The sequence below is a fragment of the Luteimonas yindakuii genome (genome assembly GCF_004803715.2).
In the GTDB taxonomy this organism is placed as follows: domain Bacteria; phylum Pseudomonadota; class Gammaproteobacteria; order Xanthomonadales; family Xanthomonadaceae; genus Luteimonas; species Luteimonas yindakuii.
In genome coordinates, this window is the sequence record NZ_CP039383.2 from 2555175 (window position 1) to 2612845 (window position 57671).

Sequence of the window (57671 nt, forward strand, 5' to 3'; positions counted from 1 at the left end):
TACGTCAACACCTTCATCGCCACCGGCAACATCAGCACCGCGGGCGCGCACCGCACCATGGCGCCCAACTGGGCGGGTTACGCATCCACCTGCACCAATGCTTCCGTGACCGGGGGCGCCAACGCCAATTTCGCCCAGCTGATTCCCACCAACCTGTGCGATACCGCCAGCCGCACGCTGCTCGAAAGCACGCTCGCCAACGCCGCCTATATCGCCGGTGGCTACCGACCGAACGGCTCGTACGGCGGCGGCCTCATCGACCTTGGCGCGTCGACGGTGGCTTCAGGCAACGTGGTAGCCGGCGACAACCTCGCCACCGGCGGCAGCACGCGGATCGACGGCTCGATCATCGTCGCCGCGCAGTCGGGCGCCACCGGCCAGGCGCGGATCAGCGGCAGCACCACGATCAACCAGACCACCGGCGACATCGCCTTCGATCCCGATGCGCTGCCCTGCATCGGCAGTTCCTGCGGCGGTGCCGGCACTGCGCCGCCCACTGGGAGCCCGGAAGCAACCGTGCTGTGGACGCGCTACCGCTGACCGCTCAGGCGCCGTAGCCGTTGCTGATCGGATAGCGCCGCTCGCGCCCGAATGCACGGCGGGAGATCTTCGGGCCTGGCGCGGCCTGGTGGCGTTTCCACTCGCTGGTGCGCACCAGCCGCAGCACGCGATCGACCAGCGTGGTCTCGAACCCGGCGGCGACGATCTCGTCGCGCGACTGCTCGTAATCGACGTGACGCAGCAGGATGGCGTCGAGCACGTCGTAGGGCGGCAGCGAATCCTGGTCGGTCTGCCCGGCGCGCAACTCCGCCGACGGTGGGCGGCTGATCACCCCGCGCGGGATCGCCGGCGCACCGCCTACGGTATTGCGCCACTTCGCCAGGCCATAGACCTCGGTCTTGTACAGATCCTTGAGCGGCGCATAGCCGCCAGCCATGTCGCCGTAGATGGTGGCGTAGCCGACCGCGTATTCGCTCTTGTTGCCGGTGGTCAGCACCAGCCCGCCGAACCTGTTGGACAACGCCATCAGCATCGCGCCACGGATGCGCGACTGCAGGTTCTCCTCGGTGACGTCCGGCTCCTGGCCGGCGAAGGTCTCCGCCAGCGTGTCGAGATAGGCCTTGAACGGCGCCTCGATGGGCAGGCTCATCATGCGCACACCGAGCGCTTCGCACTGCTCGGCGGCGAGGTCGTTGCTCAAGCCCGCGGTGTAGCGCGAGGGCAACCGCACCGCGGTGACATGCTCGGCACCGATCGCATCGACCGCCATCGCCAGCACCACCGAGGAATCCAGTCCGCCGGACAGTCCGATCCACGCGTGCTCGAAGCCGTTCTTGCCGAAGTAGTCGCGGATGCCACGCGTCACCGCGCGCCACGCCAGCGCATCGATGCTCTCGTCGCCATCGTCCACCCACACCACCGGCGTGAACCGGCGCGTCGCCGCGTCGTAATCCACCACCAGCCACTGGTCGGCGAAGGCCACTGCCGCGGGATGGATCGAACCATCGCCGTCGGCGACCAGCGAGGCGCCGTCGAACACCAGTGCGTCCTGGCCGCCGACGACATTGACGTAGGCGATCGCCGCACCGGTGTCGGCGATGCGATCGGCCAGCATGCCGTCGCGCTCGGCGTGCTTGCCACGCTCATATGGCGAGGCATTGGGCACCAGCACCAGCTCGGCGCCCTCGCGCACGGTGTCGGCCATCGGCTCGGCGAACCACAGGTCCTCGCAGACCAGCAGGCCGAGTGGCACGCCCTTGACCTCGAACACGCACGAACCGCCGTCCGGATCGACATGGAAGTAGCGGCGCTCGTCGAACACGTTGTAGTTGGGCAGTTCGCGCTTGCGATAGGTCTGCTCCACGCGACCATCGCGCAGCACGCTGGCCGAGTTGTAGAGCACGCTGCCCACGGACTCCGGCCAGCCGACCACTGCGACGATGCCCTTCGTCTCCGTCGCCACGCGCTGCAGCGCACGCTCGCAGGCGGCCAGGAACGACGGCCGCATCAGCAGGTCCTCGGGCGGATAACCGCTGATCGCCAGCTCCGGGAATACCACCACGTCGGCGCCGAACTCGTCGCGCGCTTCCAGGATCATCTGGCTGATCCGCTCGGCATTGCGCTCGACCGCACCCACCGGGAAATCGAACTGCGCCATCGCGATGCGGAGAGTCGTGGACATGGGGACACCGGAACCTGGAAAGGCGACCATTATTCCAGACCGCAATGTACGGGCTGCATGCGTTGGATCAGGCGACCGACCTGCCGGGCAGCACGATCGTCGGCCAGATCGATGGCGGGAAGGGGCATCCCACATCGGTCTGCCGTGGTGCAGGACCCGGACCCTCGAAGGGCGCGCGATGCCGGACAGTCGGTCGCCGCTGTCTGGACCCTCTCCCGCGTGTGCGGAAGGCCGCTGTCTCTCCCGCCTGCCAGAGGCCGCTGTCTGGACCCTTCTCCCGCGTGCGGGAGAAGGTGCCCCGAAGGGGCGGATGAGGGTGTCTCAGGCCGGCTGGACCTTGCTCCACCGCGAAGCCACGGTCGCGCACGCGCAATCCGCTACGTCCAGCTCTGCCACGATCGCCTCCAGCACCTGCGGGGTTCGCACCAGCACATCGTGATTCCAGAACCGCAGCACCCGGTAACCGCGACGCTCGAGGAATTGGGTCCGCGCGGCGTCCACATCGCTGCCGTGCTGCGATCCATCGATCTCGACGATCAGGCGCGCTTCCGCACAGACAAAGCCGGCTACGAAAGGACCCACGGGACACTGGCGACGGAACTTCGCGCCCAGCATGGCCCGGTTACGCAGGTGGAACCACATCAGCCGCTCGGCGTCGGTCATCTCGCGGCGCAACTGGCGTGCGAACCCGTGTTTCGCGTTCTGGCGCATCCGTGCGCTCCGGCCCGGCGACGAACGCAATGTGCGACACCCGCCCTGCTGCGACCATCGGAAAAGTCCACGCGTTGCTGTCGGATGCTCCGCCTTTCCGCCCTCACCCCAACCCCTCTCCCGCAGGCGGGAGAGGGGGTTAGAGCGCGCGCAGCGCTCATCGAACGTGCGCCGGCCCTTGATGCCGACGCGCAAATATCCACGCTAATCCTCTCTCGCGCGCGGGGTGAGGCGGCGCGCTTGCGAGCAACGGGCTCGCGTGCCGGCGAAGGCCCGAGCGGCGACGTGAGGGCTGGGCGCGAGATGGCGCGTAGCGGCGGATGAGGGGCTCGTGATCTGCGTTATGCCGTAAGCCCAAACCCCTGCCCCTCTCCCGCTCGCGGGACAGGGGTAATTCCGCGCGCCTGGAACAACTCGAACCTGCAGCCGCGAAGCACGCGCCCCCTTCTCCCGCCCGCGGGAGAAGGTGCCCCGAAGGGGCGGATGAGGACTGCTTCAATGCACCGGAAACGCCCTCAGCCTCTGTCCGCTCGCCGGAGAGGGGTCACTCCGCGCGACTGCAACGGCGCGCACCTCTGCACAAAAAAGGCCGCCCGGAGGCGGCCTTTTTCGACAGGTGCCTTCCGCACCCGTGTGCGCAGTGTGCGCTCTTACTTCACCAGCTCGGCAATCGCCGCGCCGAGGTCGCCCGGCGAGCGCACGGTTTTGACGCCAGCGGCTTCCATCGCCGCGAACTTGCCTTCGGCCGTGCCCGAACCGCCCGAGGCGATCGCGCCGGCGTGGCCCATGCGCTTGCCCGGAGGGGCCGAGGCACCGGCGATGAAGCCGACGACCGGCTTCCTGACGTGCGCCTTGATGTACTCGGCGCCGGCTTCCTCGGCGTCGCCGCCGATCTCGCCGACCATGATGATGCCTTCGGTCTGCGGGTCCTCGTTGAACAGCTTCAGGCAGTCGACGAAGTTGAGGCCGTTGACCGGATCGCCACCGATGCCGATCACCGTGGACTGGCCGAGGCCGGCGGCGGTGGTCTGCTTGACGGCTTCATAGGTCAGCGTGCCCGAGCGCGACACGATGCCGATCTTGCCCGGCATGTGGATGTGGCCCGGCATGATGCCGATCTTGCACTCGCCGGGGGTGATCACGCCGGGGCAGTTGGGCCCGATCAGCACCACGTCGTCGTGCTGCTTGAGCACGTTGTCGACGCGCAGCATGTCGAGCACCGGGATGCCCTCGGTGATGCAGACGATGACCTTGATGCCGGAGGCCGCGGCTTCGAGGATCGCGTCAGCCGCGAACGGCGGCGGCACGTAGATCACCGACGCGTTCGCACCGGTGGCCTCGACGGCCTCGCGCACGGTGTTGAACACCGGCAGGTCGATGTGGGTGGTGCCGCCCTTGCCGGGGGTCACGCCGCCAACGACCTGGGTGCCGTATTCCACCATCTGGGTGGCGTGGAAGGTGCCCTGCTGGCCGGTGAAGCCCTGCACGATCACCTTGGTGTCTTTATTGATCAAAACGGACATGGAATCTTCCTGTTGGAGCCCCGTTCCCGCAGGCGGGAGAGGGGTTGGGGCGAGGGCTGCAGTCTTGGTGCGCCCTCATCCGCCTTCGGCACCTTCTCCCGCGGGCGGGAGAAGGGAGGAAACAACGGATCGCGGAATCAGGCAGCGGCGGCGACGGCCTTGCGCGCGCCGTCGTTGATGTCGTCGGCCGGGGTGATCGCCAGGCCGGATTCGGCCAGCAGCTTCTTGCCCGCTTCGACGTTGGTACCCTCGAGGCGAACGACCACCGGCACCTTGACGTCCACTTCCTTGACCGCGGCGATGATGCCCTCGGCGATCATGTCGCAGCGGACGATGCCGCCGAAGATGTTGACGAAGATCGCCTTCACCTTGTCGCTGGACAGGATCAGCTTGAACGCCTCGGTCACGCGCTCCTTGGTGGCGCCACCGCCGACGTCGAGGAAGTTGGCCGGCGAGCCGCCCTCGAGCTGGATCACGTCCATCGTCGCCATCGCCAGGCCGGCGCCGTTGACCATGCAGCCGATGTTGCCGTCCATGGTCACGTAGTTGAGGTCGTGCTCGCTGGCGCGCACCTCGGCCTCGTCTTCCTGCGTGGTGTCACGCATGGCGGCGAGGTCCTTGTGGCGGAAGGTGGCGTTGTCGTCGGAGTTGACCTTGCCGTCGAGCGCGTAGAGATCACCCGAATCAAGGATCGCCAGCGGATTGAGCTCGACCAGCGCCAGGTCCTTCTCGTTGAACAGCCGGTAGAGGCCGCCCATGATCTTCGCCAGCTGGTTGGCCTGCTTGGCGTTGAGGCCGAGCTTGAAGCCGATCTCGCGCGCCTGGTAGGGCTGCAGGCCTTCGACGAAGTCGACGTTGAGGGTCTGGATCTTCTCGGGGGTCTCGGCTGCGACCTGCTCGATGTCGACGCCGCCTTCGGACGAGGCGATGAAGGTGATCGAACGCGTGCCGCGGTCCACCAGCACCGACAGGTACAGTTCCTTGGCGATCTCGCCGGCCTCGGTCACCAGCACCAGGTTCACCGGCAGCGCGACGCCCGCGGACTGGTAGGTGGCCATGTTGGTGCCGAGCATGCCGGCCGCCGCGGCCTTCACGTCGTCGGTGGTCTTGCAGAACTTGACGCCGCCGGCCTTGCCGCGGCCGCCAGCGTGGATCTGCGCCTTCACCATCCAGGGCCCGTTGCCAAGCGCGTTGGCGGCCTCGACGGCTTCATCGGCGGTGGACGCGACGCGCCCGGCCGGCACGGGGATGCCGTAGTCGGCAAACAGCTGCTTGGCCTGATATTCGTGGAAATTCATGTGGAATCCTGCGTGGGGTGACGGACCGCGCACGACGGACTCGCTGGCCAGGGGCTGGCGACAGGGGCGCGGGCAGACCGCCATTCTCGCCCATGCTGCGCTGCGGGGCAAAAGTGAGGGTCCTGGATCGGCATGGTGAATCGCTTCGATCGGGGCCGGGTTCTTTCCGACCCCTCTCCCGCTTGCGGGAGAGGGTGCCCCGAAGGGGCGGGTGAGGGCAGTTGATGCGACCGCCCTCATCCGGCGCTGCGCGCCACCTGGACTCGCGACTTCCATGTCGCTCGCCCTGCGGGCGGCTTCGCCGTCCAGATCGGCGGTCCTGCCGATCTGTCTCCCGCCCGCGGGAGAAGGGTCAGAAGCCCCGGAGCTCCGCCTTGTGGTGCCCCTATACTCGCAACGAACCACGCCCGGGAAGGCGCTTCTGTTCCAGCTGCCCGCCAGCATCGTCTACACCGATCGCGTCCTGCGGCGCGAACTGCACCTGCTGGCGCTGTACCGGCTGCTCGAAGCCAGCCTGCTCTGCCTGCTGGTGTTCAGCCCGATCGGCCCGCTGATCGCCGAACCGCACGACCCGGCCCTGGCCGTCAGCGTCGCCCTGGCCGGCCTTCCCGCCGCGTTCGCACTATGGCTGTGGACGCGGCGACCAAACGCCCATCTGGGCGAACTCGCACTGATCGGCGCCGGCGTGGACATCGCGCTGGCACTGCTGATCACCCATGCGCTGCCGGCCGCCGGCCCCGGAGTCGCCCTGCTGCTGCTGACCAACATCGGCGGCGCCGCGCTGTTCCTCAAGCTGCGGGTGGCGCTTCTTGTGGCATTTGCCGCGGCTGCGGCGATGATCGGCGAATACCTGTGGTCGCAGCTGGAAGGCGGTTCCGCGCGGCCGCTGGCCGAAGCGCTGATGTTCGCCATCAGCTTCGTCGCCATCGCCGTGCTGACCAACCTGCTGGGCGAGCGCATGCGCGAAAGCCATGCGCTGGCCGAGCGCCACGGCGAACACGCGGCCAATCTCGCCGGCCTCAACGAACTGATCATCCGGCGCATGCGCACCGGCGTGCTGATCGTCGATGGCCGCGACCATATCCAGCTGGCCAACGAGGCGGCCACGTTGGTGCTCGGCGGTGATGACGAGGGCGCACTCGACGGCACCGCACTGACGGCGCCCGCACCCGAGCTGGCCGCACGCCTGGCGGGCTGGCGCCGCGACGGCCGCAACGATGAATCGCCGATCGTCTGCGGCCCGGAGCGCATCGAGGTGCAGCCGAGGTTCGCCCGGTTGCTGCCAGGCAGCGATTCCACGCTGGTGTTCCTCGACGACGCCTCGCTGGTATCCAGGCGCGCGGAGTCGTTGACGCTGTCGGCGATGGGCCGCTTCTCGGCCAGCCTGGCCCACGAGATCCGCAACCCGCTGGCGGCGATCAACTACGCCGCCCAGCTGCTTGAGGAATCGCCGCTTGATGAAGCCGATCGCCGCCTGCTGCAGATCATCACGCAGCAGTGCCAGCGCACCAACGGCATCGTCGAAAGCGTGCTCGGCCTGGCCCGGCGCGAGCGCGCGATGCCCGAGCGGCTCGAACTGGTGGCGACGGTGCGCCGTTTCATTGCCGATTTCCACCTCACCCTGGCACCCGAGAACGGCAGCCTGCAGCAGGCCGGCCGTGAGCGCCCGCTGGAGGCCGTGTTCGACCCGCGCCACCTGCAGCAGATCCTCACCGTGCTGGTGCAGAACGCGATCAACCACGGCCGACTGCCCGGCGAGATCGCGCGGGTGACGGTGGCGGTGGAGGTGCGCGAGGGACGGCCGGCAATCGAGGTTGCCGACCGCGGCCCGGGCATCCCGGACGCCGTGGCGGCGCAGATCGGTCGGCCGTTCTTCACCACGTCCGAATACGGCACCGGCCTGGGGCTCTATATCGCCCGCGAACTGGCCAAGGCCAATGGGGCCAGCCTCGATTACGTCCCGGTGCCCGGTGGCGGTGCCTGCTTCCGTCTGGTGCTGTCGGGACGGAACCCGCTGCTTTCGGCATAATTGGTCACCTATTGACCTGCGCGGGCAAATGCTTGCGCTGCCAAGGATGCAGGCGAGCCCGCATTCACACTTTTCTGCCGGCGGAAGCGACTCGGGACGCAACCCCCCTTGCGCCCCGCCCACGCGGCCAATGCGCGTCACGGCCCTGCCAACCCCACCCCCCCACCGCATGGATCGCGGCCAAGCAACCCCAACGAGGATCCCCGGTGACCACGACCAGCGAACAACGCTCCGTACTGATCGTCGACGACGAACACGACATCCGCGAGCTGCTGGTGCTGACGCTGGGGCGGATGGGCCTGCGCACCGATACCGCGCCCACCCTCACCGCCGCCCGCGAACTGCTGGGTAGCGGCAGCTACGAGCTGTGCCTGACAGACATGCGCCTGCCGGACGGCTCCGGCCTCGAGCTGGTGGCCGAGATCACCACCCGCTTCCCGCGCACCCCGGTCGCGGTGATCACTGCCTACGGCAACGTCGAGGCCGCGGTGGAAGCGCTGAAGGCGGGCGCGTTCGATTTCGTCAGCAAGCCGGTCGACATCCACATGCTGCGCGGGCTGGTGCGCCAGGCGCTGGACCTCAACACGCGCCCCGCCCCTTCGGCCAGCGAGGAACCCGCCGGGCGCCTGTTCGGCGAATCCGACGCCATGGTCGACCTGCGCCGCACGGTGGCCAAGGTCGCGCGCAGCCAGGCGCCGGTGCATATCAGTGGCGAATCCGGCACCGGCAAGGAGCTGGTTGCCCGCACCATCCACGGGCAGAGCGCACGGGCGGCGGGCCCGTTCGTGCCGGTCAACTGCGGCGCCATCCCCAACGAGCTGATGGAAAGCGAATTCTTCGGCCACAGGAAGGGCAGCTTCACCGGCGCCCACGCAGACAAGCCCGGCCTGTTCCAGACCGCCGACGGCGGCACCCTGTTCCTCGACGAGGTGGCCGAGCTGCCACTGTCGATGCAGGTCAAGCTGCTGCGCGCGATCCAGGAAAAGACCATCCGCCCGGTCGGCGCCTCGATCGAGGTGCCGGTGGACGTGCGCATCCTTTCGGCCACCCACAAGGACCTCGCCCAGCTGGTCGACCTCGGCAGCTTCCGCCACGACCTCTACTACCGCATCAATGTCATCGGCCTGCACGTGCCGCCGCTGCGCGAACGCACCGGCGACCTCAAGCTGTTGTCCACCGGCATCCTGCAACGCCTCGCCCAGGCCATGCGCCGCCCCACCCCTGTACTGGCCCCCGCCGCGCTCGCGGCGCTGGAGGAGTACCCCTTCCCCGGCAACGTGCGCGAACTGGAGAACATCCTCGAACGCGCCCTGGCACTGGCCGAGGGCGACCTCATCCAGCCCGACGACCTGCACCTGCCCCGCGGCCAGCGTCCCGGCGCCCACCTCGCCCTCGGCGCCGCGAACCGCGGTGACACCGCACCCGGCCAGTCACCCGGCGGCATGCACGCGGCATCCACGCCCGACCCGCGCACCCTCAGCCCCTACGACACCGCTTCCACCGCGCTGCCCTCGTACATCGAGGAAATCGAACGCGCTGCCATCCAGCAGGCCCTGCAGGAAAACCGCTACAACAAGACCAAGACCGCGGCGGCGCTGGGCATCACCTTCCGGGCGCTGCGGTACAAGCTGAAGAAATTGGGGATTGATTGATCCCAAGATCGGTTGAGCCGGGCCTATTGCTCCGAGGGGTTCTTCCGCGCGCAACTCCCGCACCGAGGGCCTGGCGCCCACCCTTCTCCCCCACGCGGGAGAAGGTGCCCCAAAGGGGCGGATGAGGGCGCTTGTGAAAACTTTTCTTCGGCCCAAGAGAGGGTGGCGCGCAGCGCCAGCCAGCCATGAAACCCGCCGCCGCCCTGGTCACCCTCGCCACATCCGCGGCTATCTCGCACTGATGCAGGTGGAGCCGCGCTACAGCCTGCTCCAACCCCGCGGCGGCCTGCTCACCCTTTCAATCTCCTTCGTCATCGCGTGGGCCGGCATCCTCGCCGCCAGCCGCGACGACCTGCCGTTGGACAGACGCTTCCAGTACGCCATCGCCGCGTGGATCTGGCTCCTGGTGCAGACCTTCGGCATCGGCTACCTCTACTGGAATGCCGTATCGGCCTGAGCACGCCCGGCTCGCACACCCCTGGCCGAACCCTCAGCGTCACTTCCAACCAGAAATGTGACGCAACGGGTCATCCGGACCCTCTTCTAACATCCCGATCTGTGACCCCACCCGGCAAAACCTGCCGCTCGGGGAATCCCCCACAGGGTTGGCACGCCTGTTGCGTAGATCATGAGGCACGTGCGGGACGTCGCACGGCTGCCAACGGACCCGGCACCCGCCGACCACCGGCACGTGAGTTCAAATCACTCCTAGGGGATACACATGAAGAAGATGCAGAAGGGCTTCACGCTGATCGAACTGATGATCGTCGTCGCGATCATCGCCATCTTGGCCGCTATCGCGCTGCCGGCTTATCAGGACTACACCATCCGCGCTAAGGTCAGTGAAGGCATCGTTGCGGCAGCACCGGCAAAGCTCGCGGTTGCTGAGACCGCTCAGTCAAGGGGCATCCTTGCGACGGCCGTTACGGATAATGCGCTCGCCGGCATCACGTCGCAGCAGACGACGAACGTTGCTTCGGTGACGGTAGCGAACGGTGTGATCACGGTTGTGACGCGGGCCACGGGCGCGACGGTTGAGCCCACCCTCGTCTTCACGCCCACCCAGGCCGATCTCAACGCGCCGATTACCTGGGTCTGCACCCACAGCACGGGCGAGGCGAAGCACGTGCCTGCGTCCTGCCGTAGCTCCTCCGCAGCTCCCGCAGGCCCGTAATTACGCAACCCTGCTATCCGACCCCGGCCTTGCGCCGGGGTTTTTTTTGAGAGGAAGACCAATGTCCGCGACCCACATTCCCGACATCGGTGATCGAACTACCTCGCGCCTTCGCCAACGATATCTATTTGGTCCCACCATAGATCTTCTATTGCTCGGGGGTGGATCGTTAATCGCGCTATTGCTACTCCGCCTATTCCTCGGTGGCGACGAGAGTGCCCAGACATTGTCTCTAGGCGCAACACTCGCATTGGCCAACCTGATCAACCACCCGCACTTCGCGCACTCTTACCAGATCTTTTATAGCGGGATAAGAACGAAGTTGCGCTCTGACCAATATCCTTCTGACTTACGTCGCCAGTATCTATTTGTTGGCTTCGTGGCGCCGATGGTCATCGGGGGATATCTGGCTTGGACAGTAATCTTCGCTGCCCCACGAATGCTCGGGCTTGCTGCGAATGCGATGTTTTTTCTTGTCGGCTGGCACTATGTTAAGCAGGGATATGGCATGGCCATGGTTGATGCCGTGCTTAAGCGCGCCTTCTATACAGAGCATGAAAAGCGATGGCTTCTCGCCAATGCATATGCTACCTGGATTCTCTCGTGGCTTCTCATAAATTATCTTATTGGGAAATCCACTAAGGCTTACTTCGGCATCGAATACTTTGCGATTCCAGTACCCATTGAGGTCGTCATAGCCGCAGGCGCCGCCGCGGGCTTTACCGCGATCACCATCGGTCAATTACTTCTACGCAGCAAGCACCCTATCGCCTGGAACGGGCTGATAGCGTATTTCACGACTATTTACGCTTGGCTGCTGATCCGAGACCCCATTGTCATCCTTTGGGTCCCGCTCTTTCATTCACTTCAGTATCTCGCCGTTGTTTGGCGCTTTCAGTGGAACAAGTCGAGAGCTTCTCGGGTTACGGTACTTGGCAGTGATCTTGGATATGGCGTTCGCATGTTTGGATTTATCGTGGGAGGGAGCATCCTGGGATATGCAGGCTTCTGGGTTTTGCCCAGCTGGCTAAACGCAGTGGTGCCATATAACCGCGACTTGTTTGGCCCAAGCCTGTTCTTTTTCCTAGTATGGGTATTCATCAACATTCACCATTACCTACTTGACACCGTGATGTGGCGCAAAGGCAATCCGGACGTGGCAAAACACCTATTCAGCTAGATTATGCTCAAGTCATACCGGTGGATCTGGGAGGAGGCCGACGTGCAGGTGGGCGCGCCTACCGCGGTCACCTCACCGCGCAGGTCGACCCGCGCGATCTGGGGGTGAGAAAATGTGCGAACACCGCTCGTCGTGCGGGTTGCGCAACAGATCCTAGAGCACCCATCATCTACAAAAACGAGACTTGCGTCATGGCCGTTTCAATGGCGAAACAGATTTGGGCTTTTTTGGAAACGCTAACTCCCTCCCTACGGAGTCCCCCGGGAAGCACCTGACATGCCACAACGCAGTCTTTACATTAGTCAACGTCCCTGACTCCGCCAAGTCTTTGCGCTAGAGTCGCGATACTCTGACTGGAATACGTGTATGAGCGCAGTCGCAACCACCAACCTTGTCGGCATCACCGGCATCGCGCGCCGCCTGGTGATGGATGGAGCGCTGGACGAAAGCACTGCACGCGAAGCGTTAGACAAGGCTTCCGCCGAGCGCAAGCACGTCAGCACTTGGCTGCGCGAGCACCGCAGGATCACCGGCGCCCAATTGGCCGCAGCAAACTCGATCGAGTTTGGCATGCCGCTGTTCGACCCCGGTGCGATGAGCCCGGGAAAGCGCGGTGAAGCTGGTCAAGGACGAGCTGTTGCGCAAGCACTGCGTGCTGCCGCTGTTCAAGCGTGGTGCCAAGTTGTTCGTGGGCACTGCGGACCCGACGGATACCCGGGCCCTGGACGAGATCAAGTTCCACACCAACCTGGTGGTGGAACCGATCCTGGTCGACGAGGAGGTGCTACGGCGCACCGTCGACCTGTGGCTTGAGGCCAACGACAGCTTTCGGCGACGCGCTCGAAGATGCGGAAGGACTCGAAAGCCTGGACGTGGGCGGCGACGAGGACGGGCGCCCCGACACCGTCGCTGACGGCAAGGACGACACGCCGATTGTCAAGTTTGTCAACAAAGTGCTGGTGGATGCCATCCGCAAGGGCGCCTCCGACATCCATTTCGAGCCTTATGAGGACGACTACCGGGTGCGCTTGCGCATCGACGGCATCCTGAAACAGGCCGCCAAAATGCCAGTCAAACTCAATGGCCGCATCACCGCGCGCCTGAAGGTAATGGCGCAGCTGGACATCGCCGAGAAGCGTGTTCCACAGGATGGACGCATCAAGCTCAACCTGTCCAAGACCAAGCAGATCGACTTCCGCGTCAGCACCTTGCCGACGCTGTTTGGCGAAAAGGTGGTGCTGCGTATCCTCGATGGCAGCGCGGCGAAGCTCGGCATCGAGAAGCTGGGCTATGAGGCCGATCAGCAGAAACTGTTCATGGATGCCGTCCACAAGCCGTACGGCATGGTGCTGGTGACTGGCCCCACGGGTTCGGGCAAAACCGTGTCGCTGTACACAGCGCTGGGCATTCTCAACGACGAGCAGCGCAACATCTCGACCGTCGAGGATCCGGTGGAAATCCGCCTGCCGGGCGTGAACCAGGTGCAGCAGAACGTCAAGCGTGGCATGACCTTTGCCGCCGCACTGCGTTCGTTCCTGCGACAGGATCCGGACATCATCATGGTCGGCGAAATCCGTGACCTGGAAACCGCGGAGATCGCGGTCAAGGCGGCGCAGACCGGTCATATGGTGCTGTCGACGCTGCACACCAACGACGCCCCGCAAACGATTGCGCGCCTGATGAACATGGGCATCGCGCCGTACAACATCACCTCTTCGGTAACGCTGGTGATTGCGCAGCGCCTGGCACGGCGGCTGTGCGACAAGTGCAAGAAGCCGTTGGACCTGCCGGAGAACGCGTTGCTGGCGGAGGGATTCACGGCGGACGAAGTGCATGCCGGGCTCAAGCTGTTCGATGCCGTGGGCTGCGACGACTGCACCAACGGCTACAAGGGCCGGACCGGCATCTATCAGGTGATGCCGATGAGCGAACAGATCCAGGAGATCGTGCTGGCGGGCGGGAACGCGTTGGAGATCGCCGAAGCGTCGCGGCGTTCCGGGGTGCGGGATCTGCGGCAGTCGGCGCTGTGGAAGGTGAAGCAGGGGGTGACCAGCCTGGCGGAGATCAATCGGGTGACGAAGGATTGAGCAAGGAGCGCCCTCGCCACACCCCTGCGGGACACTACGCTCCGCGCCCCCGGCCCTCGCGTTACCGCTCTGGCGTTCGTCGGCACGTGAGCCAGTGGCTCGCCGACGTGCCGTCTCACCCCGCCTTGCGGAAGAGGGGTAAAGCGCGGGAATGGCCCACAGTGATGCAAAAGCTGCTGGGCGTCACAGTGGGAAATTCCGCACGGGGCCGCGACGCGCTACCATGCAGGCGTTACCCGGCCCGGGGAGGCCGGTCAAGGGGATGAACCGATGTCCGTGACGCGATCCGCCGCCAAGTCCGCGGCCCGCAAGCCTGTGTCACCCGGCCGCCAGGGCGTGACCCTGGAGACGTTTGTCTGGGAGGGCACCGACAAGCGCGGCAAGAAGATGAAGGGCGAGCAGGCAGCGCGCAATGCCAGCCTGCTGAAGGCGGAACTGCGCAGGCAGGGCATCAGCCCCGGGGTGGTCAAGCCGAAGAAGAAGCCGCTGTTCGGCGGCGCCGGCAAGAACATCACGCCGAAGGACATCGCGGTCTTCAGCCGCCAGATCGCTACGATGATCAAGTCCGGCGTGCCGATCGTGCAGGCCCTGGAAATCATCGGCAGCGGGCACAAGAACCCGAAGATGGCCGACATGATCAACGCCATCCGGGTGGACCTCGAGAACGGCACGCCGTTCGCCGAAGCGCTGGGCAAGTACCCGGTGCAGTTCGACGAACTGACGCGCAACCTGGTCAAGGTGGGCGAGTCCGCCGGTGTACTGGAAACGGTCCTGGACAGCATTGCCACCTACAAGGAGAACATCGAAACCCTCAAGGGCAAGATCAAGAAGGCGCTGTTCTATCCGGCGACGGTCATCGCCGTGGCCCTAATCGTCAGCGCGATCCTGCTGATCTTCGTGGTGCCGCAGTTCGAATCGGTGTTCGCCAACTTCGGCGCGGAATTGCCGGCGTTTACCCAGATGATCGTGGCCGCCAGCCGCTTCATGGTGGCGTACTGGTGGATGATTTTGGCGATCGTGGTCGCCGCGATTGTCAGCTTTGTCTATTCCTACAAGCGGTCGACCGCGTTGCAGCACACCGTCGACCGCTGGATGCTGAAGATCCCGGTGATCGGCCAGATCCTGCACAACTCGGCGATCGCGCGTTTCAGCCGCACGCTGGCGACGACCTTCAAGGCCGGCGTGCCGCTGGTGGAAGCGCTGGAGTCCGTGGCCGGCGCCACCGGCAGCACCGTCTACGAGAAGGCCACCTGGCTGATCCGCGACGACGTCTCCGTCGGCTACCCGATGAACCTGGCGATGAAGCAGGTCAACCTGTTTCCGCACATGGTGGTGCAGATGACCGCGATCGGCGAGGAGGCGGGTGCGCTCGACACCATGCTGTTCAAGGTGGCGGACTTCTACGAGGAAGAAGTCAACAACGCGGTCGATGCGCTGTCGAGCCTGATCGAGCCGATGATCATGATCTTCATCGGCGTGGTCGTCGGCGGCATGGTCATCGGCATGTACCTGCCGATCTTCAAGCTGGCGGCCGTGGTCTGATCCGCAGCCGCTAGTCAGCTCCTCTAGAATCCCGCGCATGGCATTTCTCGATCAGCACCCCGAACTGGGGTATCCGGCTGCGGCTGCGCTCGGGCTCATGCTCGGCAGCTTCCTGAATGTGGTGATCCTGCGGCTTCCGCGGCGGCTGGAATGGGAGTGGAAGCGCGACGCGCGCGAGGTGCTGGAGGCGCCGGAAATCTACGATCCGCCGCCGCCCGGCATCGTGGTGGAGCGTTCGCACTGCCCGCACTGCGGCCACCAGCTGAGCTGGTACGAGAACATCCCGGTCTTCAGCTGGCTGGCGCTGCGCGGCAAGTGCCGCTCGTGCAAGGCGCCGATCTCGATCCAGTACCCGCTGGTCGAGCTGCTGACGATGCTGCTGGTGCTGGCCTGCGTGTGGAACTTCGGCTTCGGCTGGCAGGGCTTCGGCGCGATCGTGCTGACCTGTTTCCTCGTCGCGCTGTCGGGCATCGACCTGCGCACGCAATTGCTGCCGGACCAGTTGACGCTGCCATTGATGTGGCTGGGGTTGATTGCCGCTGCCGACAACCTCTACATGCCGGCGAAGCCCGCGCTGCTGGGCGCGATCGCGGGATATGTGAGCCTGTGGTCGGTGTGGTGGGTGTTCAAGCAGCTCACCGGCAAGGAAGGCATGGGCCACGGCGACTTCAAGCTGCTGGCGGCGCTGGGCGCGTGGTGTGGATTGATGGGCATCCTGCCGATCATCCTGCTGTCGGCGGTGGCCGGTGCGATCATCGGCTCGATCTGGCTGGCGTCGCAGGGTCGCGACCGCGCGACGCCGATTCCGTTCGGGCCCTATCTGGCAATTGCCGGCTGGATCGTCTTCATGTGGGGCGACCAGTTGATAGGCGCATATATGCGCTACGCGGGGCTGGGGGCCTGAAGAGCCCTCATCCGGCGCTTCGCGCCACCTGCACTCGCGCCATCCATGGCGCTCGCCCTACGGGCGGCTTCGCCGTGCAACGCGGCGCTCCTGCCGCGTTGTCTCCCGCGTGCGGGAGAAGGGTCCGAAAGAGCCGGAAAGGGTCGCCACCTCAACCACCTGGGAACGCCGCTACTACGCCGCCTGTTGCGGCGCGTCGGTGGACGGGTGCTCGGCGATCATCAGCGTGACGCGCAGCTGGAAAGCGGCGCGTTCCGCGGCGTTCATGGGCTGGGCTTCGATCGGTCGCAGCTCGCGGTGGAACCAGTTCCAGAAGTCGTCATCGACGCGATAACGCTCCCGGGCATCGGCGAGGCGGCTTTCCAGGCAACGCAGGCGTTCGTCGATCTCGCAGGAAAGCGTGCCCGCGTGGACTGCGCGCACGTGCATGGGCGTCATCGGCGCGTCCTGGTTGATGGATGCTTCGTCTGCCACGGAGTGCTCCTTCTGCCTGTGGCGCGACGCTAGGACTGCGCTCGTCACGACGGCGACAAGAAATCCACTATTCACCCGGCCCGCATGGCCGCGTACCTAGCTTGGGCCTCCACGGCGCATGGCGGCCCTGCCCCCGCGCCTACCGGAGACCCCCAATGCCCGCCCGCAAGACGCTCAGGCTCGCGACCTTCAACGTCAACGGCATCGGCACCCGCCTGCCGCACCTGCTGGCGTGGCTGGAGCGCGAGCAGCCCGACATCGTCGCCCTGCAGGAGCTGAAGGCGCTCGACGAGGCCTTTCCGGTCGGCGCACTCGAAGAGGCGGGCTATGGCGCGATCTGGCAGGGCCAGCGTTCCTGGAATGGCGTGGCGCTGCTGGCGCGCGGCAGCGTGCCGGTGGAGAGCCGCCGCGGCCTGCCCGGCGACGGCGAGGACACCCAGAGCCGCTATCTGGAGGCCGCGGTGCACGGCATCGTCGTCGCCTGCCTGTACCTGCCCAACGGCAACCCGCAGCCGGGGCCGAAGTTCGACTACAAGCTCGCGTGGATGGAACGCCTGATCACGCACACGCGCGGGCTGGTCGACCTGCCGCACCCGGTGGCGCTGATCGGTGACTTCAACGTCATCCCCACCGACGCCGACGTCTACGACCCCAAGTCCTGGCGCAAGGACGCGCTGCTGCAGCCGGAAGTGCGCGAGGCATTCGAGCGGCTGCTGGCGCAGGGTTGGACGGACGCGCTGCGCAAGCTGCATCCGGACGAAACCATCTACACGTTCTGGGACTATTTCCGCCAGCACTTCCAGCGTGATCGCGGCCTGCGCATCGACCATCTGCTGCTCAACCCGCCACTGGCCAAACGCCTCAGAGCGGCCGGCGTCGACCGCTGGGTGCGCGCGCTGGAAAAGCCCAGCGACCACGCGCCGACCTGGATCGAGGTGACCGCGCCCGCCGCGCCACGCAAGCGCGCAAAGGCCGACTGAGCGGCACGCCCGGTTCACGGCGGCACCACGGAGGCCGTCGCACGGTGTGGCCACCCTCACCCGGAGACATCCCATGGCCGACGACAAGAAGCAGACCGGAAGCCCGGACCGCGACCGCATCAACATGAGCGAGGACTACGAGGTCCAGTACTGGACCAAGGCGCTCGGCGTGAGCCGCGAACAGCTGCAGGAAGCCGTCGATGCGGCAGGCCCCACCGCCGATGCGGTGCGCCGCCATCTCGGCCAGTAAGGCCACCGCGCCGGCATGAGCCTGGCCGACTACCGCCGTAAGCGGAGCTTCGACAAGACCCGCGAGCCCGAACCCGGCAAGCCCGTACCCAAGGGCAAGCGCGCGATCTTCGTGGTGCAACTGCACCACGCCAGCCGCCGCCATTACGACTTCCGCCTGCAGGTCGGCGATGCCCTGAAGAGCTGGGCGGTGCCGAAAGGCCCGAGCTACGACCCGGACGTCAAGCGGATGGCGGTGGAAGTCGAGGACCATCCGGTCGACTACGCCGGCTTCGAGGGCGAGATCCCCAAGGGCCAGTACGGTGGCGGCCACGTCGCACGCTTCGACCACGGTGTGTGGGCGACGACCGGCGACCCGGAGGCGCAACTGGCCAAGGGCCATCTGCGCTTCGAACTCTTCGGCGACAAGCTCAAGGGCGGCTGGCACCTGGTGCGCTCGGGCAAGCCGGCCCGGCAGCCGCAATGGCTGCTGTTCAAGGACAAGGATGCGTACGCCGGCACGCTCGAAGCCGATGACCTGCTGGCCGACGTGGCCGCGCCGCCCGCCGCAGATCTCAAGCGCGCCGGCAGCGGCAAGGCGGTCAAGAAGAAGCTCGCCACGGCGCCGGCACCGGCGCGCAAACGTCGCAAGGACTGGGCAAGGAAGGCATTGGCACTGGAAGGTGCCAGGCGCGCCGAGGCGCCAACCGGGCCGTTCCAGCCACAGCTGGCCAAGCTCGGGGAGTCCCCACCCAAGGGCGAACAGTGGCTGCACGAACTCAAATGGGATGGCTACCGCATCCTCGCCACGATTGCCGGCGGCGAGGTGCGGCTGTGGTCGCGCAATGCGCTGGAGTGGACCGACAGGATTCCCGAGATCCGCGATGCCATCGCCGCCCTGGGTCTGAAGTCCGGCGCGCTGGACGGTGAACTCATCGCCGGCAAGGGCACCAAGGAGGACTTCAACCTGCTGCAGTCCACGCTGTCCGGCGAACGCCAGGGCGCGCTGGCGTTCGCGCTATTCGACCTGCTGCATCTCGACGGCGTGGACGTCACCGCCGCCCCGCTGATCACGCGCAAGGCGCTGCTGCAGGACGTGCTGGACGGCGGCCCGCCGCACCTGGCCTACAGCTCGCATATCGAGGGCGATGGCGACGCGGCGTTCAAGCTGGCCGGCGACACTCATTTCGAGGGCATCATCTCCAAGCGCGTGGATCGCCCCTACCACGGCGGTCGCAGCGACGACTGGCGCAAGACCAAGCTGCTGGCGAGCGACGAGTTCGCGGTGGTCGGCTACACGGCACCCAGGGGCAGCCGCACCGGCTTCGGCTCGCTGCTGCTGGCGAAGCCGGATGCCGAACATGGCTGGCTGTACGCGGGCCGTGTCGGCAGCGGTTTCAAACGACACGCTGATGCGCGAGGTCACCGCGAAACTCGGCAAGGGCGGCGTGCGCAAACCCACCGTGCATGTGGGCACCACCGATACCGACCTGCGCACCGCGACCTGGTTCGAACCGTGCTTCGTGGTGGAGGTGTTCTACCGCGGCATCGGCCGGCAGGAGCTGCTGCGGCAGCCGTCGCTGAAGGCGGTGCGCTGGGACAAGTCGGTCGACGATCTTGTCGATTCCGATCGCGGGCCCGGTGCCGGCACAGGCAGGTCGACGAAGGCGGCGAAGACCGTGGCGAAGGCCACCGTGGGTAAAGCGGCAACGAAGGCGGCCACGAAGACTGGTGAAAAGCCGGCGAAGAGGGCGGCGGCGTCGAAGGCCGTTGCCACTGCGGACCAGGCGTCGGCGGCCGTGCGCACACCGCCGCGATTGTCCAGCCCGACCAAGGTGATATTCCCCGATATCGGTGCCACCAAGAAGGATGTGTGGGACTACTACTCCGCCGTGGTCGACCATCTGCTGCCGGAGATCGCCGGCAGGCCGTTGTCGATTATCCGCTGCCCCAGCGGCGTGGAGCGGCCCTGTTTCTTCCAGAAGCATCACACCGCGGGGCTCGAGCTGGTGGCGTCGGTGCGGCTCAAGGAGGACAGCGGTGTCAACGCCCATTACCTCGTGGTGGAGGATGAGGCCGCGTTGATGGAGCTGGTGCAGTTCAACGCGATCGAGTTCCACCCCTGGGGCTCGCATGCAGCCGAACCCGATATCGCCGATCGCGTGGTGTTCGATCTCGACCCCGGGCCGGACGTGCCGTTCGCCGAGGTCAGGAAGGCCGCGGTCGACATCCGCAAGCTGCTCGAGCAACTGGAACTCGAATCGTTCCTGCGTGTCTCCGGCGGCAAGGGCCTGCACGTGGTGGTGCCGCTCAACCCAGGCTGCCACTGGGACCTGACCAAGCGCTTCGCACACGGCTTCGCCGATGCACTGGCACGCGCGCAGCCGGACCGGTTCCTCGCCACCGCCACCAAGAGCCTGCGCAACAAGCGCATCTTCGTCGACTACCTGCGCAACGGCCGCGGCGCGACCGCGGTCGCTTCGTATTCGCTGCGCGGTCGGCCCGGCGCGCCGGTGGCGCTGCCACTGGCGTGGAGCGAGCTGTCGAAACTCAAGCGCGCCGATGCGTTCACCATCCACGAGGTGCCCGCCCTGCTGCGGCGCCGGCGCAAGCACCCGTGGGCCGATATCGACCGCATCACCCAGGACCTGTCGCGCTGGTCCGACGTGGAATAGCGCTGGCCCGCCAGGGCCGGTCGCGTTGCCCTCAGCCCTGCCCCTCTCCCGCGGGCGGGGGAGGGGTGAAGAGCAGCGACCCTCGCAATGCCATCTCCGCGCCGCGTCCTTCCCTCCAAGCGGACGACGACGGAGGCAAGGCGGAGGGCTGGCTTTGAATCCTTCTCCCGCGAGCGGGAGACAACGCGGCAGGAGTGCCGCGTTGCACGGCGAAGCCGCCCGGAGGGCGAGCGCCATGGATGGCGCGAGTGCAGGTGGCGCACAGCGCCGGATGAGGGCACGAGCAGCTTGACGCGTGGACATCACGCGTACGACGGCGACAATGACCGTCGACACCACCCCGAACCGTCCGCATGACCCCAGCGCCCCGGCTCCGCCGCAGTTCTGCCCGTTCCATGCCGCCGGCGCTGGGCCGATCGCTGCCGGCACGCATCGCCACGATGCTGTTGTGGTTGTTGCTGATGGCACCGGCGCTTGCGCAGTCCACCGCGGAGTCGACGGCGCCCGTCCCCGCGGCGGAGGCTGCAGCCGCAACGCTGGACACCGCCGACGACGAGCTGCTGGCACTGCGCGAGCGTCTGGACGAAACCAGCGACACCGCCGGCTTCGTGCAGCTGCGCGACGCCGCAGTGGCGCTGGACGTGCGCGTGCAGGACGCCGTGCGCACGCTGGAAGCGGAGCTGGCCGGCGTGCAGGGTCGGCTCGACGAGCTCGGCCCGGTGCCGGAGGATGCCGCCGGCGAGGATGCAGGGATCCGAGCACGCCGCGCCGAACTCGCCGCGCGCGTGTCGGTGCTCGATGGCGCGGTGAAGCGCGGCCGCCTGCTCGGCATCGACATCCGCGACGTGCGCGAGGCGATCACCTCCACGCAGAGTCGCCAGCTTGGCGAGCAACTGTCGCAGCGCCACGGCTCTCCGCTCACGCCGCGGCTGTGGCATGCGGTGGCCACGGATTTCCCCAGCGACCGCCAGCGTGTGGAGGCGTTCCTGGGCCTGCTGGAGCGCAGCGTCCGCGATGGCATCGCCCGCTTCGGCGTGCCGGTCGCGATCGGTGTCGTGCTGCTGGCCGGCGTGCTGGCGTGGCCGGTGCGGCGGCTGTTGCGCCGTGCCGGTCGCCGCTTCGCGCTGCGCCACACCCCCGGCGACAGCCGCTTGCGCCGCACCGCGCTGGCGGGGTGGCTGGTGGTGTCGAGCCTGCTGTGCATCGGCGTGGCCGCGTGGCTGCTGTCGCACCTGCTGCGCTGGGGCGATCCGCCGGTCGCGGTGATGGATCAGCTGGCCAACGCGCTGGTCGCCGCCGCCGTGTATGGCGCGCTGGTGGCGAGCCTCGGCAACAGCCTGCTGATGCGCGCCGCCCCCGAGTGGCGCCTGCCGCCGCTGTCGGAAGATCTCGTCGGCGGGCTGCGGCCGTATCCGTGGCTGGCCGGCGGGCTGGTGTTCGTCGACCGGCTGGTCGAAGGGGTGATGGTCGCGATCAACCCGCATGCGGCGCTGGCCGCCACGGTGACCGGCGCGGTGGCGCTGAGCTATGCGCTGCTGGCGATCAGCGTGCGGCGGCGGCAGCTGCCGCTGGGCGGCGGCACCGACACCGTGGCCGTCGCCGCCTGGGTGCGGGTGCTGCTGACGCTGGTGCGGCTGGCGGTGCTGGCGCTCGTGGTGGCATTGGCGCTGGGCTATTTCCAGCTGGCGCTGCTGATCGGCCGCGAGGTGGTCTGGGTCGGCGTGGTGGCGATGGGCCTGTACCTGGCCTGGGTCGGCATCGACGACCTCTGCGGGTTGATGTTCGGCGACGACGGCCGGGTGGCGACCGCCACCGCGCGCGCCACCGGGATCCGCCCGCACCGGCTGCGCCAGGCCGGCCTGATCGTGGCGGCGATCGGCCGCGTGCTGCTGGTGCTGATCGCGATCGCACTGGTGCTGGCACCGCTGGGCACCAGTTTCTCCGGATGGCGTGAGCTGGTGGCGGTCGCGGCCACCGGGCTGCGCATTGGCGAGGTGGTGATCTCGCCGTCCGGCGTGCTCAGGGCGGTGCTGATCTTCGGCGGCGGCTGGATGGCCGTGCAGGCCCTGCACGGCTGGCTGGTGGAACGCTACCTGCCCGCCACCGACCTCGACGCCGCCTCGCGCAATTCGGTGGCCACGGTGGCGCGCTACTTCGGCATCACCGTGGTGCTGGCGCTGGGACTGGCCGCGCTCGGCATCGGCATCCAGCAGATCGGCCTGGTGGTGGGTGCACTGTCGGTCGGCATCGGCTTCGGCCTGCAGGCGATCACCCAGAACTTCATCTCCGGGCTGATCCTGCTCGCGGAGCGGCCGGTGAAGATCGGCGACTGGGTGCGGGTGGGCGACTTCGAGGGTGATGTGCAGCGCATCAGCGTGCGCGCGACCGAGATCCGCGTGGCCGACCGCTCCACGGTGATCGTGCCGAACTCGGAGCTCATCACCAAACCACTGCGCAACATGACCCTGGCCAACCCGCTGGGCCGGGTGCTGCTGCAGTTCCCGGTGCCGCTGGATACCGATGTCGACCGCCTGCGCGACATCCTGCTGGAAACCTTCGCCGCCCATCCCGCGGTGCTCGACGACCCGGCGCCCTCGCAGACGCTCGACGGCATCGCCGCCACCGGCATCAGCGTCACCGCGGTGGGCTTCACCGATTCCCCGCGCAGCGCCGGCGGCGTGCGCAGCGAACTGCTGTTCACCCTGCTGCGGCGGTTGCGCGAGGAAGGCATCCGCCTGGCGCCGATGGCGCAGAGCATCCGCGTGCTGCGTGACGAGGCCGGGTTGTTCGTGCAGGACGATCCCGCCGCGGAGGACGGCGCATGAGCGCCTACGTGGTTGGGCTGACCGGCGGCGTCGCCTCGGGCAAGACCGAAGTGGAACGGCGCTTCGCCGCGCTCCGGGTGGCCGTGGCGGACGCCGACGTCGCCGCCCGCGAAGCGGTCGCGCTGGGCAGCGAGGGACTGGCGGACGTGGTCGCCACGTTCGGTACCGGGGTGTTGCAGGCCGATGGCAACCTCGACCGCGCGCGCATGCGCCAGCTCGTGTTTGCCGACGACGACGCACGCCGTCGGCTGGAAGCCATCGTCCACCCGCAGGTGCGCATCCGCCTGCGCGCGGCCTGCGCGGCGGCATCCGGCCCCTACGCGATCGCGGCGATTCCGCTGCTGGCCGAGGGCGGTCGCGGCCATTACCCGTGGATCGACCGGGTGCTGGTGGTGGACGTGCCACGCGCGGTGCAGCTGGCCCGCCTGCAACGGCGCGACGGCATCGACGCCGTGCTGGCCGAACGCATGCTGGCGGCCCAGGTCGATCGGGACACGCGGCTGGCGGTGGCGGACGACGTGATCTACAACGACGGCCCGCTCGCGGCGCTCGACGCACATGTCGCGGCGCTGGACGCGCAGTACCGGCGACTGGCCGGCGCGCGCGGCTGAACAGGGCGGCTGGTTGGGCCGCTGGCCGGCGGCGGCGGGGCTCGCGGCCGATACCGGCCTGCCTATGCGCCACGCTCACGAGCCGGTGTCTACGGTCTGCCATCCCCGCCTCCCCCAACCAGGAGTCATACGATGGCGATCAAGACGATTGAAGACCTCTTCATCCATGAACTGTCCGACACCTACAGCGCCGAGAAGCAGATGACCAAGTCGCTGCCGCGGCTGGCGAAGGCGGCCACCGACGAAGGCCTGGTCGCGGCGTTCGAGGCCCACCTGACCGAGACCGAGGCGCAGGTCGAGCGCCTGGAGCAGGTCGCAGAAGTGCTTGGCGTCAAGCTCAAGCGCATCAAGTGCGAGGCGATGGAAGGCCTGGTCGAGGAAGCGAAGGACACCATCGAATCGATCGAGGCCGGTCCGTTGCGCGATGCCGCGCTGATCGGTGGCGCGCAGAAGGCCGAGCACTACGAGATCGCGGCCTACGGCACGCTGTGCGCGATGGCCAAGAGCCTCGGCTACAAGGACGCGCTGCCGCTGCTGCTGGAGACGCTCGAGGAAGAGAAGGCCACCGACGAGAAGCTCACCATCCTCGCCGAGCAGGGTGGCAACCAGCGCGCGGCGCAGAAGGCCGCCTGATCGGAACGGGCCGCCCGCGTGGCGGCCCGGTGATTCGGGTGCTGCCTTCGCACGCGAAGGCGCAGATGACGTGGTCCGGTGGGTTGCCCTGCCGGACCATTTTCTTTGGGTCCAGCGAAGTCGCGTGAGTCAGGCCACGCGGCTCCTGCCGCGACGCCGGCCGGGAGCAGGCGCAGGCTCCGCCGCCCAGAACCCGCGGATCGCCGCGATGCCCTGCGCGCCATGCGCGCGCGCCAGCGCGAGCCCGTCGGTGGCGAGGCCACCGATCGCATAGATCGGCAATGACACCTCTTCGCGCATCGCGGCGAAGGCGTCCCAGCCCAGCCCGGGCACGCCGGGATGACTGGCGGTCGCCGCCACCGGGCCGAGCACCACGAAGTCGCAGCCCACGCGCTCGGCCTGCCGCAGCTGGTCGACATCGTGGCAGGACGCGCCGAACGGAATGTCCTCGGCCACCGGACGCGCCTCGCAGGCCATCAGCTGGCGTGCCGGCAGGTGCAGGCCGCAGCCGTGCTCGGCTGCAAGCACCGCATCGCCATTCACCAGCACGTCGGCGTGCACCGCCCGCCCCAGCAGCGCGGCCGCCGCCACCAGCCGTTTGCGGCGATCGACCTCGATGTCGGGCAGCCGCAACTGCAGGCGGCGGATGCCATTGGCGAGCAGGCGCTCCACGCCGGCCAGCCAGTCCTCGTCGCGTTCGTCGGGACCGGGAGACGGGGTCACCGCATAGCGATCGGGCTGGCGCAGCGCGGCCACGACCGGACGGTCCGCGGGCGGCATCATGTAACGCTCGAGCTTGTCCTGCGGCACCCAGGCCATGGCCTGGCCTTCGTGTCCCTTCGGTGCGCCGCGCCAGCCGTCGATCATCCGCACGTCGAGCCGCAGGCGCTTGTGCGGGTAGCGCTGCGGCACCGTGATCAGCGGCGCACCGATCTCCACGCGGATGCCCAGCTCCTCGTCGAGCTCACGCGCCAGCGCCTGCTCCCGGGTCTCGCCCGGCTCGCGCTTGCCGCCCGGGAATTCCCACAGCCCGGCAAGGTCGCGCCCCTCGGTCCGGCGGGTCAGCAGCACGCGTCCGCGCGCGTCGGTAATCACGCCCGCCATCACCTCGACGACGGGGGCAGTGTCCTGGTCACTCATGGAGACATCATCGGAAGAAGTGGTTCTGCCGGTGGTGAACGTTGGCGGTTGCGGGTGCCGGGCGGCGTAAGTCGAAGACACCGGACTACAGCGCTTTCCCTCATCCGGCGCTTCGCGCCACCTGCACTCGCGCCTCCCATGGCGCTCGCGCTACGGGCGGCTTCGCCGCATAACGCGGCATTCCTGCCGCGTTGTCTCCCGCGCGCGGGAGAAGGCCTGTTAGCGCCTCTGTGCTGACCCGCGTCTATCCAACGCCGGGAAGCGCCGCGGCGCCAACCAGTGCAGGTTGCCCTTCCCGGAGGAAAGCCCCCCTGAGTGAGGGGGGCGCGCCAACGGCGCGGGGGTGTGGAAGCAACCCCGTGGCACCCCACGGCCCGCATAGCGGACCTGGGGTTGCCGCCCGCTATGCGGGCGGCACCACGGGCAGCTCAGCTCAGCTGAGCTGCCCGTGGCAATGCTTGTACTTCTTGCCGCTGCCGCAGGGGCAGGGATCGTTGCGGCCGACCTTGGGCGCGTCACGGGTGACCTGGGCGACGCCACCCTGCGCGGCCAGGCCGCGCTGCACCGCTTCGGCTTCCTCGTCGGCGCCGAAGCCGCCGGCGTCGGCATGCTGGAACTGCGCCTGGTTGAGCTTGGCCTCGATCTGGCGGCGCTCCTCGGCTTCCATCGCCGCCATCTCTTCCTCGCTGCGCACGCGCACGCGCGCCAGCATGGCGATCACCTCGCGCTTGACCTTGTCGAGCAGCTCCGAGAACAGCAGGAACGCTTCGCGCTTGTACTCCTGCTTCGGCTGCTTCTGCGCGTAACCGCGCAGGTAGATGCCCTGGCGCAGGTAGTCCATGCGCGCCAGGTGCTCCTTCCAGCTCTGGTCGACCACGTTGAGCATCAGGTGCTTTTCCAGCATGCGCATGGTCTCGCTGCCGATCTGCTGCTCCTTGGCCGCGAACAGCGCGTCGACGGCTTCCTGCACATGCGCGGTGATGCCCTCGGCGTCGATCTCCTCCTCGACCAGCTTGCGCAGGTCCAGGCGCAGGCCGAAGTCGGCTTCCAGCGCCGCCTCCAGGCCCGGCAGGTCCCACTGCGCGTCGATCGAATCCGGCGGCACGAAGCGCGCGACCGTCTCCGCCACCACGTCGGCGCGGATGCCGTCGACGGTCTCCTTGACGCTGTCGGCTTCCAGCAGCTCGTCGCGCTGGCCGTAGATGACCTTGCGCTGGTCGTTGTTGACGTCGTCGAAGTCCAGCAGGTTCTTGCGGATGTCGAAGTTGTGGGCTTCGACCTTGCGCTGCGCGTTGGCGATCTGCTTGGTGACCAGCGGCGACTCGATGATGTCGTCTTCCTGCAGGCCCATCCGCGCCATCACCTTCTGCACCCAGTCGGCGGCGAAGATGCGCATCAGGTTGTCTTCCAGCGACAGGTAGAAGCGGCTGGAACCCGGGTCGCCCTGGCGGCCGGAACGGCCGCGCAGCTGGTTGTCGATGCGGCGCGATTCGTGACGCTCGGTGCCGATGATGTGCAGCCCTCCGACCGAGACCACCTGCTCATGGCGCTGCTGCCATGCGGCGCGCAGCGCGGCCTTCTGCTCGTCGCCGGCGTCCTCGCCGAGTTCGTGCAGCTCGGCTTCGAGCGAACCGCCGAGCACGATGTCGGTACCGCGACCGGCCATGTTGGTGGCAATGGTCACCGCCTTCGGACGACCGGCGTGGGCGATGATCTGCGCCTCGCGCTCGTGCTGCTTGGCGTTGAGCACCTCGTGCGGGATGTTGTCCTTGCGCAGTTCACCCGACAGCAGCTCGGAGACCTCGATCGAGGTGGTGCCGACCAGCACCGGCTGGCCGCGCTCGTAGGCGTCCTTGATCTCGCGGGCGACCGCGCGGTACTTGCCGGCGCGGTTGAGGAACACCGCGTCCGGATGGTCCTTGCGCACCATCGGCCGATGGGTCGGGATCACCACCACTTCCAGGCCGTAGATCGACTGGAATTCGTAGGCTTCCGTGTCGGCGGTGCCGGTCATGCCCGACAGCTTGCCGTACATGCGGAACAGGTTCTGGAAGGTGATCGACGCCAGCGTCTGGTTCTCGCGCTGCACCGGCACGCCTTCCTTCGCCTCGACCGCCTGGTGCAGGCCGTCGGACCAGCGCCGGCCCGGCAGCGTGCGGCCGGTGAACTCGTCGACGATCACCACCTCGCCGTCGCGCACGATGTAGTCGACGTCGCGCTGGTAGATCGAATGCGCGCGCATCGCCGCATTGAGGTGATGGACGACGTGGATGTTGTGCGGGTCGTACAGGCCCTCGTCCTCGCCGATGATGCCGGCCTTGCGCAGCAGCTCCTCGGCGTGCTCCTGGCCCGCCTCCGACATATGCACCTGCTTCTGCTTCTCGTCGACCCAGAAGTCGCCGACGCCGTCCTCGACCTCCTGGCGCTTGAGCGACGGGACGATGCGATTGACCTTGATGTAGAGGTCGGGGGTCTCGTCGGCCGGGCCGGAGATGATCAGCGGCGTGCGCGCCTCGTCGATCAGGATCGAGTCGACCTCGTCGACGATCGCGTAGTTCAGCCCGCGCTGGTAGCGGTCGGCCTTCGACAGCGCCATGTTGTCGCGCAGGTAGTCGAAGCCGAATTCGTTGTTGGTGCCGTAGGTGATGTCGGCGCCGTAGGCGGCGTGCTTGTCGCCGTGCGGCATGCCCGGATAGACCACGCCGACGGTAAGGCCTAGCCAGTTGTAGAGCTTGCCCATCTGCGCGGCATCGCGCCGTGCCAGGTAGTCGTTGACCGTGACCACGTGCACGCCCTTGCCTTCCAGGGCGTTGAGGTAGACAGGCAGCGTGGCCACCAGGGTCTTGCCTTCGCCGGTGCGCATCTCGGCGATCTTGCCCATGTGCAGCACCATGCCGCCGATCAGCTGGACGTCGTAATGGCGCATCCCCAGCACCCGGCGACTGGCCTCGCGGCACACCGCGAACACTTCCGGCAGCAGCTTGTCGAGCGACTCGCCGTCGGCGACGCGCTGGCGGAAATGCGGGGTCTTGGCCTGCAGCTCGGCATCGGTGAGCTTCTGCATCTCCGGCTCGAGCGCATTGACCTTCTGGGCGACCTTGTCGAGCTGTTTGACGAGGCGTTCGTTGCGGCTGCCGAAGACGCTGGTGAGCAGGCGGTTGAGCATGGGTGTACCGGTTCGGGGTTCGGGGACGGGCCGGTGGTACAGGCCCGCAACGAAAAAAGGGCGCGGGGCGCCCTTTTTCATGGCAACGCGGATTGTAGCGTGGTGACGCGGGGCCTGCGTTTCAAGCGCCGCGCCGCCCCGCTGGACACTACTGGCGCGAGACGCCCATGTCGGCGAGGAACTGGCGCGGATTGAGCACGCGACCGCCTTCCCACACTTCGAAGTGCACGTGGACGCCGGTGGAGCGCCCGGTCGAGCCAGCCTTCGCCAGCTCGGTGCCGGCGCGGACCAGGTCGCCGACCCGGGTGGTGTTGCGCGAGTTGTGCGCGTAGCGGGTGACGTAGCCGTTGCCGTGGTCGACCTCGACCACGTTGCCGTAGCCGGCGCGCTGGCCGGAGTAGCTGACCACCCCGTCAGCCACCGCCATCACCGGATCACCGTGGCGGGCACTGAAGTCGATGCCGCGGTGGAAGGCGCGGCCACCGCTGAACGGGTCGGCGCGATAGCCATAGCTCGAGGTGACATAGCTGCTGGCCACCGGCGAGCGCGACGGCAGTGCCGCGCGCTCCATTTCCTCGCCCAGCAGCAGGGCCTCGAGCACCGAAAGCTGGTCGCCCGAGGTGCGGAACTGGGTGTCCACCTGCTCCATGCCTTCCTGCAGTGCGTGCGGCGGCATGTCGAGCACCGGCCCGGGACCACCCACGCCGACCGCGGCGGTGAAGTCGAACTCGCCCTCGCCGAGCTTGCCGATGCGGGTCAGGCGCTCGCCCAGTGCGTTGAGCCGGTTGGCCTGGGCCTGCAGTTCGCCGAGGCGGGCGGCGAGCGCGTTGACTTCGCGCTGCGCTTCCTGGCGGGTGTTGTCGATCATCGCCTGCTGGCGGGTGTTTTCCGCCTTGAGGCGGGAGATCTCGCCGGCGCCGGCGGCGGCACCGAAGGCGAGGCCCGAGCATGCCAGCACGGCGGCGGCGGTCATCGGGCGGCGGGCGATCTGTACGCGCGTGCACTGCAACCAGTGCATCATGCGGGCTCGCGCCTGCTGGGTAAAAGTGTTCAAGGTCATTGCGTCACATGTCCGGAGTTCGTTCAAAGCCGCCAGGAACCGGTCCGCAAACCCCCCAGCCGGCGCTCGATACGCTGCTGGGCGGTGCGGCCGGCGATCCGCTGCGTCGTGCTCTCTGGCTCGACGACCTGGACCGGCGACTGCGTCCCCTGCTTCCCCCGGCGCTCGCCGCGCATGCGCGGCTGGGCAACGTCGACGGTGGCAGGCTCGTACTGCTGGTGGAAGCTGCTGTCTGGCATGCCCGTGCAAGGCTGGCCGGTCCGCAGATCCTCGAAGCCGCCCGCTCCCTCGGGCTGGATGTCACGGTGCTGGTGGTGCGTACGACCAGCCGACCCGCCTCGCCGCCCCCCGCGGCCGGGCCCAGGTCACGTCCTCTTTCGCCTCACGCCGAGCAGGCCCTGCGCGAGGCGGTCACGCTCCTGTCGACCACTGACACCGACGATCGAAGCGGGTCCTGACACCGTCGCGGCTTCACACAGCCTCCACGACGGCGACGGGGCATCCTATCGGCCATACCCGGGCGAAGGGTTAACGACTCGATAAGTGAGCGTAAATTTTCGTTAAATTTACGTTATGAATTCACTCCGAACTCACGTTGGTGAGCATCGGGAGCTTTCAATGGGCAGACGGCACAGGCTCGCTGAGCCGCCAACGCACTGATTTCATTGGCAGCGGCGTCGCTCGAGGATCCGGAGCAACCGGTGGCTAGACCGGATTGCCGCCAGTGCCCGGTCGTCTGCCGGGCGAGACGTCAGCACACCGTCGATTGGAATCCGCCTGGCGGAAGTCACCGGAATGCGGAACGTGCAGACACGCCCGCGATGCGCGAGGCGATCGCGGCAGTTACTTAGTCCGCAGTGACAACAGAGAGACCCGTGCCGAGGGATCAGGCAGCGACAGGGACGCCGTAGGACACCGGCGCGTCGGCGTGTTCGCCGAAGCTCACTTCTTCCCAGGCCGACGGCTCCGCCAGAAGTGCGCGCACCAGCTTGTTGTTGAGCGCGTGGCCGGACTTGAAGCCCTCGAACGCGCCAAGGATCGGGTGGCCGGCCAGATACAGATCGCCGACAGCATCGAGGATCTTGTGGCGGACGAACTCGTTGGCGTAGCGCAGGCCGTCGTCGTTGAGCACGCGGAATTCGTCGAGGACGATCGCGTTGTCCATCGAGCCGCCAAGGCCGAGGTTGCGCTCGCGCATGAACTCGAGGTCGCGCATGAAGCCGAAGGTGCGCGCACGGCTCACTTCGCGGATGTAGTTCTCGGTGGAGAACTCGACCACCGCGCGCGACTGCGTCGCCGGGATGGCCGGATGGTCGAACTCGATGGTGAAGTCGAGCTTGAACCCGTCGTATGGCGTGAAGCGGGCGATCTTGTCGCTGTCGCGCACTTCGATCTCGCGCTTGATGCGGATGAAGCGCTTGGGTGCATCCTGCAACACGATCCCGGCCGACTGCAGCAGGAACACGAACGGGCCGGACGAGCCGTCCATGATCGGCACCTCGGCCGCGGACAGTTCGACGTAGATGTTGTCCACGCCGAGGCCGGCCAGCGCCGACATCAGGTGCTCGACCGTCATCACCTTGCCGGCGCCGCGGGTCAGCCCGGTGCACAGCATGGTTTCGGTGACGAGCTCGCCGCTGGCGGGGATTTCCACCACCGGGTCGAGGTCGACGCGGCGGAACACGATGCCGGTATCGACGGGCGCGGGGCGCAGCGTTAGGAAAACCTTCTCGCCGCTGTGCAGGCCTACGCCGGTGGCGCGGATGGTGTTCTTGAGGGTGCGTTGCTTGGGCATCAGGGGTCTGCCAGGGGCGCGGGAACCCGGTGGGCCAACGCGGAACGCGCGAAGGTTAGCACGCGACCGGCTTAACCTGAACGGAAGCGGCTGGCGCCTTCGGGCTTGCCAGGGACCTGCCACGGAGCTTTCGGGAAGCAGGCCATAAATGCACCGCGAGTGGGTTTTCCCGCCCGCACGCATGCGTCGGCGACGGGCTGATCCACCCTCGGGAGGAAACGCCACCGGGCCGGCGCAGGCCCGGTGGCAAAGGACACAGCAGTACCACACGGTCCGGGACGGACGGCCCGGACCGGTCCAGCGATGCAGCCGTCAGTCGGCCTGACGACGCAGGAACGCAGGAATATCCAGGTAGCTGCTGTCGCTGCCGAAATCGGCCACGGCCGGCTTCGACGATTCCTCCGCGGCAACGCTGCGGCCACGCAGGGCCGAGGCGATGCTCGGCGCCTGGCCTGCAACCGCATCGTCGATCGCCAGGCCCGTGGTGCCGTCGCGCTTGGCCTGGGTGTGGATCAGCTGCACCTGCGGGCGACGCACCTGCTCGCCGGCATGGTCACTGCCACGCACGCCGGCACGGGCGCTCGCGCGGTTGAGGCCGGTGGCGACCACGGTGACGCGCACTTCGTCCTGCATGTCCGGATCGAGCACGGTGCCGATGACGACGGTCGCGTCCTCGCTGGCGAAGTTTTCCACGGTGCGACCGACCTCGTCGAACTCCGACATGGTGAAGTCCGGGCCGGCGGTGATGTTGACCAGGATGCCGTTGGCGCCGGCGAGGTTGACGTCGTCGAGCAGCGGGTTCTGGATCGCCGACTCAGCGGCCGCCTGCGCGCGGTCGTCGCCGCGGGCGTGGCCGGTGCCCATCATCGCCAGGCCCATTTCGGACATGACGGTGCGCACGTCGGCGAAGTCGACGTTGATCAGGCCCGGACGCACGATCAGGTCGGCGATGCCCTGCACGGCGCCCAGCAGCACGTCGTTGGCGGCACGGAACGCCTGGATCATCGTGGCGTTGCGGCCGAGCACGGTGATCAGCTTCTCGTTGGGGATGGTGATCAGCGAATCGACGTGCTGCGACAGGTCCTCGATGCCCTTCAGCGCTACCTGCATGCGGCGGCGGCCCTCGAACGGGAACGGCTTGGTGACCACGGCGACGGTCAGGATGCCCATCTCCTTGGCCAGCTGCGCCACCACCGGTGCCGCACCGGTGCCGGTGCCGCCGCCCATGCCGGCGGTGATGAACACCATGTCGGCGCCCTGCAGCGCGTCCATGATGATCTCGCGGTCTTCCAGTGCGGCCTGACGGCCGACCTCCGGGTTCGCGCCCGCACCCAGGCCCTTGGTGACGTTGCCGCCGAGCTGCAGCTGCAGCTTCGCGCCGCAGTTCTTGATCGCCTGCGAGTCGGTATTAGCGGTGATGAACTCCACCCCGTCCACGCTGCTGCTGACCATGTGGGCCACGGCGTTGCCACCGCCACCGCCCACGCCAATGACCTTGATGACGGCATTGGGTGCCATCTTCTCTACCAGTTCGAAATGCGCCATGTCCGTTGTCCTCGCAAGTGTGTGTTGCTTATCGATATGTTGTTGAAACGCCCTGCTCCGCCCTGCTTCCCTCCGTCCGGCCCGCGCGTAGCGGGCCGGCTCAGAACTCGCCCCGGTACCACTCCTTCAACTTCTTGAAGAAGCTGCCTGCACGCCCGGTCGGGATCACCGGGCGACGGGGATGTTCGATCTGGCTTCCCATCAGCAGCAGGCCGACGCCGGTGGCATGCACCGGGTTGCCGACCACTTCGCCCAGGCCGGTCACGTGCTGCGGGATGCCCACCCGCACCGGCATCTGCAGCATCTCCTCGGCGAGCTCGACCACGCCTTCCATCTTCGCGGCGCCGCCGGTCAGGACCATGCCGGCGCGCACGTGCTGCTCGAAGCCCGAGCGGCGCAGTTCGGCCTGCACCATCTCGAAGATCTCCTCGTAGCGTGCCTGCACCGCCTGCGCCAGCGACTGCCGCGGCAGGCGCCGCGGCGGGCGGTCGCCGACCGACGGCACCTGGATCGATTCCTCGCTGGTGGCCAGCTGCGCCAGCGCGCAGGCGTAGCGCACCTTGATCTGCTCGGCTTCCGGCGTCGGCGTGCGCAGCATGTGCGCGATGTCCTCGGTGACCTTGTCGCCGGCGATCGGCAGCGACGAGGTGTGCGAGATCGCGCCCTGCACGAACACCGCGAGATCGGTGGTGCCGGCGCCGATGTCGACCAGCACCACGCCGAGCTCGCGCTCGTCGGCGGTCAGCACCGCGGTCGACGAGGCCAGGGACGACAGCACCAGGTCGTCGATCTGCAGCCCGCAGCGCTGCACGCACTTGGAGATGTTGGCGGCAGCCGACTGCGCGCACACCACCAGGTGCGCGTGCACCTCCAGGCGCACGCCGGTCATGCCGACGGGATTGCGGATGCCTTCCTGCGAATCGTCGAGCACGTATTCGCGCGGGATCGCGTGCAGGATCTTCTGGTCGGCCGGGATCGCCACCGCCTTGGCGGCGTCGAGCACGCGGTCGAGGTCGGCCCAGGTCACCTCGCCATCGCGGATCGGCACGATGCCCGGCGAGTTCTTGCACTGCACGTGGTTTCCGGAGATCGATGCGTACACCGAGCGGATCTCGCAGCCGGCCATCAGCTCGGCTTCCTCGATCGCGCGCTGGATCGACTGCACGGTGGATTCGATATCGACCACCACGCCGCGCTTCAACCCGCGCGATTCATGGCTGCCGATGCCGATCACCTCGATCGGGTTGCCGGGGGAGTACTCGCCCACCAGCGCCACCACCTTGGAGGTGCCGATGTCGAGGCCGACGATCAGGGCCTTGTCGCCTTTGCGGTTCATGCGGTGCTGCCGGAAATGAAGGGGGAAAACAGGGCGCGCGGAACGCCGGCGCCGGAAGACAGGACGCGGGCGATTGCGTGGAGCGCTTGCGGCGCGGGCGACGCCCGCATGGCTGCAGGCGGACGGCGGTCCGCAACCATCGCAGCGGTGGCCGTGCCATCGGCCGGGGCGGCTTCGCCCCAGGTCAGCGCAAAGCCATTCGTGTAGCGCAGATCCGCGCGCTGCAGGCGCTCGGCGCGCTCGTGCAGCAGCCGCGGCAGCAGGCGGGCGAAGCGTTCGATGCGCGGGCGCGCCTGCTGCCCGCCAATGACCACGTCGGTGCCGCTGGCCAGGCGCATCGACCAGCTGCCGCGCGAATCAACCGCCACGCGCTCGACGTCGTCGCCGACCGCGGTGAACAGCGCGCGCGACTCGTTGTAGAGCGCGACCACGTCGGGCACGCGTGCCTCCGGGCCGTCGAACCACGGCAGGCCGTCGGGCGGGGTGGTGCCGGCGGCCGGGAACAACCGTCCCTGCTCGGACAGCAGGCGGTCGTCGCCCCAGCGCGCGAACGGACGGTGTTCGCTGACGCGCAGTTCCAGCACGTCCGGCCAGCGCTTGCGCACCTCGGCCTGTTCCACCCACGGCAGCGCGGAGACCGCGGCCTGCGCCGCGGTGAGGTCGACGGCGAAGAAGCCGCGCTGTGCATGCGGCAGCACCGCCTCGCGCAGCGCCGCATCCTCGACCCAGGCGAGGTCGCCGATCACCCGCAGCGTGCGCAGCGGCCAGCGCTCGGCGCCGATCCAGCCCTGCACCACCGCCACCACCGGCAGTGCCACCAGTGCCAGCGCCAGTGCCCAGGCAAGGATGCGCAGCATGGCGTTCACAGGGTCTGCTCCAGCACGCGCCAGCACAGTTCCTCGAACCCGATGCCGATCTGGCCGGCGGCCTTGGGCACCAGCGAGTGGCTGGTCATCCCCGGCGCGGTGTTGACCTCGAGCAGCTGGAAGTTGCCGGTCTCGCGGTCGCGCATGATGTCGACGCGGCCCCAGCCACCGCAGCCGGCGGCGACGAAGGCCGCCAGCGCGAGTTCGCCGATGCGACGCTCGTCGTCGCCCTCGAGGCCCGGACACAGGTACTGCGTCTCGTCGGACACGTACTTGGCTTCGTAGTCGTACCACGATCCCTTGGGCACGATGCGGATCGACGGCAGCGCGCGCAGGCCGTCGCCGGTGTCGAGGACGCCGACGGTGAGCTCGTCGCCGACCACCATGCGCTCGACCAGCAGTTCGCCCGGGTAGCGTGCGGCCAGCTGCACCGCATCCTCGAGGCCGGCATCGTCGAACACGCGGCTGACGCCGACGCTCGAGCCTTCCTGCGACGGTTTGACGATCACCGGCAGGCCCAGCGTGCGCGCGGCGGCATGCACGTCGTCGCCACGCGCCAGGCGCGCATAGGCCGGCGTCGGCAGACCGAGGCTCAACCAGACCTGCTTGGTGCGGATCTTGTCCATGCTCAGCGCCGAGCCGAGCACGCCGGAGCCGGTGTACGGCACGCCGAGCGCATCCATCAGCCCCTGCACCACGCCGTCCTCGCCGCCACCGTGCTGGCCATGCAGCACGTTGAACACGCGGTCGTAGCGGCGTGCCACCAGTGCCTGCGCCAGCGCGGCGATGCCGTCGACCGGCTGTGCATCGACGCCACGCGCGCGCAGTGCTTCGAGCACGTTGCGACCGGATTCCAGCGACACCTCGCGCTCGGACCCGGTGCCGCCGAGCAGCACGGCGACGCGGCCGAAGCCGGCGGGATCGACGAGGCGCGGGGCGGGCAGCGGACGTGCACTCATCGCGCCGCCTCCGGGAAACCTTCCAGTGCCAGCTGCTGTGCGGCATGGCCGATGTCGCCCGCGCCCATCACCAGCAGCAGGTCGCCATCGGCAAGCACGTCGGGCAGCACCGCACGCAGTTCATCGGTGTCGTCGACGACCACCGGATCGAGACGCCCGCGCGCACGGATCGCACGTGCCAGCGCCCGCGAATCGGCATTCGCCAGCGGCGCCTCGCCGGCGGCATAGACCTCGGTCAGCACCAGCACGTCGACATCGGACAGCACCGCGGCGAAGTCATCGAGGAGGTCGCGGGTGCGGCTGTAGCGGTGCGGCTGGAAGGCCACCACCAGTCGCTTCTCCGGCCACCCGCCGCGAGCGGCCTCGAACACCGCCTTGAGTTCCTTCGGGTGGTGGCCGTAGTCGTCGACCAGCTGCACCGTCGCGCCCTGCGCGGTGGTGAGTTCGGCCAGCAGGTTGAAGCGGCGGCCGATGCCCTGGAACTTCTCCAGCGCCTGCACGATGCGCGCCGGGTCCACACCGACCTGCCAGCCCACGGACGCCGCCGCCAGCGCGTTCTGCACGTTGTGGCGGCCGGGCAGTGCCAGCGTCGCCGGCGTGCGGCTGCCATCGGGCAGGCACAGCGTGAAGCACATGCGCGGGCCATGCTGCACCACGTCCTCGGCGCGCACGTCGGCGTCGTCGCTGAAGCCGTAGGTGGTCACGTGGCGCGGAGTCTCCTCGGCCAGCCGCGCGACTTCGGGATCGTCGATGCACAGCACCGCCAGCCCGTAGAACGGCAGCCGGTGCAGGAATTCGGAGAACGCCGCCTGCACGCGCGCGAAATCGCCACCGTAGTTCTCGAGGTGGTCGGCATCGATATTGGTGACCACCGCCACCAGCGGGTTCAGCCGCAGGAAGCTGCCGTCGCTCTCGTCTGCCTCGGCCACCAGCCAGTCACCGCCGCCCAGACGCGCATTGGCGCCGGCGGCCAGCAGCTGCCCGCCGATGACGAAGGTCGGGTCCATGCCGCCCTCGGCCAGCACGCTGGCCGTCAACGAGGTGGTGGTGGTCTTGCCGTGGGTGCCGGCGACCGCGATGCCGCGCTTCAGGCGCATCAGTTCGGCCAGCATCTCCGCACGCGGCACCACCGGGATGCGGCGCGCACGCGCTTCCACCAGTTCCGGGTTGTCGGCCCGGATCGCGCTGGAGATCACCACGCAGTCGGTGCCCTGCACGTTGTTGGCGGCATGCCCGCGATGCACGCGGATGCCGAGCGCCTGCAGGCGACGCGTCACCGCGTTGTCGGCGAGGTCGGAACCCGACACGTTGTAGCCCAGCGTGTTGAGCACCTCGGCGATGCCGCTCATGCCGGCGCCGCCGATGCCGACGAAATGCACCCGCCCGTAGGCACGCGCGAGTTCGGCGCCGGACAGCAGGCGGGCGTCGAGCAGGCGACGGATCATGCAGAGGTTCTCCCGAAGGTGGGTTCGACGCGCTGGCGCAGGCGGCTGGTGCCGTAGGTGGGCAGCGGCGCGGCCTCGGCGGCCGGCGCGTGCGTGGCAGGCGTGGCGCGTGCGGGCGCAGGGTCGTGCGCGGTCGGTGCCGGAGCAGGTGCATCGCCACGCAGGCGCGCGACCTGGCGCTGCGCGCGGTCGAGTTCGAAAGACACCCGCAGCAGCAGGCCGACCGCGACGCAGGTCATCATCACGCTCGAGCCGCCCGACGAGATCAGCGGCAGCGTCAGGCCCTTGGTCGGCAGCAGCCCGAGGTTGACGCCGATCGACACCAGGCTCTGCAGCGAGATCGCCAGCGCCACGCCGAAGGCGCAGTAGCCGGCAAAATGGCGGCGCATCTCCACGCACTTCAGGCCGATCCACAGCGCGCGCCCGACCAGCAGCGCATACAGGCCGATCACCAGGCACACGCCCAGGAAGCCGAGTTCCTCCGCGATCACCGCCAGGATGAAGTCGGTATGCGCCTCGGGCAGGTAGTTGAGCTTCTGGATCGAGGCGCCCAGGCCGACGCCGGTGAGTTCGCCACGGCCGACCGCCATCAGCGCGTTGGCGAGCTGGTAGCCGGAATTGAACGGATCCGCGAACGGATCCATGAACGAGGTGAGGCGGCGCATGCGGTACGGCTCGGCGATCGCCACGATCGCCAGCAGCGGCAGGCCGATGACCACCGGCGCCGCCATCCGCGGCAGGTGCACGCCACCCAGCACCAGCATGCCGGCGGTGATCGCCAGCATCAGCGCCAGCGAGCCGAAGTCCGGCTGGAACACCAGCAGCACCATCAGGCCGCAGGCCACGAAGATCGGCTTGAGCATCGCGCCCCAGGTCGCGTTGACCTCGTCGCGGAAGCGCACCAGGTAGCTGGCCAGCCACACGATGTACATCAGCTTCACCGCTTCCACGACCTGGAAGTTGGAGACGCCCAGGTTGATCCAGCGCTGCGCGCCATTGACGCTGTGGCCAAGGCCCGGGATGAACACCAGCAGCAGCAGGCCGAAGCAGCCCAGCAGCAGCAGGCGGTCGTACTTCTCGATGCTTTTGAGCTCGGTGCGCATCACCAGCGCGCACAGCACCGCGCCCATGCCCAGGAACATCAGGTGACGGACCAGGAAGTAGAACGGGCCGACCTCGAGTTCCTCGGCCACCGCGATCGAGCTCGAGCCGACCATCACCACGCCCAGCACCGCCAGCGCGATCGCCGCACCGCCCAGCCACGGATCGAAGCGACCCTGGATGGCATCCAGGCGGGTGGCCTGGCGCGCGGCGGAGTCGTGGATCGCGCTGTCGTAGGGCCGGGCCATCAGCGCACCTTCAACGTCGCGAGGCCGACCAGCACCAGGATCACCGAGATGATCCAGAAGCGCACGATGACGCGCGGCTCCGGCCAGCCCTTGAGCTCGAAGTGGTGGTGGATGGGCGCCATCCGGAACACGCGCTTGCCGGTGAGCTTGAACGACGCCACCTGGATCATCACCGAGAGCGTCTCGATGACGAAGATGCCGCCCATGATCACCAGCACCAGTTCCTGGCGAACGATCACCGCGATGGTGCCCAGCACCGCACCGAGCGCCAGCGCGCCGATATCACCCATGAACACCATCGCCGGATAGGTGTTGAACCACAGGAAGCCGAGCCCTGCGCCGGCGATCGCCGCGCAGATGATCACCAGTTCGCCGGCACCCGGAATCTGCGGGATCTGCAGGTAGTTGGAGAACACCGCGTTGCCCGAGGCATAGGCGAACACGCCCAGCGCGCAGGCCACCAGCACCGTGGGCATGATCGCCAGCCCGTCGAGGCCGTCGGTGAGGTTGACCGCGTTGGAGAAGCCGACGATCCAGAAATAGGCGATGGCGACGAAGGTGATCGACACCAGCGGCAACGCCACCGCCTTGAACAGCGGGATATAGAACGTGGTGGCCGCCGGTACGTCCGCGGTCTGGTACAGGTAGATGCCGGCCGCCAGGCCAAACACCGACTGCAGCAGGTACTTCCAGCGCGACTTCAGCCCGTTCGGGTCGCGTTTGACGATCTTGATCCAGTCGTCGTACCAGCCGATGGCACCGAAGGCGAGCATCACCAGCAGCACCACCCACACGTACTTGTTGCGCAGGTCGCCCCACAGCAGCACCGAGGCGAGCACGGTCAACAGGATCAGCGCACCGCCCATGGTCGGGGTGCCGGCCTTGGAGAAGTGGGTCTGCGGGCCGTCACTGCGGATCGGCTGGCCACCCTTGTACTGGGCCAGCCTGCGGATCACCGCCGGGCCCCACCACAGCGACAGCAGCAGCGCGGTCAGCGCGGCAAGGATGCCGCGGAAGGTCAGGTACGCGAACAGGCCGAAGAAATCCTCGAGCCCCTGCAGCCAGCGCGCCAGCTCAAGCAGCATCGGTGGTGTCCTCCCTCAGTTCCAGCAATGCGGACACGACCCGCTCCATCGCGCTCGAGCGCGATCCCTTGACCAGCACGCGCAGCGATGCGCCCTCGCCTGCCGCAGCCCGCGCCTGCACCTCGCGTCGCAACGCGTTGATCAGTGCGGGCTGGTCGTCGTGGTGGTGGGCGTCGGCGCCGAATGCCTGCGCCGCGGCGGCGCTCAGCCGGCCCACCGTGTACAGCCGTTCGATGCCCGCCTGGTGTGCGCGGCGGCCGATCTCGGCATGCAGCGCGGCGGCATCCGTGCCCAGCTCGCCCATGTCGCCCAGCACCAGCCAGCGCTGGCCCGCAGCGGCCGCCAGGGTGTCGATCGCGGCGTCCATCGAACCGGGGTTGGCGTTGTAGCTGTCGTCGATCAGCAGGCCGCCGCCCGCCATGCGATGGCGCACCAGGCGGCCGGCCACCGGCTGCGCGGTGGACAGCGCGTTGGCGATGACGCCCGCGCTGGCGCCAAGCGCCCAGGCGATGGATGCCGCCGCCAGTGCATTGCGGATGCTGTGGCGGCCGGCCAGCGGCAGTTCCACCGCGGCTTCGGCATCGGGCAGCACCAGCACGAAGGTGCTGCCGGCATCGCTGGCGCGGATCGCGGTGGCGGCGATGTCGGCACCGTTGTCGATGCCGAAGCGCAGCAGGCGGCGGCCATGCGCGCGTTCGGCGAAGTACGGCGCGAAGGCGTCGTCGGCATTGATGATGGCGGTGCCGTCGGCGGGCAGCGCCTCGTAGATCGCGGCCTTGGTCTCGGCGATGCCGAACAGGCTGCCCATGCGCTCGAGATGCGCCGGCGCCACGTTGTTGACCAGCGCCACCTGCGGCCGCGCAACCGCCGTCAGCCAGGCGATGTCGCCGGGCTTGCCGGCGCCCATCTCGTAGATCGCGTAGCGGCTGTCTTCCGGCGCCGACAGCACCGACAGCGGCAACCCGATCTCGTTGTTGCGGTTGCCGGGGTTGGCGTAGGTCGGCCCCAGCCGCGACAGGATCGTGCGCGTGAGTTCCTTGACCCCCGTCTTCCCGTTGCTGCCGGTGATGCCGACCACGGTGCCGCTGCGCGCGCGCTGCACGGCGCCGGCCCACATCGCCAGCGCGGTCTGGGTGTCGTCGACCACGATCTGCGGGATTGTCGCGTCGGCCAGGCGCGACACCAGCACCGCGCGCGCGCCGCAGGCGACCGCCGCCGCGACATGGTCGTTGCCGTCGAAGCGCTCACCGCGCAGCGCGACGAACAGCGTGCTGTCGCCCTCGCCGAACGCGCGGGTGTCGGTTTCCACTGCATCGATCAGCGGGTCGGCCCCGGCAGCGGCGTGCAGCCGTCCCTGCGCCAGGCGGGCGATCTGCGACAGCAGCATCGGGGTGATCGGCAGGCTCATGCGCGCTGCTCCAGCACCCGGCGCGCCACCTGCGCGTCATCGAATGGATGGCGTACGCCGTTGACCTCCTGGTAGGGCTCGTGGCCCTTGCCGGCAACCAGCACGATGTCGTCGGCGCCGGCGCTGTCGATCGCCCGGGCGATGGCGGCCGCACGGTCGCGCTGCACCGTCACCGCGGCGCGGTCGGCGAAGCCTTCGAGGACGCCGGCGACGATGGCGTCGCCGTCCTCGCCACGCGGGTTGTCGTCGGTCACCACCACCGCATCGGCCAGGCGCTCGGCGATCGCCGCCATCTGCGGGCGCTTGCCACGGTCGCGCTCGCCGCCGCAGCCGAACACGCAGACCAGCCGACCACGCACGTGGTCGCGCAGGCTGGCGAGCGCCTGTTCCAGTGCATCCGGGGTGTGGGCGTAATCGACCACCACGGTCGGCCGGCCGGCGCCCCCGAGGCGCGTCATCCGGCCCGGCACCGGTTCAAGCCGTGCCAGCGTGCCCGCGATGGTGGCGATGTCGTCACCCAGCGCATGCAGCACGCCAGCCACCGCCAGCAGGTTGTCGACGTTGAAGCGGCCCAGCAGCGGAGACCGCACCGCGTGCGCGACGTTGCCGATCCGCAACTCGAAGCCGATGCCCGCGCCGTCGAGCACCACCGACTCCGCGCGCAGCAGCGCAGCGGGATTGCCGCGTGCGCTGACGCCGATGGTGCGCTCGGCATGGCCGGCTTCGAACAGCCGCAGACCATAGGCGTCATCGAGGTTGACCACCGCGGCTTCCAGGCCGGGCCAGCGCAGCAGCCGCGCCTTGGCGGCACCGTAGGCGGCCATGTCGCCGTGGTAGTCGAGATGGTCGCGGGTGAGGTTGGTGAACACGCCGACGCGGAAATGCACGCCGTCGACGCGCCCCTGGTCGAGCGCATGCGAACTGACCTCCATCGCCACCGCCTGCGCACCGTCGTCGCGCAGCTGCGCCAGCAGCGCATGCAGTTGCGACACCTGCGGCGTGGTGAAGCCGGTCGGTTCGACCGCACCATGCAGGCCGGCGCCGAGCGTGCCGATGCTGCCCGCACGCAGGCCGCGCAGCGTCCACGCCTGCGCCAGCAGCTGCACGGTGGAGGTCTTGCCGTTGGTGCCGGTGACGCCGACGGTGACCATCGCCTGCGACGGCGAACCGTGGAAGTGGTCGGCCATGGCACCCAGACGCGTGCGCAGCCCGGGCACCGCGATCGCGTCGGCCGGCACCTCGAGGTCTTCCGGCGCGGGCGTCTCGTAGACGATCGCCGCGGCACCGGCCTCGCGCGCACGCGCGGCGAAGCGCAGGCCGTGGGTGCCGAAGCCGGGGATGGCGATGAACGCATCGCCGGGTCCGACTTCCCTGCTGTCCTGCACCAGACCGGACACCGCCAGCCCCGCCGGCACGCCGGCGACGTCGGGCAGCAGCTCGCGCAGCGCGACGCGGCTCATCGCGCGGCTCCGGCATTGACCGCAGTCGCTGCGGCCACCGGGGCGCCCACACGCACGGGCACCTGCCGCGCGGCCGTGGCGCGGCGCTTGCGCTCGGCATCGGCCTGCGCCGCAAGCCAGGTGTCGATGTCGTCGGGCGGCACGTCCATCAGCCGCAACGTGCCTTCCATCGTCGCCTTGAACACCGGCGCCGAGATGTACCCGCCGCCATAGGTGGAGCCACCGCGCGACGTGTCCGGATCGTCGATCACGATCACCATCGAGAAGCGCGGGTTGTCGACCGGCACCAGGCCGGCGAAGAACGCGATGTAGCGGCGTGCGTAGCCGCCGCCGCTGGCCTTGCGCGCGGTGCCGGTCTTGCCGGCGACGTGGTAGCCGAGGATCGCCGCGCGGGTGGCGGTCCCGCCGGGCTCGGTGACCGTCTGCATCATCCGCATCACTTCGGCGGCGATGCCCGGATCCAGCACCTGCCGCGCTTCGTTGTGCTGGCCCTTGACGAAGGTCGGCGCGATCATCCTGCCGCCGTTGCCCAGCGCCGCGTAGGCGACCGCGAGCTGCAGCGGCGTCACCGACATGCTGTAGCCGTAGGACATCGTCTGCTTCATGGTGCCGTCCCAGCTCGACGGCTCGCGCAGGAAGCCGGCCGCCTCGCCGGGGAAGCCGCTACCGGTGCTCTGGCCGTAACCGAAGCGACGCAGGAATTCGTAGAAGCGCTGGTCGGGCAAGGTGTGCACGATCTTCGCCACGCCGACGTTGGAGCTCTTGGTCAGCACGCCGGTGACATCGAGCACGCCGTAGTTGCGGAAGTCGCTGGTGCGGTAGCGCCCGTTCGGGATCCAGCCGGGGTTGGTGTCGATGCGCGTCTCGGGGCGGATGGTGCCGGCCTCGAGTCCCGCGGCGACGGTCAGCGGCTTGATCGTCGAACCCGGCTCGATGAGGTCGGTCACCGCGCGGTTGCGGCGCGCCTCGCGGTCGGTGCTGCCGAGCACGTGCGGGTTGTAGGCCGGCAGGTTGGCCATCGCCAGCACCTCGCCGGTGGCGACGTCGAGGATCACCGACGAACCGGCGCTGGCACCGGAGGCGACGATCGCATTGCGCAGTTCGCGATGGGCGAGGTACTGGATGCGCCGGTCGATCGACAGTGTGAGGTCCTTGCCCGGCTGTGCCGGCCGCACCAGGTCGACGTTCTCGACGATGCGGCCGCGGCGGTCGCGGATCACCTTCTGCGCGCCGGGATGTCCGCGCAGCCATTCGTCGAACGCCAGCTCGATGCCTTCCTGGCCACGGTCGTCGATGTTGGTGAAGCCGAGCACGTGTGCCAGCGCTTCGCCCTGCGGGTAGAAGCGACGGAACTCGCGCTGGCTGAAGACGCCCGGGATGTTGAGCGCGACGATCTTCTGCGCGCTGGCCGGATGGATGCGGCGCTGCCCCGGCAGGTACATGAACTCCTTGTCGGCGCGCTGCGCGACCGCGCGCGCGAGCTGGTCGGGATCCTGTCCAATCGCCCCGGCCAACTCGGTGATGCGTTCGGGATGCTTCACCAGCTCCTGCGGATTCGCCCACAGCGACGCCACCGGGGTGGAGATCGCCAGCGGCTCGCCGTTGCGGTCGGTGATCATCCCGCGCGAGGTGGCGATCGGCAGTTCGCGCAGGAAGCGCGAGTCCGCCTTCTGCTGGTAGAAGGCGTTGTCGATCAGCTGCAGGTCGATGGCGCGGCCGATCAGCACCAGCGCCACCAGCCCGAGCCCGCCGCCCACCAGCAGCAGCCGCGCGCGCAGGTCGAACTGCGCACGTGCACGCGGGCGCTTGGCATGGCCGCCGGGGATGCGCCCGAACCTCATGGCCGGATCACCACGATGTCGGCGGTTTCCGGGAACTTCATCCCCAGCCGGTCGCGCGCGACCTGGTCGATGCGGGTGCTTTCCGCCCACGTCGCCTGTTCGAGCTGCAGCCTGCCGAATTCGATGTTGAGTTCGTCGCGTGCGTTCTCGAGCCGGGTGAGCTGGCTGAAGAGCTGGCGGTGCTGGTGCCGCGCATGCACCACGCCGATCGCGGTGATCACGGTGGCAACGACGATGATCGCGATGAGGAAACGGGTGATCATCGCGCCACCCCGCCGAGCTTCTCCGCCACCCGCAGCACCGCGCTGCGCGCGCGCGGGTTGGCCGCCACCTCGTCGGCCTCGGCATGGATGGCGCCGCCCAGGTCGCGCAGGCGCGGCACGAACGGCGCCACTTCCGGCAGCCGGCGGTTGCTGGCCGGCGGCCTGGCGTGGCGCGCGACGAACTGCTTGACGATGCGGTCTTCGAGCGAGTGGAAGCTGATCACCGCCAGCCGCCCGCCGGGACGCAGCACCTCGAGCGCGGCATCGAGCCCGGCCTCGAGATCGGCCAGCTCGCGGTTGATATGGATGCGGATGGCCTGGAAGCTGCGCGTGGCCGGGTGGATGCGGTTGCGCTCGCCGCCCGGCTTGCCGCGCGGCATCACCGACGCGACCAGTTCGGCCAGCTGCGCGGTGCGCACGATCGGCTCCTGTGCGCGCCTGGCGACGATGGCGCGGGCAATGCGGCGGCTGTGGCGTTCCTCGCCGTAGGTCCACAGCACGTCGGCGATCGCGCGCTCGTCGGCATGCGCCAGCCACTGCGCCGCGCTTTCGCCGGACCCCGGGTCCATGCGCATGTCCAGCGGGCCGTCCTTGCCGAACGAGAACCCGCGCTCGGCGACGTCGAGTTGCGGCGAGGACACGCCGAGGTCGAACAGGATGCCGTCGACGCCGGCCTGCGCGAGGTCCCAGCCGCCCAGCGATGCGAAACTCGCCTGGCGCGCGGACACGCGCGCATCCGCGCCGAACTCGCGTCCGGCCACGGCGATCGCTTCGGGATCCTTGTCCATCAAGAGCAGCCGGCCCTGTGTGCCCAGACGTTCCAGTACGCGCCGTGCATGGCCGCCACGACCGAACGTGCCGTCCAGATACACGCCGTCCTCCACCACCCGCAGCCCGTCGATGACCTGCGCGACCATGACTGGAAGGTGGCCGGACAGGGCGTCCGCGCCACCGCCGTTCATAGCTTCAACTCGAGCAGTTGCCCGCTGAGATCCTCGTCGGTGATCACCTGGCGGATCTGCGCGTGGTGCGCCTGCTCGCTCCAGAGTTCGAACTTGTCGCCCATGCCCAGCAGCACGGCCTTCTTCTCGATGCCGACCGCGGCGCGGTGGCTGGCCGGGACGCTGATGCGGGCGTTGCCATCGAGTTCGACGTGCGCCGCCGAACCGACCAGGCAACGCTGCATCCGCCGGTGCGCCGACAGCGAGCCCGGCAGCTGGTTGACGGCGTCGCGCACGCGCTCCCACTCGGCTTCCGGATACAGGAACAGGCAGCCGGACTCGAACGGGTTGTAGGTGAGGACCAGGCGGCCGGCGCACACGCGAGCGACAGGATCCCGATAGGCGGTTGGAATCGCCAGGCGGCCCTTGTCGTCGATGGTGATGGCGGTCTCGCCCTGGAACACTGGTCTCTGCCCGGATGCCCGTCTGCGGCAGGCTTCAATTCCGCGGAAAACCACAAAAAACCCGGCTTCCCCACGTGGCGCCACCTTAGGGTCGGGTCAGGGGGTTGTCAACAACGCGTTTGTCAAATTTTCGCTAGTCCGGTCAATGACTTGCGAAGAAGTTCACATACTTGTTCAAGCTTTATCCACAAGCTGCTGTTTCGTCTCAAATTTTGAGACTGCTCACAGAATTCAGGGTCGTGGAGGCGGCGTGAAAGCCGGGCAGGCCGAGCACGGATATGCGCTTGAGGCGAGCTCCACAGCGGGCCCACTGCGTGGAGTGGAATGTGGCTCCCGCGGGGAGCGCCCAGGCCCGACCTTCTGCTGCTGCGGGCGACGTGTCGGGGCGCGTGCCCCGCGAAGATCCATCGACTTCTTACCGACGAGCCCTTCGCCTGCCTGCGGGAGAAGGTGCCCCGGAGGGCGGATGAGGGCATATCGACGCCTTCACCCCATCCCCTCTCCCGCGGGCGGGAGAGGGGCGTACGGGCCGTGCGGGTGACGCTTCGGAGATGGCGACGACGTGTCGCACTGAGCCCCCTGAGTCAGGGGGCGGCTCGCGCCGCAGGCGCGAGTGGGGGTCGGGAGCACAAGCGGGGCCCGAGGTTCGCTAGGCGAACCTTGGGTTTCACGGGCGCAGCGCGGGAAAGTGGCGGAGCCGGCCTGTAAGCCGGGTTCTGTCGTGGACAGTCATTCCTCTAGGCGCATCGTCACCGATACGCTCGAGCAACCTACCCGGACCCGACGCGGGCCACGTCATGAGGTCCCTATTTGGTCTTGCTCCCGGTGGGGTTTGCCGTGCCGGTCTGTTGCCAGACTCGCGGTGCGCTCTTACCGCACCATTTCACCCTTGCCTGATCCGCTCGCCCCGAAGGACGCCCGGCCATCGGCGGTATCTTTCTGTTGCACTTTCCGTCGGCTCGCGCCGCCCAGGCATTACCTGGCACCGTGCCCTGTGGAGCCCGGACTTTCCTCGGCATCGCAAGCGATGACGCGACTGTCCGGCCGACTCCGCCGGCGCGGATTGTCTCACGCGCCGGCGTCGTCCGCCGTTACCGCGACGGGCGCCACCCGGTCGATCAGTCCAGCCATCGCCGCCGCGAACTCCGGCGACAGGGTGGCGGTGTTGTGGCCCTTGCCCGGGACGACCACCAGGCGCTTGTCCGCGGCAGGCAGCGGCGTGGCGTCGTGCAGCATCCGCGAGAACACCGGTGCCGTCGTGGTGTCGTCGGCACCGACCACGAACAGCACCGGCTCGTCGAGCGTGCGCACGACCTCCAGGTTGCCTGCCGCCTGCAGCGATGGCGCGATGTCGATGCGGCGGACCATCAGCCGCGTCCAGAAGCCGGCGCGTGCGCGCATGGCGGCGGTCCAGTCCTCGGCGGTTGTCATCGAGCTTTCCAGCACCAGGCCGTCGAGCCGGCGGTGGCCGGCCACGTGCCCGGCGAGGAAGCTGCCCAGCGACTGCCCGTGCACCAGCAGCGGCAGCTCCGCCAACGCCGGGTCCGCACGCAGCCGGTCGTAGGCGAGCAACGCATCGGCGCGCAATCCGTCCATGGTCGGGATACCGCTGCTGCCGCCATAGCCGCGGTGGTCGACCAGCACCAGGTTGACCGGCAGCGCTTCGTACGCGCGCACGCTGTGCTGTGCATGCACGCCGATGCGGTAACCGTTGCCGCCGAAGTACAGCACCGTCGCCCGCGCATCCGGCCGGGTCAGCCGCAGCGAGTACAGCGAGGCGCCGTCGCCGGTGTCGATCCGCGCCTCGTCGAGGGAATAGCCGGGAAACGCAGCGGCCAGCACCGCGAGATCGGTGGCCGGTGCCGGTTGCGGGCGCACCAGATGGGATTCCTGCAGCTGGTAGGTGCAGGCGCAGAGGGCGGCTGCTGCAGCCAGCAACCAGATAAAACGGAACGGGCGGTCCATCGCGACTCCAGTCATGGGTGATACGGGGGTGTACTCAGCGATCGTCTGCGCCGCCGCCATACAGCGCCTTGCGCGGAGCACCGGTGATCTCGGCAGCCAATCGCGCGGCCGCAGAAGGGGGCAGCTGCGCGGCCAGCAGCATATAGACACGCCGGCCTTCGGCAAGCTGCGCATCGGCATCGTCGCCGGCCCCCTGCACGACGACGACGAACTCGCCCTTGCGCTGGTTGGGATCGGCGTCGACCTGTGCCTGGAGGGCGGCGAGGCTGCCGTCGAGCACGGTTTCGAACAGCTTGGTCAGTTCACGGGCGAGTACGGCCGGGCGGTCGTCGCCGAACGCGGCGCGCATGTCGGCCAGGGTCTCGGCGATGCGGTGCGAGGACTCGTAGAACACCAGCGTGCGCAGCTCACCAGCCAGACGTGCCAGGACCTCGCGCCGCGCCGCGGCCCGGGCCGGCAGGAAGCCCTCGAAGGTGAAGCGGTCACTCGGCAGCCCGGCGACGCTGAGCGCCGCGACCACCGCGCTGGGCCCCGGCACCGGGCTGACGCGGATGCCGGCCTCGCGCGCGGCGCGCACCAGCCGGAACCCGGGGTCGCTGACCAGTGGCGTGCCCGCATCGCTGACCAGCGCCAGCGATTCGCCGGCCAGCAGCCGTGCCACCACCCGCCCGGCCAGCGCGTCCTCGTTGTGCTCGTGCAGCGCCAGCGCCGGCGTATCGATGCCGAAGTGCGCCAGCAGGGTGCGCGTGTGGCGGGTGTCCTCGGCGCAGATCGCATCGACCTCGCGCAACACCTGCTGCGCGCGTGGCGACAGGTCGGCGAGGTTGCCGATGGGCGTGGCCACGACATGCAGCACGCCGTGGGCGTCAGGGGAAGCAGTCAATCGTGTCTCCACGCGCAGGGTCGGTAGAATCCTAGCCGTTTCTCCCTTCCGGACCGGTCTTCATGCGCAACCAGGCAAGACGCATTTCCCGCACGCTTCTGCTGATGGCCGCGCTGCTGCTGGCCGGCTGCGCCTCGGTGACGTACGCGCCGATGGCGCCGCCGCGCGCGCCGACCGATCCGAACCTCGTTGTCGCCAACGAACTGGCGCAGCGCTACCCCACCCTGCGTGGGCCGGAACGCGCGCAGGCCACGCAGGAGATCGAGCAGCTGCTGTCGACGGTGCCCGACCAGGCGTTGACCGATTTCGCCGCCGCGCTGCCGCATGGCGATCCGATGTACGCGCACGCCGGGCGCGTGCTGCAGGCGCGTGGCCTGCCGCTGCCGCGCCCGTTCGACCTCGGCGCGTTGTGGGCGGTGCACGCCGGCAATCGGCCGCCGGCCGGCCACGACGGCTACCGCCCGCCGACGCGGCTGGGCGTGCTGCTGCCGCTGTCGGGTGGCCTCGCCACCGCCGCGGCACCGGTGCGCGACGGCCTGCTGGCCGGCTATTACGGCGAGCGCCGCGCGCGGCCTGAAATCGTCTTCTACGACACCGCCGCCGGCGGCGCCGGTGCCGCGTACGAGCGTGCCGTGGCCGAAGGCGCGGACTATGTGCTCGGGCCGCTGGGGCAGGACGAGGTCGCCGCCCTGCTCGCCCGCCCCGACCGCCTGCAGGTCCCGGTACTCGCGCTCAACCGCGCGGGCGATGGCGCGCCTGCGGGATCCTTCAGCTTCGCGCTGGCGCCGGAAGACGACGGCGTCGCGGCGGCCGACTACCTGCTGGCGCGCAACGTGCGCCAGGTGCTGGTGCTCAACGGCGGCGACGACAATGCGCGCCGCAGCGTCGACGCCTTCCGCCAGCGCCTCGAGGCTGGTGGTGGCACGGTCAGCGACATGCTGGTGGTCACCGGCGAAACCCCGGCCGACATGACCGAAGCGATGCGCAACGCGATGCTGAAGGAGGATGGCGCGCAGGCGGTGTTCCTCGCCCTGCGCGTGGCGCAGGCACGCGCGATCGCGCCGCAACTGGTGGCCGCAGGTTTCGCCACGCGGCCGCGCATCGGCACCTCGCAGCTGTATTCAAGCGGACGCGCCGACCAGGATTCGGTGCTCGACGGCATCGTGTTCCCGACCGAGCGCTGGGCGGCTGCTGGCGTGGCCGGGTTGCCGATGGCCTCGACCGTGGCGTCGTCGCTGCCGACCGCGCGCGGCCCGGCGGCGCGGCTGTTCGCGTTCGGCTACGACGCCTGGCTGCTGACCGCCTTCATGGAGCGCCTGGTGACCGGCAGCGAAGCCGAACTGCGCGGTGCCACCGGGCTGCTGCGCATCGATGGCGAGGGCAATATCGTGCGCACGCCGTCGTGGGCCACCTTCACCGGCGGCCACGTGGTGCCGATCGCCGACCGCTGATCGCACCCACCGCGCGCAGGATGCGCGCGCCACCTGGCAGGGATGCCGATGAAACCGATGACCGTTCCGATGCCACGCCGGCGCCGCCCGTGAGCCGGACTCGTGGCGACGCCGTCGAGCTGCTCGCGCAGGCACTGTTGCGCGCGCACGGGCTGCAGGATGTCGCACGCAATGCCGGTTACAGGGTCGGCGAACTCGACCTGGTGATGCGCGACGGCGGCACGCTGGTATTCGTCGAAGTCCGTTACCGCCGCAGTGCAGGCCACGGCGGCGGTGCGGAGTCGATCGATGCACGCAAGCGCTTGCGGCTGGTGCGCGCAGCGCATGTGTTTCTCTCCCGCCATCCGCGCTGGGCCGATGCACCCTGCCGTTTCGACGTGGTCGAGGCCAGCGGCGAGCCGCCGCGGTTGCAGTGGATCCGCGACGCGTTCCGCGCCGACGACTGACGCCCCCGGCTTTGCATCGGAGCACCGCGCGCTTGCCGTTGCCGGCAAGGCCACGGTTACCATCGGGCGCTCACGCCCCGGGGGAGCGCGCCTTGAGTCCATCCGATCCATCCACCGCGCGGATGCCGGTCCAGGCCGGCCTGCTGCGCGCGGTCGGGCGCTGGCAGATCGTCGGCCTGTCGATCAACGACGTGGTCGGCAGCGGCATCTACCTGCTGCCGGCGATCGCGTTCGGGTTGCTGGGACCCTTCAGCGTGTGGGCGGTGCTGCTGGCCGGGCTGACGGTCGCGCTGCTGGTGTTGTGCTACGCCAAGGCGGCGAGCTACTTCGAGCAACCCGGCGGCAGTTACCTCTATGCCCGCGAGGCATTCGGACCGTTCGTGGGCTTCCAGGTCGGCTGGACGATCTGGCTGACGCGGATCAGCGTGGCCGCGTCGCTGTCCAACGGTCTCGCCGATGCGGTCGCGCGGTTCTGGCCTGCAGCCGGCGACGGCAGCGGTCGCGTGCTGGTGATCGCCGGTTCGCTGTTGCTGCTGACCGCGATCAACATTGCCGGCGTGCGCTGGGCCGCGCGCGCGGCGATGGTGCTTCTGGTGGGCAAGCTGCTGCCGTTGCTGCTGTTCGTGTTCATCGGCCTGTTCCACGTCGACTGGGGGCTGGCCGCAGGTGGGCCGCCGGTGTCGCTGTCCGGCGACGGGGCCGCACAGGCGGCGTTGCTGCTGCTGTTCGCCTATGCCGGTTTCGAGAACCTGCCGACCGCGGCCGGCGAATACCGCAATCCGCAGCGCAACGTGCCGTTTGCACTCGTGACGATGATCGCGCTGGTGACGCTGCTGTACGCCGCGGTGCAGCTGGTGGCGCAGGGCACGCTTCCCGGCATCGCGGGTTCCTCGACGCCGCTGGCCGACGCGGCGTCCGCGTTCGGTGGCGAAGGCCTGGCGCTGGTGCTGACGGTCGGGGCTGCGCTGTCGATCCTCGGCACCAACAACAACACCATGCTGCTGGGCCCGCGCTTCCTGCATGCGCTCGCCGCCGACGGTTACGGCCCGGCGGCGCTGGCGCGCGTGCATCCGCGCTTCCGCACGCCGATGGCGGCGATCACCGTGCAATGCGTGCTCGCGCTGGCGCTGGCGCTGTCGGGCTCGTTCGTGCAGCTGGCCTTGCTGTCGATGGTCACGCGGCTGCTGGCCTACATCTCCACCGCCGCCAGCGTGCTGGTGTTGCGACGCCGGCATGGCGACCTGCCCGACACCCTGCGGCTGCCGGGCGGCCCGCTGATCCCGCTGGCGGCATTGCTGCTGGGCGTGGCGCTGCTGCTCGGCGCCAGCACCACCAACCTGCTGGCCGTGGGCGTGGCCATCCTCGTCGGCAGCGTGATCTACCGGTTTCCGCGCAAGGCGTAGAAGCGGCAGGTGCGTCTGGGATGCCCGTGCAACGCATTGACGCGGTTCTGTTGCAGCGTGCCGCGCCGCTAGGTCGCGTTCTTGGCGAGGCCGGTGCCCTTGCGCCGGGCAAGTCACCCGGCTGTGCTCGCTTGGCCCTGGCCCGGGCCTTCGGGTGGGATGTCCGGGCAGCCCACCGCGGCCAGCGGGGGATGCCCAGCCGGATATCTCCGCGTCCTGCTACCACATCCGGCCGCCGGCCATCCATGGCCGGCTCTGGACATCCCCCGCTGGCCGCGGCGGGCCCCCGAGTTGTCGTCGCGTCGGGGCGAAGGTCAACGGCAAAGAACGACCGGACGTGATGGCAGGCGACTTCGGCTGCAAACGCGCCCCCTCTTCCATACCGAAGCAGACGAACGCCTGAGCCCGTCGCGTGCACCGGGGGGGTGTGCGGACAGCCGGCCATGGATGGCCGGCGGCCGGCCGTGATAGCTGGACGCGGACTCCGGCCGGGGGAGCACACCCCCCGGTGCGCGCGACGGGCAGCGCGCATCACAACGAAGCGGCACAGTCGGCCCACCAATGGGCTTTCAGCTGACGAGTCATCCGCAAGCGTTCGATCGGCCGGGCGCGGCACCCACAGGTGCCACCGGGGCGGAGTCCGCCAGTCGGCTCACGTCCTAGACTGCAATGCCCGCAGCACCGAGGACCACCGTGGACTTCGCCACCCGCATCGACGCCCTTACCCACGACCAGTTGCGTGCCTCGGGCGGACTCAAGTGGAACGCGTTTCCCGACTGCATCGGCGCATTCGTCGCCGAGATGGACTTCGGCATCGCGCCGCCGATCGATGACGCGTTGCATGCGGCGATTGCCGACGGCCGCATCGGGTACCTGTCGACACCGCTGACCGACGCGCTGGCCGAAGCCTGCGCCGGATGGCACGCCGGGCAGTACGACTGGGCGGTGGATCCTGCACATATCCATCCCTTGCCCGACGTACTCACCGGCCTGGAACTCGCGCTCCAGCACCTGCTTCCGGCCGGTGCGGCGGTCGTGCTGCCGACGCCGAATTACATGCCGTTCCTGCCGCTGCTGCGGCTGCTCGGACATCGCGTGATCGAAGTGCCGATGCTGGACATGAACGGCAACTGGCGCTTCGACGAGGACGGACTCGACGACGCGTTCGCGCAGGGTGGGAAGCTGCTGATCCTGTGCAACCCGCACAACCCGCTGGGGCGCGTGTACACGCGCGACGAGCTGGTGCGTCTGTCGGCGATCGTCGCCCACCACGACGCGCGGGTGTTCAGCGACGAGATCCATGCCCCGCTGGTATTCGCGCCACATCGGCATGTGCCGTATGCATCGCTGGGCGCGCAGGCGGCGGCACAGGCGATCACCGCGACATCGGCCTCCAAGGGCTGGAACCTGGCCGGGCTGAAATGCGCGCAGCTGATCCTCACCAACCACGATGACCAGGCGCGCTGGCGGGCGATGGAGCCATTCGGCGGCCATGCCACGTCGACGCTCGGGGTCATCGCCAATACGGTGGCCTACCGCGACGGCGGCGCGTGGCTGTCCGAAGCGCTCGCCTACATCGCCGGCAACCGGGCACTGCTGGGGCAGCGCGTACGCGAACGCATGCCCGGCATCGCCTGTCGCGAACCCGAAGGCACCTATCTCGCGTGGCTCGACTGTCGCGCCCTGGGTCCGGGCCCACACGCGCCACCCTTCCGGGCGGCCGGCGTGGCACTGACCGATGGCGCCGACTGCGGCCGGGGTGGCGAAGGCTTCGTGCGGATGAACTTCGCGATGCCACGCCCGTTGCTGGAAAAAGCACTGGCGCGGATGACGCGCGCGATCGACCTCAGCTGAGCCGACAACGCTCTCCATCGCGCGCAGCGAACATTGCACCTGTGCGCCAGGTTGAGCGCCGCCCGATGGATGTCGACAGGAACGCCCGGGGAACGAACCGCTGACGTCGGTTCTAGCCGGCGAAATGCTCGTAGCCGGCGCGTGCGCTTTCCCATTGCTCGCCGCCCGCGGTGCGGCATTGCAGTCCCCGATCGGCCACCATCCGGCCGATCCGCGTGACCATGGTCCCGACGCCCTGCGCCGCGGCCTGCACTGCCTCGCGCAGCGCAGGCGGCGCGGTGAAACAGAGTTCGTAGTCGTCGCCGCCGCTGGCCTGCAACGCGCGGCGCAGCTCGAGCCCGGGGCAGGCATCAGGCAATGCGGCCGATGCCGGCAGTGCGTCCACATCCACTTCGGCACCGATGCCACTGGCCTCGAGCACATGGCCGAGATCGGCCAGCAGGCCATCGGACACATCGATCGCGGCGCTGGCGAGCCCCGACAACGCGGCACCCAGGGCGACACGTGGCGTTGGCCGGTCCAGCCGCGCGCGCAACGCCGCCGGCACCGCGTCGCCCTGCGACCAGCCGCGCAGCGCGGCCGCCGCATCGCCAAGCGTGCCGCTCACCCAGAGATCGTCGCCGGCCCCTGCGCCATCGCGTCGCAACGCATGCCCGGGTGCGACGTGGCCGATCGCGGTCACGCACAGCGACAGCGGCCCGCGGGTGGTATCGCCCCCGACCAGCACCACGCCATGCAGCGTCGCCAGTTCCAGCAGGCCGTCGAGCAAGGCATCGGCACGCGCGGCGTTGGCATCCGGCAGCGAGAGCGACAGCGTGCACCACGCCGGCACCGCGCCCATCGCCGCGAGGTCGGACAGGTTCACCGCCAGCGCCTTCCAGCCGATGTCGGCGGGTGCGGTGTCGTCGGGAAAATGCACGCCGGCGTTGAGTGTGTCGGTGCACACCACCAGCTGGTGGCCGGGTGGCGGCTGCAACACCGCGGCATCGTCGCCGATGCCGAGCACCACATCGGCGCGGCCGCCGGCACGTGCGCGGATACGCGCGATCAGGTCGAACTCGGCGCTCATGCCATGGCTGCTGCCATGGCGCAGATGCGGACGCAGGCGGTCATCGCATCGCCGCTGCGGCTCAGCCGCGCGGGGCCTGCGCCTCGGTCGCGCGCCACTCGGCGGCGGCACGATCCAGCACGCCGTTGACGTAGGTATGGCCGTGCTCGGAACCGAAACGCTTGACCGTCTTCAGCGCCTCGTCGATCACCACCCGGTAGGGCACGTCGATGCGGTGCTGCAGCTCATAGCCGGCGATGCGCAGCATCGCGCGCTCGATCTGGTCGACCTCCTCGATGCCGCGGTCGAGGAACGGCGCCAGGCCTTCGTCGAGCGTGCGCCGGTGGGTGATGACGCCACGCACCAGGTCCTCGAAGTACTCGAGGTCGGCCACTTCGTTGGCCTGTTCGTGGGCGAACTGCGCGATCACCGCGGTCGCCTCGCCGCCACTCACCTGCCAGGCGTACACCGCCTGCAGGGCGCGACGGCGCGCGCGCGTGCGCAGCACCGGGTCGACGCCGGAACGCTGGGGGCGGCTCATGGCAGCTTCTCCATCAGGTCACTCATCTCGATCGCCACCAGCGCGCACTCCTCGCCCTTGTTGCCATGGCTGCCACCGGCGCGGCGCTCGGCATCCTCGGCATCGTCCACCGCCAGCACGCCGTTGGTCACCGGCACGCCGAACTCCAGTTGCAGCTGCATCAGCGCTTCCGCGCAGTAGTCGGCGACATGCTCGAAATGGCGGGTATCGCCGCGGATCACGCAACCCAGCGCCAGCAGCGCCACGTGGCTGCGCATCGACGCGACACGCGCGGCGGCAACCGGGATCTCCCAGGCGCCGGGCACGCGGATCACGTCGACCGCGTCTTCGGGCACGCCGTTGTCGGCGAACACCTTGCGCGCGCCGGCCACCAGGGTGTCGGTGATGCGCGGGTTCCAGCGGCTGGCGATGATGGCGAAACGCGCGCCCTGTGCGGGGCGCAGGTCGCCCTCGTAATGGCTCATGCGGGGATGACTCCGGGGAAGGCGGGCAGTTTAACCCGCGGGGGTCACGGCACCGGTGGACAGCGCGCCCGGCTCGACGGTTTCCACCACCTCCAGTCCGAACCCGGACAGCCCGACCTGCCGCCGCGGCGTGCCCAGCACGCGCAGCCGGCGCAGGCCGAGGTCGGCGAGGATCTGCGCGCCGGCGCCATTGCGGCGCCACTGGCCGACGTCCTTCTCCTTGCCCGCCGGCGCCACCTCCGGCTGCGAGCGCACGCGCGACAGCAGCGCCCCGGAATCGCGCGGCGACGACAGCACCACCAGCACGCCCTCGCCGGCATCGGCGATCGCACGCAGCGCGTCGGTGCTGGAGACGCCGAAATCCTCGCGGCGCCAGCGCAGCAGGTCCGACAGCGGGTTTTCCACGTGCACGCGCACCAGCGCCGGACGCTCCGCCGATGGCGTACCGCGCACCAGCGCGAAGTGCAGCTCGTGGGCGATGCGGTCGCGATAGGTCACCAGCCGGAACGCTCCGGCATCGGTCTCCACCTCGCGCTCGTCGACACGCTCGACCGTGTGCTCGGTGGCGAGGCGGTAGGCGATCAGGTCCGCGATCGAACCGATCTTAAGCCCGTGCTCGCGGGCGAACACCTCGAGTTCAGGCCGCCGCGCCATGGTGCCGTCGGCGTTGAGGATCTCCACCAGCACGCCGGCAGGCTCGAGGCCCGCGAGCTCGGCAAGGTCGGCGGTGGCCTCGGTATGGCCGGCGCGGGTGAGCACGCCGCCGGGCTGGGCGATCAGCGGGA

The 57671-nt window shown here is 68.7% G+C and carries 46 protein-coding genes, 1 other RNA gene and 2 pseudogenes (2 of these 49 cut by a window edge); 20 read left to right on the forward strand and 29 right to left on the reverse strand.

The genetic code is table 11. From position 1 onward, the window contains the following. Positions 1 to 540 carry the end of a DUF342 domain-containing protein gene (locus E5843_RS11860; RefSeq protein WP_136412741.1) on the forward strand. Its footprint begins 1803 nt before the window's first position, so 540 of the gene's 2343 nt are visible here — the last part of the coding sequence; its start codon lies beyond the left edge, outside the window; its stop codon occupies positions 538 to 540. Between the two features lie 4 nt (positions 541 to 544). Here the strand turns inward: E5843_RS11860 and E5843_RS11865 are convergent, their stop codons facing one another. The 4 genes from E5843_RS11865 to sucC all read right to left on the reverse strand — a co-directional run bounded on the left by E5843_RS11865 (position 545) and on the right by sucC (position 5714). After that, positions 545 to 2182 carry an NAD+ synthase gene (locus E5843_RS11865; protein WP_136412742.1) on the reverse strand — a complete coding sequence of 546 codons (1638 nt, stop codon included), beginning with the start codon at positions 2180 to 2182 and terminating at the stop codon, positions 545 to 547. A 321-nt stretch (positions 2183 to 2503) separates the two neighbouring features. Beyond that, positions 2504 to 2893 carry an endonuclease domain-containing protein gene (locus E5843_RS11870; protein WP_136412743.1) on the reverse strand — a complete coding sequence of 130 codons (390 nt, stop codon included), beginning with the start codon at positions 2891 to 2893 and terminating at the stop codon, positions 2504 to 2506. A 650-nt stretch (positions 2894 to 3543) separates the two neighbouring features. Then, positions 3544 to 4416, reverse strand: a complete 873-nt coding sequence (gene sucD, locus E5843_RS11875) for a succinate--CoA ligase subunit alpha (RefSeq protein WP_134674135.1) — start codon at positions 4414 to 4416, stop codon at positions 3544 to 3546. Between the two features lie 137 nt (positions 4417 to 4553). Next, complete coding sequence (gene sucC, locus E5843_RS11880) at positions 4554 to 5714, reverse strand: ADP-forming succinate--CoA ligase subunit beta (protein ID WP_134674136.1); 1161 nt, start codon at positions 5712 to 5714, stop codon at positions 4554 to 4556. Positions 5715 to 6144: 430 nt separating this feature from the next. Here sucC and E5843_RS11885 point away from each other — a divergent pair, with 430 nt between their 5' ends. The 8 genes and pseudogenes from E5843_RS11885 to E5843_RS11920 all read left to right on the forward strand — a co-directional run bounded on the left by E5843_RS11885 (position 6145) and on the right by E5843_RS11920 (position 16282). After that, positions 6145 to 7743 carry a sensor histidine kinase gene (locus tag E5843_RS11885; RefSeq protein ID WP_425480747.1) on the forward strand — a complete coding sequence of 533 codons (1599 nt, stop codon included), beginning with the start codon at positions 6145 to 6147 and terminating at the stop codon, positions 7741 to 7743. 206 nt (positions 7744 to 7949) lie between these two features. Then, positions 7950 to 9395, forward strand: a complete 1446-nt coding sequence (locus tag E5843_RS11890) for a sigma-54-dependent transcriptional regulator (protein WP_141066022.1) — start codon at positions 7950 to 7952, stop codon at positions 9393 to 9395. A 241-nt stretch (positions 9396 to 9636) separates the two neighbouring features. Further along, entirely contained in the window at positions 9637 to 9852 is a 216-nt protein-coding gene (locus tag E5843_RS11895; protein WP_141066023.1) for a hypothetical protein, read from the forward strand. Between the two features lie 264 nt (positions 9853 to 10116). Further along, entirely contained in the window at positions 10117 to 10569 is a 453-nt protein-coding gene (locus E5843_RS11900) for a pilin (RefSeq protein WP_141066024.1), read from the forward strand. Positions 10570 to 10630: 61 nt separating this feature from the next. Further along, complete coding sequence (locus E5843_RS11905) at positions 10631 to 11749, forward strand: hypothetical protein (protein WP_141066025.1); 1119 nt, start codon at positions 10631 to 10633, stop codon at positions 11747 to 11749. A 366-nt stretch (positions 11750 to 12115) separates the two neighbouring features. Then, positions 12116 to 13836: pseudogene (gene pilB / locus E5843_RS11910) on the forward strand (type IV-A pilus assembly ATPase PilB). Between the two features lie 270 nt (positions 13837 to 14106). Further along, positions 14107 to 15378, forward strand: coding sequence for a type II secretion system F family protein (locus tag E5843_RS11915; protein WP_136412748.1), 1272 nt, complete (start codon positions 14107 to 14109; stop codon positions 15376 to 15378). 37 nt (positions 15379 to 15415) lie between these two features. Continuing rightward, positions 15416 to 16282, forward strand: a complete 867-nt coding sequence (locus tag E5843_RS11920; protein ID WP_136412749.1) for a prepilin peptidase — start codon at positions 15416 to 15418, stop codon at positions 16280 to 16282. Between the two features lie 174 nt (positions 16283 to 16456). Here E5843_RS11920 and E5843_RS11925 read toward each other — a convergent pair whose 3' ends face one another. Next, positions 16457 to 16756 (reverse strand): hypothetical protein, encoded by a 300-nt coding sequence (locus tag E5843_RS11925; protein WP_136412750.1) that lies wholly within the window; start codon positions 16754 to 16756, stop codon positions 16457 to 16459. Positions 16757 to 16911: 155 nt separating this feature from the next. On the opposite strand from E5843_RS11925, the gene xth reads away from it, so the two are divergent. From xth to E5843_RS11955, 6 genes and pseudogenes are all read left to right on the forward strand, one after another. Beyond that, positions 16912 to 17736, forward strand: coding sequence for an exodeoxyribonuclease III (gene xth, locus E5843_RS11930; RefSeq protein ID WP_134674144.1), 825 nt, complete (start codon positions 16912 to 16914; stop codon positions 17734 to 17736). Between the two features lie 73 nt (positions 17737 to 17809). Beyond that, positions 17810 to 17986 (forward strand): DUF3606 domain-containing protein, encoded by a 177-nt coding sequence (locus tag E5843_RS11935; RefSeq protein ID WP_136412752.1) that lies wholly within the window; start codon positions 17810 to 17812, stop codon positions 17984 to 17986. Positions 17987 to 18001: 15 nt separating this feature from the next. Continuing rightward, positions 18002 to 20639, forward strand: a pseudogene (gene ligD, locus E5843_RS11940) (DNA ligase D). Positions 20640 to 21034: 395 nt separating this feature from the next. Then, positions 21035 to 23464, forward strand: coding sequence for a DUF3772 domain-containing protein (locus E5843_RS11945; RefSeq protein WP_136412753.1), 2430 nt, complete (start codon positions 21035 to 21037; stop codon positions 23462 to 23464). Further along, a complete protein-coding gene (gene coaE / locus E5843_RS11950; protein ID WP_136412754.1) occupies positions 23461 to 24075 on the forward strand; it encodes a dephospho-CoA kinase in 615 nt (204 codons plus the stop codon). The genes E5843_RS11945 and coaE overlap by 4 nt, the downstream gene beginning before the upstream one ends. Before the next feature lie 132 nt (positions 24076 to 24207). Beyond that, on the forward strand, positions 24208 to 24708 hold the full coding sequence (locus E5843_RS11955; RefSeq protein ID WP_136412755.1) for a YciE/YciF ferroxidase family protein: 501 nt from the start codon (positions 24208 to 24210) through the stop codon (positions 24706 to 24708). A 129-nt stretch (positions 24709 to 24837) separates the two neighbouring features. Here E5843_RS11955 and E5843_RS11960 read toward each other — a convergent pair whose 3' ends face one another. The 3 genes from E5843_RS11960 to E5843_RS11970 form a co-directional block, all read right to left on the reverse strand. Then, positions 24838 to 25848 (reverse strand): Nudix family hydrolase, encoded by a 1011-nt coding sequence (locus E5843_RS11960; protein ID WP_243733061.1) that lies wholly within the window; start codon positions 25846 to 25848, stop codon positions 24838 to 24840. Between the two features lie 433 nt (positions 25849 to 26281). After that, the gene (gene secA / locus E5843_RS11965) at positions 26282 to 29014 is read right to left on the reverse strand and encodes a preprotein translocase subunit SecA (RefSeq protein WP_136412756.1); all 2733 of its coding nucleotides are present in this window, start codon (positions 29012 to 29014) and stop codon (positions 26282 to 26284) included. A gap of 148 nt (positions 29015 to 29162) precedes the next feature. After that, positions 29163 to 30035 (reverse strand): M23 family metallopeptidase, encoded by an 873-nt coding sequence (locus E5843_RS11970; RefSeq protein WP_208002215.1) that lies wholly within the window; start codon positions 30033 to 30035, stop codon positions 29163 to 29165. 47 nt (positions 30036 to 30082) lie between these two features. Between E5843_RS11970 and E5843_RS11975 the strand changes: the two genes are divergently transcribed. Then, the gene (locus E5843_RS11975; protein WP_136412757.1) at positions 30083 to 30532 is read left to right on the forward strand and encodes a DciA family protein; all 450 of its coding nucleotides are present in this window, start codon (positions 30083 to 30085) and stop codon (positions 30530 to 30532) included. 428 nt (positions 30533 to 30960) lie between these two features. On the opposite strand, the gene lpxC is transcribed toward E5843_RS11975, so the two are convergent. The 17 genes from lpxC to rsmI all read right to left on the reverse strand — a co-directional run bounded on the left by lpxC (position 30961) and on the right by rsmI (position 49679). Continuing rightward, positions 30961 to 31869 carry a UDP-3-O-acyl-N-acetylglucosamine deacetylase gene (gene lpxC, locus E5843_RS11980; RefSeq protein ID WP_136412758.1) on the reverse strand — a complete coding sequence of 303 codons (909 nt, stop codon included), beginning with the start codon at positions 31867 to 31869 and terminating at the stop codon, positions 30961 to 30963. A 312-nt stretch (positions 31870 to 32181) separates the two neighbouring features. Beyond that, entirely contained in the window at positions 32182 to 33414 is a 1233-nt protein-coding gene (ftsZ, locus tag E5843_RS11985) for a cell division protein FtsZ (RefSeq protein ID WP_134674154.1), read from the reverse strand. 100 nt (positions 33415 to 33514) lie between these two features. After that, the gene (gene ftsA, locus E5843_RS11990) at positions 33515 to 34750 is read right to left on the reverse strand and encodes a cell division protein FtsA (RefSeq protein WP_100321820.1); all 1236 of its coding nucleotides are present in this window, start codon (positions 34748 to 34750) and stop codon (positions 33515 to 33517) included. Continuing rightward, a complete protein-coding gene (locus tag E5843_RS11995) occupies positions 34747 to 35616 on the reverse strand; it encodes a cell division protein FtsQ/DivIB (protein ID WP_136412760.1) in 870 nt (289 codons plus the stop codon). Before E5843_RS11995 ends, ftsA begins: the two co-directional genes overlap by 4 nt. After that, entirely contained in the window at positions 35613 to 36575 is a 963-nt protein-coding gene (locus tag E5843_RS12000) for a D-alanine--D-alanine ligase (protein WP_136412761.1), read from the reverse strand. The genes E5843_RS11995 and E5843_RS12000 overlap by 4 nt, the downstream gene beginning before the upstream one ends. Then, on the reverse strand, positions 36572 to 38020 hold the full coding sequence (gene murC, locus E5843_RS12005; protein ID WP_136412762.1) for a UDP-N-acetylmuramate--L-alanine ligase: 1449 nt from the start codon (positions 38018 to 38020) through the stop codon (positions 36572 to 36574). Before murC ends, E5843_RS12000 begins: the two co-directional genes overlap by 4 nt. Continuing rightward, complete coding sequence (gene ftsW, locus E5843_RS12010; RefSeq protein ID WP_136412763.1) at positions 38017 to 39369, reverse strand: putative lipid II flippase FtsW; 1353 nt, start codon at positions 39367 to 39369, stop codon at positions 38017 to 38019. The genes murC and ftsW overlap by 4 nt, the downstream gene beginning before the upstream one ends. Next, a complete protein-coding gene (gene mraY, locus E5843_RS12015; RefSeq protein ID WP_136412764.1) occupies positions 39369 to 40454 on the reverse strand; it encodes a phospho-N-acetylmuramoyl-pentapeptide-transferase in 1086 nt (361 codons plus the stop codon). Before mraY ends, ftsW begins: the two co-directional genes overlap by 1 nt. Further along, a complete protein-coding gene (locus E5843_RS12020; RefSeq protein WP_136413095.1) occupies positions 40444 to 41856 on the reverse strand; it encodes a UDP-N-acetylmuramoyl-tripeptide--D-alanyl-D-alanine ligase in 1413 nt (470 codons plus the stop codon). The genes mraY and E5843_RS12020 overlap by 11 nt, the downstream gene beginning before the upstream one ends. A 2-nt stretch (positions 41857 to 41858) precedes the next feature. Further along, on the reverse strand, positions 41859 to 43322 hold the full coding sequence (locus E5843_RS12025; RefSeq protein WP_141066027.1) for a UDP-N-acetylmuramoyl-L-alanyl-D-glutamate--2,6-diaminopimelate ligase: 1464 nt from the start codon (positions 43320 to 43322) through the stop codon (positions 41859 to 41861). Beyond that, entirely contained in the window at positions 43319 to 45163 is a 1845-nt protein-coding gene (locus tag E5843_RS12030) for a peptidoglycan D,D-transpeptidase FtsI family protein (protein ID WP_136413096.1), read from the reverse strand. The genes E5843_RS12025 and E5843_RS12030 overlap by 4 nt, the downstream gene beginning before the upstream one ends. Then, entirely contained in the window at positions 45160 to 45426 is a 267-nt protein-coding gene (ftsL, locus tag E5843_RS12035) for a cell division protein FtsL (RefSeq protein ID WP_425480716.1), read from the reverse strand. Before ftsL ends, E5843_RS12030 begins: the two co-directional genes overlap by 4 nt. Next, on the reverse strand, positions 45423 to 46388 hold the full coding sequence (gene rsmH / locus E5843_RS12040; protein WP_141066028.1) for a 16S rRNA (cytosine(1402)-N(4))-methyltransferase RsmH: 966 nt from the start codon (positions 46386 to 46388) through the stop codon (positions 45423 to 45425). The genes ftsL and rsmH overlap by 4 nt, the downstream gene beginning before the upstream one ends. After that, positions 46385 to 46831, reverse strand: a complete 447-nt coding sequence (gene mraZ, locus E5843_RS12045) for a division/cell wall cluster transcriptional repressor MraZ (protein WP_134674163.1) — start codon at positions 46829 to 46831, stop codon at positions 46385 to 46387. The genes rsmH and mraZ overlap by 4 nt, the downstream gene beginning before the upstream one ends. A gap of 689 nt (positions 46832 to 47520) precedes the next feature. Next, positions 47521 to 47883: RNase P RNA component class A (gene rnpB, locus E5843_RS12050), an RNA gene on the reverse strand. A 16-nt stretch (positions 47884 to 47899) separates the two neighbouring features. After that, positions 47900 to 48796, reverse strand: a complete 897-nt coding sequence (locus E5843_RS12055; protein ID WP_166815998.1) for an alpha/beta hydrolase — start codon at positions 48794 to 48796, stop codon at positions 47900 to 47902. A gap of 34 nt (positions 48797 to 48830) precedes the next feature. Next, the gene (rsmI, locus tag E5843_RS12060; protein WP_141066030.1) at positions 48831 to 49679 is read right to left on the reverse strand and encodes a 16S rRNA (cytidine(1402)-2'-O)-methyltransferase; all 849 of its coding nucleotides are present in this window, start codon (positions 49677 to 49679) and stop codon (positions 48831 to 48833) included. Between the two features lie 62 nt (positions 49680 to 49741). On the opposite strand from rsmI, the gene E5843_RS12065 reads away from it, so the two are divergent. The 4 genes from E5843_RS12065 (at position 49742) to E5843_RS12080 (ending at position 54833) form a co-directional block, all read left to right on the forward strand. Beyond that, positions 49742 to 51130 carry a penicillin-binding protein activator gene (locus tag E5843_RS12065; protein ID WP_136412766.1) on the forward strand — a complete coding sequence of 463 codons (1389 nt, stop codon included), beginning with the start codon at positions 49742 to 49744 and terminating at the stop codon, positions 51128 to 51130. Between the two features lie 89 nt (positions 51131 to 51219). Then, positions 51220 to 51576, forward strand: a complete 357-nt coding sequence (locus E5843_RS12070) for a YraN family protein (RefSeq protein ID WP_134674167.1) — start codon at positions 51220 to 51222, stop codon at positions 51574 to 51576. A gap of 122 nt (positions 51577 to 51698) precedes the next feature. Continuing rightward, positions 51699 to 52979, forward strand: a complete 1281-nt coding sequence (locus E5843_RS12075) for an APC family permease (RefSeq protein ID WP_141066177.1) — start codon at positions 51699 to 51701, stop codon at positions 52977 to 52979. Between the two features lie 669 nt (positions 52980 to 53648). Then, on the forward strand, positions 53649 to 54833 hold the full coding sequence (locus E5843_RS12080; RefSeq protein ID WP_136412768.1) for a MalY/PatB family protein: 1185 nt from the start codon (positions 53649 to 53651) through the stop codon (positions 54831 to 54833). Between the two features lie 112 nt (positions 54834 to 54945). On the opposite strand, the gene thiL is transcribed toward E5843_RS12080, so the two are convergent. The 4 genes from thiL to ribB form a co-directional block, all read right to left on the reverse strand. Continuing rightward, positions 54946 to 55902, reverse strand: coding sequence for a thiamine-phosphate kinase (thiL, locus tag E5843_RS12085; RefSeq protein ID WP_136412769.1), 957 nt, complete (start codon positions 55900 to 55902; stop codon positions 54946 to 54948). A 61-nt stretch (positions 55903 to 55963) separates the two neighbouring features. Beyond that, positions 55964 to 56422 carry a transcription antitermination factor NusB gene (gene nusB / locus E5843_RS12090; RefSeq protein WP_134674170.1) on the reverse strand — a complete coding sequence of 153 codons (459 nt, stop codon included), beginning with the start codon at positions 56420 to 56422 and terminating at the stop codon, positions 55964 to 55966. Next, positions 56419 to 56886: a 6,7-dimethyl-8-ribityllumazine synthase gene (gene ribH, locus E5843_RS12095; protein ID WP_134674171.1), complete on the reverse strand. Its 468-nt coding sequence runs from the start codon at positions 56884 to 56886 to the stop codon at positions 56419 to 56421. The genes nusB and ribH overlap by 4 nt, the downstream gene beginning before the upstream one ends. A gap of 30 nt (positions 56887 to 56916) precedes the next feature. After that, positions 56917 to 57671 carry the 3' portion of a 3,4-dihydroxy-2-butanone-4-phosphate synthase gene (gene ribB, locus E5843_RS12100; RefSeq protein WP_134674172.1) on the reverse strand. It continues 382 nt past the right edge of the window, so only the last 755 of its 1137 coding nucleotides appear in the window; the start codon falls outside the window, past its right edge — the gene reads right to left on this strand; the stop codon is at positions 56917 to 56919.

Coding starts and splice junctions, on each gene's coding strand:
- E5843_RS11865 (WP_136412742.1), bottom strand. CDS start 2,182: ATGTCCACGACTCTCCGCATCGCGATGGCGCAGTTCGATTTCCCGGTG.
- E5843_RS11870 (WP_136412743.1), bottom strand. CDS start 2,893: ATGCGCCAGAACGCGAAACACGGGTTCGCACGCCAGTTGCGCCGCGAG.
- sucD (WP_134674135.1), bottom strand. CDS start 4,416: ATGTCCGTTTTGATCAATAAAGACACCAAGGTGATCGTGCAGGGCTTC.
- sucC (WP_134674136.1), bottom strand. CDS start 5,714: ATGAATTTCCACGAATATCAGGCCAAGCAGCTGTTTGCCGACTACGGC.
- E5843_RS11895 (WP_141066023.1), top strand. CDS start 9,637: ATGCAGGTGGAGCCGCGCTACAGCCTGCTCCAACCCCGCGGCGGCCTG.
- E5843_RS11900 (WP_141066024.1), top strand. CDS start 10,117: ATGAAGAAGATGCAGAAGGGCTTCACGCTGATCGAACTGATGATCGTC.
- E5843_RS11905 (WP_141066025.1), top strand. CDS start 10,631: ATGTCCGCGACCCACATTCCCGACATCGGTGATCGAACTACCTCGCGC.
- E5843_RS11915 (WP_136412748.1), top strand. CDS start 14,107: ATGTCCGTGACGCGATCCGCCGCCAAGTCCGCGGCCCGCAAGCCTGTG.
- E5843_RS11920 (WP_136412749.1), top strand. CDS start 15,416: ATGGCATTTCTCGATCAGCACCCCGAACTGGGGTATCCGGCTGCGGCT.
- xth (WP_134674144.1), top strand. CDS start 16,912: ATGCCCGCCCGCAAGACGCTCAGGCTCGCGACCTTCAACGTCAACGGC.
- E5843_RS11935 (WP_136412752.1), top strand. CDS start 17,810: ATGGCCGACGACAAGAAGCAGACCGGAAGCCCGGACCGCGACCGCATC.
- E5843_RS11945 (WP_136412753.1), top strand. CDS start 21,035: ATGCCGCCGGCGCTGGGCCGATCGCTGCCGGCACGCATCGCCACGATG.
- coaE (WP_136412754.1), top strand. CDS start 23,461: ATGAGCGCCTACGTGGTTGGGCTGACCGGCGGCGTCGCCTCGGGCAAG.
- E5843_RS11955 (WP_136412755.1), top strand. CDS start 24,208: ATGGCGATCAAGACGATTGAAGACCTCTTCATCCATGAACTGTCCGAC.
- E5843_RS11960 (WP_243733061.1), bottom strand. CDS start 25,848: ATGAGTGACCAGGACACTGCCCCCGTCGTCGAGGTGATGGCGGGCGTG.
- secA (WP_136412756.1), bottom strand. CDS start 29,014: ATGCTCAACCGCCTGCTCACCAGCGTCTTCGGCAGCCGCAACGAACGC.
- E5843_RS11970 (WP_208002215.1), bottom strand. CDS start 30,035: ATGATGCACTGGTTGCAGTGCACGCGCGTACAGATCGCCCGCCGCCCG.
- E5843_RS11975 (WP_136412757.1), top strand. CDS start 30,083: ATGTCCGGAGTTCGTTCAAAGCCGCCAGGAACCGGTCCGCAAACCCCC.
- lpxC (WP_136412758.1), bottom strand. CDS start 31,869: ATGCCCAAGCAACGCACCCTCAAGAACACCATCCGCGCCACCGGCGTA.
- ftsZ (WP_134674154.1), bottom strand. CDS start 33,414: ATGGCGCATTTCGAACTGGTAGAGAAGATGGCACCCAATGCCGTCATC.
- ftsA (WP_100321820.1), bottom strand. CDS start 34,750: ATGAACCGCAAAGGCGACAAGGCCCTGATCGTCGGCCTCGACATCGGC.
- E5843_RS12000 (WP_136412761.1), bottom strand. CDS start 36,575: ATGAGTGCACGTCCGCTGCCCGCCCCGCGCCTCGTCGATCCCGCCGGC.
- murC (WP_136412762.1), bottom strand. CDS start 38,020: ATGATCCGTCGCCTGCTCGACGCCCGCCTGCTGTCCGGCGCCGAACTC.
- ftsW (WP_136412763.1), bottom strand. CDS start 39,369: ATGGCCCGGCCCTACGACAGCGCGATCCACGACTCCGCCGCGCGCCAG.
- mraY (WP_136412764.1), bottom strand. CDS start 40,454: ATGCTGCTTGAGCTGGCGCGCTGGCTGCAGGGGCTCGAGGATTTCTTC.
- E5843_RS12025 (WP_141066027.1), bottom strand. CDS start 43,322: ATGAGCCGCGTCGCGCTGCGCGAGCTGCTGCCCGACGTCGCCGGCGTG.
- E5843_RS12030 (WP_136413096.1), bottom strand. CDS start 45,163: ATGAGGTTCGGGCGCATCCCCGGCGGCCATGCCAAGCGCCCGCGTGCA.
- ftsL (WP_425480716.1), bottom strand. CDS start 45,426: ATGATCACCCGTTTCCTCATCGCGATCATCGTCGTTGCCACCGTGATC.
- rsmH (WP_141066028.1), bottom strand. CDS start 46,388: ATGAACGGCGGTGGCGCGGACGCCCTGTCCGGCCACCTTCCAGTCATG.
- E5843_RS12055 (WP_166815998.1), bottom strand. CDS start 48,796: ATGGACCGCCCGTTCCGTTTTATCTGGTTGCTGGCTGCAGCAGCCGCC.
- E5843_RS12065 (WP_136412766.1), top strand. CDS start 49,742: ATGCGCAACCAGGCAAGACGCATTTCCCGCACGCTTCTGCTGATGGCC.
- E5843_RS12075 (WP_141066177.1), top strand. CDS start 51,699: ATGCCGGTCCAGGCCGGCCTGCTGCGCGCGGTCGGGCGCTGGCAGATC.
- E5843_RS12080 (WP_136412768.1), top strand. CDS start 53,649: ATGCCCGCAGCACCGAGGACCACCGTGGACTTCGCCACCCGCATCGAC.
- thiL (WP_136412769.1), bottom strand. CDS start 55,902: ATGAGCGCCGAGTTCGACCTGATCGCGCGTATCCGCGCACGTGCCGGC.
- nusB (WP_134674170.1), bottom strand. CDS start 56,422: ATGAGCCGCCCCCAGCGTTCCGGCGTCGACCCGGTGCTGCGCACGCGC.
- ribH (WP_134674171.1), bottom strand. CDS start 56,886: ATGAGCCATTACGAGGGCGACCTGCGCCCCGCACAGGGCGCGCGTTTC.